Source organism: Cyanobium sp. Morenito 9A2, assembly GCF_024345575.1.
In the GTDB taxonomy this organism is placed as follows: domain Bacteria; phylum Cyanobacteriota; class Cyanobacteriia; order PCC-6307; family Cyanobiaceae; genus ATX-6F1.
Window position 1 is genome coordinate 54533 of sequence record NZ_JAGQBJ010000009.1, and the last position, 55092, is coordinate 109624.

The window sequence follows — 55092 nt, forward strand, 5'->3', positions numbered from 1 at the left end:
AGAACACCCTGCGGGTGATCGGGGTGCCGGAGGTGTTCGACGCCGGCGATGTGGCCCGCGCTCCGATCGATCCGGGGCACGACTCGGTGATGTCCTGCCAGCACGGGCGGCCCATGGGCCGCTTCGCCGGCCACAACGTCGTCGCAGACCTGCTCGGCCAGCCCCTCTTGCCCCTCCACATCCCCACCTACGTCACCGTGGTCGACCTGGGCCCCTGCGGCACCCTCTACACCGAAGGCTGGGACCGCCAGGTGGTGGCCACCGGCGCCACCGCCAAGGCCACGAAACGTCTGATCAATGGGGTGCGCATCTATCCACCCGCCGGCGGCGATCGGTCCGCCCTGCTGGCCGCCGCCGCCCCCGAGCGGCAGACGGCACAGGCCGTGGCACCCACTCCGACGGCCATGACCGAGCCGGGCTAGCCGTTGTTCTGTGGAACGGCACCCGGCAGCGGCAGACCCAGCACAGGGGCTCCCTCCTCAGGGGCTGGATTGGGTGGGGTTTCCGGTCCAATCAGATCCACCGCGGTGCGCTGCACCAGCAGCCGGAAGCGCATCGGGGCCTGTTGCTGATTGATGAACTCCTGCACCGCCGCCACCTGCTTGGGGGTGGGCAGGTCGGGGTCGGTGACGCGGACCCTGGCGTCGATCTGGGGTGGATTCTTCTGCCAGTCGATGCTGATCCCCACCAGATCGATGGCCGGGTCACTACCGAGGGTGATCGTGCTGCTCCGCAGCCGCTGCTCGATCAGGGCCTCCACCCGCTGCACCGCCGCCTGCTGGCGGTAACTGCTCACCAGACGGAAAAAGCTGCTGCCCAGGGGAATCACGAGCAGGGCGGTGAGTCCCACGCTGATCAGGCCGAGCTTGCTGTGGAACAGTCTGGAGCGGTACACCCGCTCGAGGGTGGCGAGGGCCGCCATCGCGCCCACCATGATCCCGAGCAGGTTGGTGGCGAACAGCAACAGCGCTCCGTAGGCCTCGGTCGTCAGGCCGGCCGACAGCAGCAGCCCCACCACGCACATCGGTGGCACCAGCGCCACGGCAATCGCCAGGCCGGCCAGAGCGGAGATCGCCTCCTTGCGCAACTTGGCGTACATCGCCACCGCTCCGGCCGCCAGGGCCACCCCCAGATCCAGCAGGTTCGGGCTCGTCCGGTTCATCACCTCCGTTCCGAAGCTGGGGAACGCCACCAGGGCACCCAACCCCATGGAGAGCACCACACAGATCAACACCCCGAGCATCAGGGTGCGGAACGCCCGCAGCAGCATCCCCACCCGTCCGCGCAGGATCTCGAAGGCCATCGCCTGCAGGGGCATGATCCAGGGGGCCACCACCATCGCGCCGATCACCACGCCCGGGCTGTTGGCCAGCAAGCCGAGGGTGGCGATCAAGCTGGCGCCCACCGTTAGCACGACGAACACCTGGCTGAAACTGGCCTCCCGCTCGAACTCCTCCTTCAGGGCAACGAGTCGGCCGTCCTCTGCGGCGGTCCCAATCCCAGCCATGGCAAGCACGGGCAAAGGAGCAAGTATCGGCTGGGGCCGCCTACGCCGCCCCCAGCTTGAAGCGGCCCTCCAGTCGCCAGGGCCAGCCGTGGCGCCAACCGCCGGGCCCCGGCCGCACCAGGGCCAGGGCCTCGAAGCGGATCAACCGGGGCAGCTCCGGCACCAGTTCCCCGGCCATAGCCTCCCGATCGATCGCACCGCCGGGTTGCCCTTGCTCCGGCTCGGCGTAGAGCAGGCTCAGGTGGGGCCCCACCGGCGGCCCGTCGCTGCCCGGGAAAGCCGCCTCGGCCTGCTCCAGCAGCTCGGCGGTACAAAGATTCGGCAGCGGCAGATAGAAAAACGTGAAAAAGTCGTCGCGCCAGGCGGGGGCTGCCAGCTCCAACTCCAGGGGCGCCAGGCGTTGGGCGAGCACGGCGGTGGCCTCCAGCAGAGACTTCAAAGCCCCCGACCGATCGCCAGCGCAAAGGGTCACGTGGGGAGCGAAGGTGGGAGCTGCGTAACGCTCGGCCAGGCGCTCGATCAACGCCTGCAGAACTTGGGCCTGCTCTGGCGCCGCCAACAGCCAGAGGGCATAGGGGCCGGCCGCTTCAGCCACAACAGGCTGGCGCGGGAGCAGGATCCGCTTCAGCCGCCGCCGCCACGAACGGGCCCCGGTGGCGGGAGCGATCGCCCCGCAGCTCAAAATGGGGGGCCAGTCGGCTCTCGCTGAGCATCCGCGCCGTGTTGCCATCCACCCGTCGGCTCTCCCCGCGCCTGAACTGGACGTCCCGATCGAACGCCAACGTCTCCGGCTGCTCGACGATGGTGCCCAGGTACATCGCCGTCTGGCCGTAATCCTCTCGGGTTTCCTCCAGGTCGTCGAAGGCGAACAGCCGATAGGTGGCCGAGCGGAAGTGCAGCGCCCCCAGCTTCGCCGTCAGTTCCGGATCGCTGACGGCCAGGGGCCGCTCCTCCACCATCCGCGGATCGGCGAAGCCCGCCTGCCGCGCCAGCCGCAGGAAATCGGGGCCATAGAGCGCCCCGCCCAGGCATTCGCCGTAGAGCACCGGATCGCCCTGCAGCTCGATCGGCACCCGCCGGTCGGCGTAGACATCGGCGAAGTACAGCTCACCCCCGGGTTTCAGCAACCGCCGCACCCCCCGCAGCACGGCCAGCTTGTCGGTGCTGAGGTTGACCACGCAGTTGGAGACCACCACATCGAAGCTGGCGGGCTCCAGGGGCAAGGCCCCCAGCTGCTCGATCAGACCCGAAAGGAAGCGCACGTTGGCGTAGCCGAAGGCCTCGGCCTGGAAGGCGCGGTGGGCTTCGGCCACCGCCAGTTGCTCGGGGGTCATGTCGACGCCGATCACTTCGCCGCTGGCCCCCACCAGCTGGGCGAGCAGGTACACATCCCGACCGCTGCCGCAGCCCAGATCCAGCAGCCGCATGCCTTCCAGCAAGGGCGGTGCCACCAGGCCACAGCCGTAGTAGCGCTCGATCACCTCGGGGTGGATCCGCGCCAGCAGCGGCTTCAAGTGCTCGGGCAGAGCGCTGGCATCGCAGCAGGCGTCGGTGCGCAGATCATCCGTGCCCGCCAGGGTGCGTCCGTAGTACTCCTGAACGGCGCTGTGCACGGGACGCGGGGCAAAGGGAACAGCCAGTCTGGCGTCGGGGGCCTAGAACGACGTCCACCTCGGTGCCAGCTGTGGCGAGCTTCAGCGCGCTGATCCCCGGGGCCCTGGCCCTGGATCCGGCCAGCTTCCACGCCCTGCGGGAGCTGCCGGGACTGGGGCTGCCGCTGGTGCTGGCGGCGGGACTGAGCCGGGAGATCGCCCAGGGATTCATCCTGTTCATCAACCGGGTCACGCCCCTGCGTTTCCTGCTCACGCTGCTGGTGCAGACGCTGCTGTTCGCCTTCGGGTTCCTGGTCTGGGCCTTGAGCACGGCGTTGGTGGCGCAGCTGGTGTTCCGCAACCCCGTGCCCTTGGCCCTGGTGGTGCGCGCCCTCGCCCTGGCCTACGCCCCCCAGCTGCTCAGTTTCCTGGGGGTGCTCCCCTACCTGGGGGTGCCGCTGCTGTCACTGCTCTCGCTCTGGACCGCGATCGCCTTCGTGGTCGGTCTGCACACGGTCACCGGTCTGGGGTCCTGGAGCGCCTTCGCCTGTCTGATCGGCGGCTGGCTGCTGAGCCAGCTGCTGGAGCGCACCGCCGGCCAGCCCGTGATCGCCCTGGGCCAGCAACTGCTGGATCGGGCCGCCGGTGTGGCGGTGGTCAGCGACCAGCCGCAATTGCAGGCCCTGCTGCGCTCGGGGCGGCGATGAAGCTGCCCCCCTTCTCCCGCCGCTGGTGGCTGCTGGTCGCCCTGGCCCTGGTGCTGCTGCCGGGCGCCGGCCTGGCCCTGGCACCGCTCTATGCGCTGCTGCATCGCACGTTCGGCGTCGCGATCGAGCTGGTCACGATCGGGGCGCTGCTGTTCCTGATCGCCGCCTTGCTCGCTCCGCTCGAAGCCCTGGGCTGGTGGGCGGGCTGGTATGGCGGCGGTGTCGAGGGCCACCCGGCGACGGGGGTGCTGGCCACACCGCGGCGCGGCGAGCAACCCCTGGCGCGCATGGTCGTCTACCTCGATGGCATCGGCCAGGCCTCCGCCGAGGCCCTGCCCGAAGGCGAAGACTTCCTGCGCCGCCTCGCCCAGCGGTTGCCGGATGACACGCCGATCGTGCGCGGAATCATGCCCTACTCGGTGGTCAACGTGCCGCTGACCGAAATGGGCTGGCTGGCGGTGTTCTGGCGCTGGGTGGATCGCCTGCGCCTCAAGAACCCCCGCAGCCTGCTGGGGCTGATCATCAACCTGCGCAACGTCACCGTGGTGGCGGTCTCCGCCGACGAGCGCTACGGGCCGATCTACAACCAGGGCATCGCCCAGGTGATCGTCGACAGCCTGGTGGCCAACGGCTACCCGCTCGGCACGGGCCTGCCGATCACCCTGCTGGGCTTCAGCGGTGGCGGCCAGATTTCCCTGGGGGCCCTGCCCTACCTGCGCCGCGCCCTGGAGGCCCCGATCGAGGTGATCTCCCTGGGGGGGGTGTTCGCCGGCGGCAACCCCTTTCTCCAGGTCCAGCACCTCTACCACCTGGTAGGGGATCGCGATCGCGTCGAGCGCTTCGGGCGGATCATCTTCCCCCGGCGCTGGCCCCTGGTGGCGCTCTCCTACTGGAACCGGGCCCGGCGGCGGGGCAAGGTGAGCCTGATCCCCCTGGGTCCCGTGGGCCATGAGCTCCCCGGCGGCCTCCTCGATGGGGAGGCGCGGCTCCCCGATGGCCGCAGCCCTCTTCAGCAGACCTTGGATCTGGTGGCCGCGATCCTCAGCGAGAGGCAGGTGGTGCCGCCCCTGGCGCTCCCGGAGGGCAGCAGCTACGGCCTGGCCCGGGCCAACCGCTGGCACCAACTTGATCGGGCCCGCGACACTGGGCAGCTGGAGCCCACCCCCGGCCCCTTCCGGCCCCTGGAGCCCTGGCTCGGCCGCCTGATCCTGCCGGCCCCTGGACAGCGTGACGGTGGCGTGGATTTCGAGGTGTTCCAGGCGCCCGCCGAGGCGGCCGAGCTGGTGGGCCGCACCCTGCGCCTGCACTGGGACGACCCCCGCCTGGCCGCCATCGTGTTCGATGTGCACTTCAGCGAGGAGGCGCGCCACAGCCTCCGCCAGGGTGGGGTGCACCCGGTGCGCCTGGAGGGCTGGCGCCAGGTGACGCCGCTGGAATCCCTCGCCGGGGCCCGTCCCTATGACGACCAGTTCGTGGCCCTGCCGGAGCCGGTGCGGATCGAGACGACCAGCGGGGCATCAGAGCTGCACATCGTCGCCGAGCCGCGCCAGACCAGCGGGATGGCCCTGGCCCTGGTGCAGTTCCAGAAACCCCAGGGCGACGACCTCTGGCAAGCCGTGGCCTTCGACCCCCTGCGGCGCAGCTTCAGTGGCGCCGCCCTGCAGCTACGTTTGCCGGAGCCCATCGCCAACAGCGAAGGCCTGCCGCCCTCCACCAGCACCGACCTGAACCAACTGCCGCCGAATCGCGAGGGCTGGTACGTCGCCGGGGTGAGCGATGGCGGGGGCCGGCTGGTGGTGCAGTCGATGGCGCCGCGGGCGCTGATGCGCCTGGCGCCGGAGCGGGTGATCAGCGGCCGGCGCGCCGCCTGGCGCTACCTCAAGCGTGAGGCCTGGGCCGACACCACGGCCGGCAGCCTCAGCTCGGTGCTGGTCAGCGGCCGCCCGGCGAATCCCCAGGCCCCGCTCGCCGATTGGCGGATCGGCGATCGCCTGCTGGTGCTGCACGTCTACGGCGGCATCGGCGGCCAGCGGCGGGAGGCGGCCGCGGCCTCGGGCCTGATCTTCGGCCACTTCGCCTACGGCACCGCCGAGGTGGTGCTCGAACCGCTCGCCGCAGAGCCGTCCCTGGCGATCGACTACCACCAGGTGTATGCCCACAACGGCGATGGCGTGATCGCCGGCGCCCACAGCTGGTGGCGCTACATGGGCGATCGACAGGCGGGCTGGCTCGGCACCCGCCCCGTGGCCGACATCCTGATCCGCTTCCCGCCTTTCACCGCCCCCTACCAGGTGGGGGACGAGCTGCGCTCCCCCCTGGCCCTGTTCGAGTGCCAGTTGGCGGCGATGACCGCCCGCTACCGGGTGGGGGATGGCACCGGCGCCACCTTCGTCGGTCCCGCCAACAACTGCGCCCAGGACTCCAACCAGGCCCTGTTCGGCGCCATCCGGCTGCTGCTGGAGCAGATCCAGGCCGTGGATCCCTCCCTGCGCCGGGAGTGGGAGCGCGAGAACCCCGAGCCGGCCCAGCGGCTGGCGCAGTTGCTGCGGCTGGAGCGCGCCCTGAGGCGGGAGCTGCATCCCCTGGGGCGCACCCGCGCCGACTGGCGCCAGAACGCCTACCTGCTGGGGAGCAGCCTGGAGGATCGGCCCCTGGCCAACCTGGCCCGGGGATTGAGCAGCTGGCGGACGATGCTGCCGCGGCTCGCCTCCGACACCGTGATCAAGGTGTTCCTCGAGCATGGGGCCTCGGCCCTGGTGCTGCGCACCAACCAGGTGGGGGGCCGGCGGCCGGAGATCGAGCCCCTGGCACCCCTGACCCTATGAAAACCGTGGCACCTTGGCCGAGCGGTAGAGCTCCAGCCGCTCGGTCCAAGAGCCTTTCATGTACTCGTCGAGGAAGGTGCCGGGGGCCAGCAGACCCTCGCTGAACACCATCCCCAGCAAGGTGGTGAGGGGCGAGGGTGTCGACGACCAGCAGACCTGCACCGGCAGGGAGAGCTCCTGGAGGTTGTCCGCCAGCCTCACCGAGAGCACCCCAAGGGTGTCCTCCGCCACCACCGCCGTCTTGGAGAGGTAAAGGCAGGCGCCTGCGGCGCTGATATCCCAGAGGCGCCCGGTGAGCACCTCTCCAGCGGGGCCGCGGAACTCCGCCACCACCGGCGCCAGGGTGGTGGGCAAGGGGTAGCGGGTGTGCCTGCGCTCCGGAAACCCATTCGCCCCTGAAACGCCCATCCCGTCCGCCCCCTGCAGGGGAGTTGAAGTTCAGAGCAGGAGGTTAGGGCGTTCAGCACAAGCGATCGGCATCATCAACAACGGCCAGCTCCCAGCGCGGCAAAAGCTCGGATCCCAAAGCCTCTCGTTGAATGAAAAAGTGCCCGGTGGATGAGCGTCCGATGACTGAAACCACTCCACGCCCAGGGGGTTTGCCATTCAAGGCCACGCGGCGAGTGCCTTGGCCCTGGCGGCGTTGCTGACCGGCTGTGGCGGCCCAGCGCCCATCACCTTTCTCTGCCAGGACACCCAGAACCCCGTGGGCACCCCAGGCCCCCCAGCTCCATGGTGATGTCACCCTGCAGGTCCGCGATGAAGCCCGACTGATCCAACCCGACCAATCGGTGCTGAGCGCCAAGGCCAAGGACGGCCGCTACGTGTTCATGGGAGAGAGTGCACCGCCGGCAACCCCCAGGACCATGACGGCGATGACGCCCCCGGCGCCAGGCAGGCGGAGCCCCGCTTTATGGGTTTCAAGGTCCACTTCGACGGCAGTTTTGACCACAGCCACCGCATGACGATCGACCAGAAGAGCTTGAGCTTCAGGTAGAAGGCCCAGGCGGCCCTGGACTGCGAAGGCGCCCTGCATGGCGAAGGCCAGTGTCAACCCATACATTGAAAGCATGAGATCCGAGCTGGCCCCCACCGAAAGCTTCGAGCTGATCGTTATTGGTGGCGGCCATGCGGGTTGCGAGGCGGCGCTCACCGCCTCGCGCCTGGGGATCAGCACGGCCCTGTTCACCCTCAACCTCGACCGCATCGCCTGGCAGCCCTGCAACCCGGCCGTGGGCGGTCCGGCCAAGAGCCAGCTGGTGCATGAGGTGGATGCCCTCGGTGGGGTGATCGGGCGACTGGCCGATGCCACCGCCCTGCAGAAGCGCGTGCTGAATGCCAGCCGCGGCCCGGCGGTGTGGGCCCTGCGCGCCCAGACCGACAAGCGCCAGTACGCCCGCCAGATGCTGCAACTGTTGCAGCACACCCCGAACCTGGCCCTGCGGGAGGCGATGGTCACCGACCTGGTGGTGGAGGGCGACCCGGAAGCGGGGGACGCCCGGATCACGGGGGTGCGCACCTATTTCGGCAGTGTCTACGGGGCCGGGACCGTGGTGCTCACCACCGGCACCTTCCTGGGGGGCCGCATCTGGGTGGGGGACCGCTCGATGGCGGCCGGCCGGGCCGGGGAGCAGGCGGCCGAGGGGCTCACCGAAGCCCTGGCTTCCCTGGGCTTTCGCACCGATCGCCTCAAGACCGGCACCCCGGCGCGGGTGGACCGCCGCAGCGTTGCCCTCGATCAGTTGGAGGAGCAACCCAGCGAAGCCGCCGATCGCTTCTTCTCCTTCGATCCGGCCGCTTGGGTGAGCGGGGAGCCGATGAGCTGCCACATCACCCGCACCACCGCCGCCACCCATCAACTCATTCGCGACAACCTGCACCTCACCCCGATCTACGGCGGCTTTATCGACAGCAAAGGGCCGCGTTACTGCCCCTCGATCGAAGACAAGATCGTGCGCTTCGCTGATAAAGAGAGCCACCAGATCTTCCTGGAGCCCGAGGGTCGCGACACCCCCGAGCTCTACATCCAGGGCTTCTCCACCGGCCTGCCCGAGAGCCTGCAGCTGGAGCTGCTGCGCACCCTGCCGGGCCTGGAGCGTTGCGTGATGCTGCGGCCCGCCTACAGCGTCGATTACGACTATCTACCGGCCACCCAGCTCAAGCCGTCCCTGGAAACCAAGCGCGTGGCCGGGCTGTTCAGCGCCGGCCAGCTCAACGGCACCACCGGCTATGAGGAGGCCGCCGCCCAGGGGCTGGTGGCCGGCCTCAACGCCGCCCGGCGCCTGCGGGGCCAGGAGCCCGTGCATTTCCCCCGCGAGGGCAGCTACATCGGCACCTTGATCGACGATCTGGTCACCAAGGACCTCAAGGAGCCCTACCGGGTGCTCACCAGCCGCAGCGAGTACCGGCTGGTGCTCCGCGGCGACAACGCCGACCGGCGCCTCACCCCCCTGGGGCGGGAGCTAGGGCTGATCGATGGCCGTCGCTGGGAGATTTTCGAGGCCAAACAGGCGGCGATCGAGGCCGAGGCCCGGCGGCTGGACACCGTGCGCCTCAAGGAGTCCGATCCGGCGGCGGCGGCGATCGCCGCCGAAACCGACGCCCCGATCAAGGGCTCGATCCTGCTATCGGAGCTGCTGCGGCGCTCCGGCTTCCACAGTGCTGATCTGGTGCGCCACGGCCTGATGGAGGTGGCGCTGCCGGTGGCGGTGCGCGAGGCGGTGGAGATCGACATCAAATACAGCGGCTACCTGGCCCGCCAGCTGCAGCAGATTGAACGGGTGAAACAGCAGGAGCACCGGCCGATCCCCACCGGCACCGCCTATGGCGCCATCGCCACCCTCTCCAAGGAGGCCCGTGAGCGCTTGGCGGCGGTGACCCCGCTGACCCTGGGCCAGGCCGCCCGCATCCCCGGAGTCAGCCCAGCCGACGTCACCGCCTTGATGCTCTTTCTGGAGTTGCAGAAACGGCAGCGGACCCCAGCACCCTCGTCACGCCCGCTCAACCCAGGTACCGTGCTCCCACCGATGCGCTGAGGGCACGTCCATGGCTCCGCGAAGCAGCACCTCAAGAACCGTTTGGGAGCTGCGGGCCGAGCAGGTCATGGATCGGGTGTTCCAGGGGGCCTTCGCGGCCCCAGCCCCGGCGAGCACGGCACACCCTCCGGCGGCGGCCCAAAGCACCGCTGAGGCGGCGAGAGCGGCGGCCAGGGAGTCAGTACGAACGGCAGCAGCCGTCGCTGCAGGGGTGGGTGCTGTTGCCAGCCCAGCGGAGCCGGCGATTGAAGTGGAGGTGCGAGAAGAGCGCCCCTTTGGCTCCCGGTTCTTCGGCGGTGCCCGCCTCTTCCCGATCGATTGGCCCGCGCCCGAGTGGACCCGGGAAATGCGGCACTGGAAGCCCCAGCTCCCCAGCCTCAGCCTCGATGCCCAGCTCCTGGCGGCCGTGCTCGGCCTGTTGGCCCTGTTCACGGCCGGTTCCTCGGTGCTGCTCTGGCGCGGCTGGAACCAGGCCCGCCTGGACCTGCGCCAGGAGCGCAACCTGCAGCTGCTGGAACGCCTGCGCACGATTGGCTTCGGCGCCACGGTTGCCTCGGCGCCCGCGGCGCCCCTGCTGGACCCTGCCAGCAAGGACAAGACCCTGACCCTGGGTGCCACCGGCGTCTCCACCCTGCCGCCACCGCCACCGGAGGAGGCCTGGATGCAGCAGCTGGAACCCCTCCAAGGTGGTGGGGGAGGCGGTGGTGGCGGCTCGGCCGCGGCCCCGCGCTCCTCCAACGTGCTGCGGGTGCCCGTCAGCCGCTCCCTCACCCATCCCGGCCCGCCACCGCCTGTCGGTGCCTCCTCGGCCGGAAGCTCCGTCTCCCGGAGCGATGGGGATGGGGGCAGTGCTGGAGGCGGGCCTGAGCTGGTGGGCGTGGTGCAAGTGCCAGGGCGCTCCGGCTCAGCGATCTTCCAGGTGGGCAGCAGCTCCTCCAGTGTTGGGGTGGGCGAGATGATCGGCTCCAGCGGCTGGCGGCTGCGCTCCGCCTCGGGCGACTCCGCCGTGATCGAGAAGGGCTCCACCCAACGGATGGTCAGCATCAGCGGCGGTTTTTGACCAGCTCCGGTCTGACCAGCTCCGTTATGACCAACTCCGTCATGACCCGATCGCAGCGATGGTCCGTGCTGGCGCCGCAGCCATGAGCGAACCGAACCGGCTGCTGCCCTCCCCTCAAGCGCTCTGGCAGGCCCCCTCAGCCGCTGTCACCGCGGGCGAAGCTGGCGAGACCCTGAGCGGCCCCTGGAAACTGCTGCTGCTCGGGGACGGCAGCCCCACCCGCCACCTGCAGTTGCTCACCGGGGAGCCGGTGACGGTCGAGCTGATCGCCATGGCCCCCGATCGGGACCCTGATCCAGCCAGCCCCCCTGAGCGACCGGCGGAGGTGGCGGAACTGAGGCCGCCTCTGATCCGACGTCAGGTGTGGCTGACCTGCGGCAGCGCCACCCTGGCCTGGGCTGAGAGCTGGTGGAACCTGGAGGCGGCCGAGCGCCACCTCCAGGACCGTCAACAACCAATCTGGCGCAGCCTCACCGCCGATCGAGCCGAGCTGTTTCGAGAGGTGGATGGCCTGGCCCAGGTGAACGCCCCCTGGCTCCAGGGGCGCTTCGCCCAGCCGGGGCCGTTCTGGAGCCGCCACTACCGCTTCTTTCGCGGCGGCATGGAACTGACCGTGATCCGGGAGGTGTTCAGCCCCGCCCTGGAACGCTGGCTGGGGCCGAGCGGCGCTCCCTCCACCGGTCGCACTTCATAACAGTTCGCAGAGTCTGTAACGGCAGGCTGCGGAATTGACTTGACAGCTTGCACCTTGATGTGCATCTACCAGATTGTTGGCACCGACGCTTCCAACCCCATGGCCGCCACCCGCTCAGCCCCCACCGCCAGCCCCCTCGGCCCCTGGCGATCCCTCACCGAACTCGGGCGTCTCCAAGGGCTCTCCGCCGTCCAGTTCGGGCGACTGCTGATTCAGGCGGGCCTTCGGGAGGCCAACGGCCAGCCCAGCGCCCGGGCGATCGCCCAGCGCGTGGCCCATGGGCTCCACGCGGATCAGCCGAACCGTCAGACCTTCTGGCACCAGGAGCGCTGCCTGCGCCTGCTCAAGGAACAAGGGCTGCTGCACCAGCGCACCTCCCCGTTGGTGGAGCAATGGAGCGAGCTCCTGGCTGCTCTTTTCATCGGCTCACCCTCGATCAGCACCTCGGCCGAGCAGATGGCCGAAGAGTTGCCCCTGGAACTGGTCGGGGACGTGAACCATCAACTCAAAGCCAAGGGCTGCCCCTTCCAGGTGAAGCCCCAGGCCAGCCAGCTCAGGTCAGGCGGAGGGCCTCGGCTTGCTTGCTCGCCGTCTCCAGCAGGCCCCGCAAACGGTCTTCGTCGGTATGGCTGAGGCTGGTGCGCAGCAACCTGGCGTGGGGAGCGTGGCGGCGTAGGCGCTCCACCACCCGATCGGGAGTGGACTCGCGCACCAGCAGGCAGAGGGCGGCGCTGCCCCGGGGCAGGCTCTCGCCCACCTCCTTGAGGAAGTTGTCGTTGATGCCCAGATCGGTGAGCGCCCCCGAGGCCGCGCCCACCCCAGCGCCGACGGCCGCGCCCACCAGCGGGTTGAGGAACAGCAGCCCCACCAGCGAACCCCAGAAGCCACCGCTCACGGCGCCGGCCGTCGTGAGGTTGATCGCCTGACGGAGGTGCACGCCACCCTCGGCGTCGTGCTCCACCACCACCGCGTCCTCCAGGGAAATCAGGTGTTCCTGCTGGATGCTCACCAGCTCGCGCCGCACCTCTTCCGCTTCCTCCACCTTGGGGAAGCCGACCACCACCAGATTGCTCATCGCCAGGGCACAAGGATGGCTCCAACCTAGGCAGCGCGCTGCACCGCCACCAGCGGCGGCGGTGATCTGGAGCACCTCAGCCGCAGCGCCTTGGCGCAGGCCGAGGCTCAGCCCCGGCGGCGGGTCGAGCGGGGGAGCGGGCGACCACCCTGACCAGCTGCTGGCGCCGCGGCGCTGGGCCCCTGCACAGGACCGGGTTCAGGCGCCGCCGAGCGGGCCGGTCGCTGCCAACGGGGGACGCTGAACTCATCGGCATCGGGCCAATCCTCTGCCTCGGCTGGGTTGGGGCCGGGCTGATCGACGCGGGTTCCATCGACGCCCGCTGTGCGGCCCTGGGGGGATGCGGACGGGCCCGCAGCGGAGCGCGACGGCTGCCAGCGGGCGGAATCGGAACGCGGCTCCCCTGCCGGCTGGGCGGCGCGGGCTTGCACGGGTGGAAGCAGCGGGGTGGCGCGGCGGGAGATCGCCTCCAGGGGCTGACGGCGCGACTGGGCCGGCGAGAACGGGGCGGCGCGGCGGGTCGGGGTGATCGGGCTGGGCGGCTCAGCGCGGTAGGCCGAACCCCTCGAGGCCGTACCCCCGTTGGGTTCAGCTCCGTAGGCACTCGGGCGGATGGGTGCCTGGCGAGCGCCGGCCGGCGGGCGGGACGGCTCCTGCCAGGGTTCGCGCCAGTCGTCTTCGTCTTCCAGGAGCCAATCGAGCCGGCCCTCCATCCAGCGGCCCAGGCCGCCCAGGCCCGCGCCCCCACCGGCGCGGCCTACGGCGGAGCGCCCGGACGGACGCGAGCCCGGGCGAGCCCCGGCCACCCCATCCACCAGTTGCCGTCCCACATCCAACAAACGATCGAAGCCCTGCTCTCGGCGGGCCTCGGAAGGCTCAGTGCCCCGACGGCGCGGGCGGTTGCTGGATCCGGCCATGGTTCGAGATTACTGACGCTGGCCCCGGAGCCAGCGGCCCCGCAGCCAGCGCTCGCGCCCCAGGCCCACCAGGGCGATGCCCACACCGGAGCACTGAAGCACCAACAAGAAGGTGTCCATGGCGGCGGCGGCGGCAGATTGGAGATTAATGCGGTGGCCCCACGGGGCGGCCTCAGGCGCTAGAGCGCTCAGGCGGCGGTGGGCTCAAAGATCAACAGGCAGCTCTCATGCCAGCGGCCCCCGTGCAACCGGTCGCAGCAGAAGCGGCAGGCCAGCCCCTCGCGCCGGCGCCGGTACGGGGCGCTGACTCCGCAGCTCGGGCAGCGGGCCCGCCAGCGGGCGGCGCTGATCGGCAGCGGGTAGCGGTGGCGCAGGCTCACCTGGAACGTCCCCTGGGCGCCGTTGATCGCCGCCATCCGCGCCCGGAAGCAGGGGCCATGCACCTCCGGCACCTGCAACACCCGGTCCACCCAGGCATGGATCATCTCGTGGCAAAGGGTGCTGAGCGTGGCCTGCCGCGGCAGGGGCTCCAGCAGGGGCCGCGAGAGCACGATCTCGCAGAGGTCACGGCCGCGCTTGTAGAGGCCCGCGGTGCGGCTCATGCGCCCATCGCTCCAGCGCAGCTCCAGCCGGGGCCGATCGAGCGGGGCCAGGCTTCCGCCGAAGTGCTCCCGGTCGAGCCGGTGGAACAGGGGCAACAGGGGCTCGATGGGCATGCCGCGACGGCCGCAGGTCACTGGGCCCAGTCTGAAGTGCCCCGCCTGCGCCGGTCGTCCGTCAGACTCATGGGCTCTTAAACGCCCGTTCGAGCCCCCATGGATCTGGTCCTGGCCCGTGAGATCGGCACCAAAGCGCTGCTGGCCGGTGCCGGAGCCCTGCTCCTTTACTGGACCTACACAGCGGTGAAGCTGGTGATCAGCGCCCGGGGCATCAACCCGCTGATCAAGCAGTTCTTCACCCAGGTGGCCTCCGGACGCATCGACGCCGCCTACCTGCTCACCACCAAGAACTACCGCTCCCACGTCAACCGTCAGCAGTTCATCCGCTTTTTGGCGGGGCTGCAGCTGAACAAGTACAGCAACCTCAAATCCGGGCGCCCGCGGCTGCAGGAGGGCCAGATGATCCTCACCGTCAAGCTCAAGTCCGACGCCAAGGAGGAGCTGCCCCTGGATTTCACCTTTGTGAAGGTGGAGGACGACTGGCGCGTCGATCGCATCGCCAAGCTGTCGGCCAGCTGAGGGGGGCCGCGCATCAACCAGCCGTGAGCGCCACCAGCCCGAGCCCGCAGACCCGCGCCAAGCACCTGCGGGCGCTGCTGAACCGGGCCGCCCACGCCTACTACGTGCTCGACGCCCCGCTGATGGAGGATCCGGTCTACGACCGGCTCTACCGGGAGCTGCTGGAACTGGAGAGCGCTCACCCGGAGCTGCTGGCCGCCGACAGCCCCACCCAGCGCGTCGGCGGTGCCCCCGCAGGCGGGTTTCAAAGCGTGGAGCACCGCATCGGCCTGCTCAGCCTCGACAACGGCTTCAGCCGCCAAGAGCTCGAGGCCTGGTACAACCGCCTGCTCAAGGTGCTCGATCGCCTGCCGGAACCCGGCCAACCCCTGCCGGCCCTCGCGATGGTCAGCGAGCTCAAGATCGACGGCAACGCCCTCGCCCTCAGCTATGAGCGCGGCCTGCTGGTGCGGGCCGCCACCCGGGGCGATGGGGAGCGCGGCGAGGAGATCACCGCCAATGTGCGCACGATCCAGGCGGTGCCCCTGCGGCTGCAACTGGAGGATCCGCCGCCCTGGGTGGAGGTGCGCGGGGAGGCCCTGATCCGCGATGACACCTTCGCGGTGATCAACGCCGAGCGCAATGAGCGGGGAGAGGCCCCCTTCGCCAACCCCCGCAATGCCTGCGCCGGCACCCTGCGTCAGCTCGATCCCCGGGTGGTGGCCTCCCGGCGGCTGGATTTCTTCGCCTACACCCTGCACCTGCCCGACGACTGGCGGCCGGTCTCGGCTGGGCGGCCCAGCAGCCAATGGGACTCGCTTCAGTGGCTGGCGGCCGCCGGTTTCCGGGTGAATCCCAACGCCGAGCGCTGCGTCGATCTGGCGGCCGTGGAATCGTTCTTTTCGGCCTGGGAGAGGCGGCGGGCGCAGCTCCCCTACGCCACCGACGGGGTGGTGGTGAAGCTCGACGACCTCAGGCTCCAGGACGCCGCCGGCTTCACCCAGAAGGCGCCCCGCTGGGCGATCGCGCTCAAGTACGCCGCCGAGGAGGCCCCCAGCCGGCTGCTGCGCCTCAGCGCCCAGGTCGGCCGCACGGGGGTGGTGACACCGGTGGCCGAGTTCGAACCCGTGCCCCTGGCGGGCACGACGGTGAGCCGCGCCACCCTGCACAACGCCGACCGCCTGGCGGAGCTGGATCTCCGCATCGGCGACACGGTGGTGGTGCGCAAGGCCGGCGAGATCATCCCCGAGGTGGTGCGCGTGCTGAGCGAGCTACGACCCGCGGGGGCGGTGCGGCTGGAGCTGCCCCACGCCTGCCCGGAGTGCGGCTCCGAGCTGGTGCGCGAAGAGGGGGAGGCGGCCACCCGTTGCGTCAACTCCAGCTGCCCGGCGATCCTGCGCGGCTCCCTGCGCCACTGGGTGGCCCGCGACGCCCTCGATGTGGACGGCGCCGGCGGCAAGCTGATCGAGCAGCTGGTGGACCGGGGCCTGGTGGGCTCAATCGCCGACCTCTACCGGCTCGATGAAGCCCTGCTCGCCAGCCTGGAGCGCCTGGGCGAGAGGTCAGCCGCCAACCTGGTGGAGGCCCTGGCGGCCTCGAAGCGCCGTCCCTGGCACCGGCTGCTCTACGGCCTCGGCATCCACCATGTGGGCAGCGTGAACGCCAAGGCCCTGGCCAAAGCCTTCCCCAGCGCCAGCGCACTGGGCGCCGCCGCCCTGGAGCGACCCGAGGCGGTCACGGCCGTGTTCGGCGTCGGCGCGGAGATCGCCCAGAGCCTGCAGCAGTGGTTCGCCACCCCTGCCAACCAGGCGCTGCTGGAGCAACTGGGGGCCTTGGGGCTGCCCCTGGCGGCGTCTGAGGCCGAGCGGGCGGGAGCGGGGGGCAGCGGCGCCGATGGCCCCCTGACAGGCCAGACCCTGGTGCTCACCGGCACCCTGCCGACCTTGAGCCGCAGCGCCGCCCAGGCCCTGATCGAGGCGGCCGGCGGCAAGGTGAGCGGCTCGGTGAGCAAGAAAACCAGCTACGTGGTGGCGGGCGAGGAGGCGGGCAGCAAGCTCAGCAAAGCCGAAGCGCTGGGGGTGGCGGTGCTCGATGAGGCGGGGCTGAAGGAGTTGCTGGGGGAGGGCGCATAGCATCCGGCCACCCTGGGCCGCTGGCCGCCGATGAGCACCACCCATCTGGTCCGCTACCTGCTGATCGTGGCCAGCGCTGCGGTCACCGTGGTGCTGTTCAACTACTTCGCGGGCACGATCGGCCTGTTCACCGCCGCCGGCATCGTGGCAGCGCTGCTGAACATCCCCCTGGCCTGGCTGGAGCGGCGGATCCCCCGGCCCCTGGCGATCACGGTGGTGGCCCTTGGTGCCCTGGTGCTGGCGACCGCCTTCATCGCCCTGGTGGGCCTGCAGGTGCTTAACCAGGGCCAGAGCCTGGTATTCGACCTGCGTAACACCCTCAAAACCCAGGACCTCAGCCCCCTGCACCGTTACCTGGAGGGCTACGGCCTCGACAAGATCACCCAATTGCTGCAGGCGGGGCTGGTGACGGGGCTGGGGGTGCTGCAGACCCTCTTCACCAGCGCCTTCACGGGCATCTTCGGAGCGGTGATCAGCCTCTACCTGCTGATCGACGGCGAACAACTCTGGCGGGGCTTCCTGGGCTGGTTGCCGGATGCCCACCGGGACCGCTTCGAGCGCACCTTCAAGCAAAGCTTTCTGGGCTTCATCAACGGCCAGCTGCTGCTGATGCTGTTCCTCACCCTGAGCACGGCGGTGGTGTTCCCGCTGGTGGGGGTGAAGTACGCCCTGCTGCTGGCGGTGATCGTGGGCGTGCTCGATGCGATCCCGGGTATCGGTGCCACCCTCGGGATCGTGCTGGTCACGGCGCTGGTGTTCGCCTCCCAGGGGGGCGACATCGCCATGCGGGCCCTGATCGCCTCGCTCGTGCTGGGCCAGATCCAGGACAACGTCGTGCACCCGCGGGTGATGGGCAAGGCGATGGAGCTCAACCCGGTGGTGCTGTTTCTGGCCCTCTTCATCGGCCAGCGGACCGCGGGCCTGCTGGGGGTGTTCCTCTCGATTCCGATCGCCGGCATGGTGGCGATCTGGCTGCAGTCACTGCGGCTGGAGGCGGCCGGAGCCCTGTCGCAACCGGCACCGATACCACCAGCCGCAGCGCCCCCAGCGCAGCCCTGAGCACACCCGGTGCGAAGCACCAGGAGGTGCCCCGAACCGGGTCGTTGGTCAGAACAGGTCCGGCCGCTGCTCGATCAGCACCAGCTGACCGCCCTCCACCAGGTAGCCGCTGCCGCCACCGAGGTTGCCGCCCGTGAGGCTGTGGGCCTGCACATCCGCCAGGAAGAAGCTGCCCGGTGCCGCGCCATAAATCGAGGAGACATCGATGATCCCTGAGGATTCCCAGTTGCCCGCATCCAGCGGTGCACCATCGCTCTGGCCGTAGGCGCCGGGCACCGCGCTGCGGTCGATCTGGGCCCAGCGGCTGGTGAGCGCCTGGCCGGTGAGCGGATCGAGACTGGTGGGGTTCAGCTTCCAGATCGAGGCTTCCTGGGTGGCGAAGCTGGAGGGAGCCACGGAGCGGTCTTCCTGGATGTAGATGGAGCCGTCGGCGCTCCAGGCGAGGTTGTCCGGGCTGCGAATGCCCTCGGCGGGGTTGACGAGGCGATCGGCGTCGTAGATCACCCGCAGGGTGCTGGAGCCCGTGGGGGCCAGGGTGCCGTTGGCGGCGAAGGCGCCCATGAAATCGATGGTCTGCACATTGCCGTACAGATCAGCGCCACTGCCCCCGGTGGTGTTGAACACCACCTGCTGGCCGTTGCTGGGATTCACATCGCCGTCTTCAATCCGCTGGAACTGCTGGGCACCCTTGCCCAGGGCCAGAGTGCGCAGCTCGACTGCCGAGAGCGCCGACACGTCGGTGCCTGTGCCGAGCTTCACCCAGCGGCCCGCCACCGGGGTGGAGAGGGCCACTGCATTGAGGTCAGCCGTGTCTGCCCCGGCGCTGCCATTGGCATCGGGGAGACTGGTGGGCTTCCAGGCGTAGAGGGAGCCATTGGCGGCCGCGAGGCCGTTGCGCTCGAGGAATCCACCCGCTGTCTTGTTGCCCACCCAGAGGTACAGGGGGGCGGCTGAGTCATCAAACAGCAGCACCGCCACGGTGTTGGCACTGCCCGTGTTGATCAAGGTGGCGTTCTCGAAGCCGGCGCGGCCGAAGCCGGGAACCTCGTAGAGATCATCGTTGGCCACATCGAGGGCATAGAAGGCTCCGCCGGCGGGAGCACCGGGGTAGGAGGCCGCAGAGGATTCCTCCCCGGCCAGATAAAGGCGGTCGGCGAAGCCGAGGCCGGAGCCAAAGCTGTTGGCCTGCACCAGGGCCCCCGAGCAGAAGCGATCGAAACCGTTGGTGTCGGCGCCGATCACCTTGTCGTAGGCGAGGCCACCCCGCAGGATCTTCGACTGGAAGCCGTTGGCGGCCCTATCGTCGGTGTCGATGTCGACAATGAACTTGCTGATGCGGGCTCCGGTCACAGGGCCCGTGAGCCCTTCAGCTGTGTACTGATAGCCGACAGCGGCGCCCAGCTCGCTGTTCACGAGCAGGGTGTAGGTGCCGTCGCCGTTGGCGTAGGCGCCCAGGCCGTCGAAGAGTCCCGTGGGGGTGTACGGAGTGCTGAAGGGGGTGAGTCCGGCCGTGACTTCACCATTGGTGATCAGGCTGTTGATCCTGAGCTCCGCGCCACCGGCCACATCCTTGAGCATGGTGCCCTTGAAGGCTCCGGCTCCGGCCACGGGCGGAGCCGCGATCAACGCCTGCAGGTCGAGGACATTGAGCGTGTTGGAGACTTCGTTGGAAACCACCAGCAGGTCGCGGCCGGTGGTGCTTTCGTCGGCCTTGATCACCTTGAGGCCCTCGGGGGAGAGGCTGCCGGGGATCACGGTGCTGGTCACGAAGCGGCTGGCGGCCGGATCGGTCACGTCGAACACCGCCAACAGGCTGCTGGTGGTGCGCTCGGTGCTGACAATCGCGTAAGTGCGACCCCTCAATTTGGCCACCACCACACCTTCGGGCTCGACGCCCTTGTCGTCGCTACGGCCGTCGTCGTAGACACCGGCGGCCACGGCGATCGTCTGGAGGATGTTGCCGCTGTCCCAGAGCAGGGCGCCCGTGTCGGCATCGAAGAGACTGATGCTGCGGCCGCCGAAGGTGGTGATGCGATCGGGGGCACCCACCGTGGCGTCATCCTTGAGGCGCTTGACCCGATCGGCGCCGCTGCCACGCGCCTCATCGAGATAGCCGGGGTAGTCGCGGGCGTCGCCCTCGTTGGCGGTGATGAAGTAATCCCTGCCGCCCACCCGGTAGGCGGCAATGCCATCGGGTTGGCGCAGGCCCTCGTAGGGCTGGCCGATCATGGGCTTGAAACCAGCCCCGCTGGCATCACGGTCGGTGAGATCCACCAGTTGCTTGCTGAAATCAACGGCGCCGAGGGCAAAGATCTTCTCAATCGTCCTGCCCTCGAGGTTCACCTTTGCGACCCCATTGTTCTCCTGCAGGGTGACGTAGGCGTACTTGCCCAGAATCGAGACATACTCGGGCTCGATGTCGGTGAGCTGGCTGGTGCCCGGCGGACCGGAGATCCGGATCCCGCTGGGGAGGGTGAGGCCCGCAAAGGTCAGATCGGTGTAGGTGAAGGCCCTGCGGCCTGGCATGCCCTTGATATCGATGATGCCGATGCTGCCGATCGGATCACCCTTGGAAGGGTTGAGCGGATCGGTGCCATAGCCGGCGATCGGCTCGCCTTCATTCGCGATCACGAGCTTGGTGCCATCGCCGTTGAAGGCGATGCTGTCGGGGAGGTACCCCACCTCCACATCCCTCAGCACGGTGACGCTGCCATCGCCGGCGAGGCGGTAGAAGCGCACCAGTCCCTTACCGCCATTGGTGGCGTAGTCGATCGGGGAGAGGGCCACCGCCACCAGGTTGCCCTTGGTGGCCACCGACTGGCTGTTGTAGCCAGCGAAGGAGATCCGCTGGGGGGCAACGGCCGGGGCACCGGGCAGGGCCGGGTTGGTGGCGTCGGTCACCTGCAGGGTGCTGCCACCGCCGGAGGAAAGGATGAAAAGCTTGCCACCGATTCTCACCGAGGCCGAGATCTCGGTCTGAAAGTTCTCGACCGGATTGGGGGTCTGGGGGCCGGTGGAGAGGTTGAGGCTTCCCAGCAGGGGGTTGGCCGGGGCCGGGGGGCGGCGGTCGCGGTCGTCGTCGCGGCCGCCCCTGGGCCCGTCATCCCGGCGGGAGCGGGCCGACTGCAGGAGATCGTCGAAGATCGAGCGCGCAAGGAAGCCAACCTTTTGCTGGGGTGCCATGGATCAGGGGCTGGGGGAGATCGACACCTTCTTCTGGGCCGATTCCTGGCGTCGTTATCGGCAGATGAGGGTCTGGTTAACGCCACAGCCCGGCGTTGCCCCTGGCACATGCCTAGGTTGGATCGGCTGCGCTTCGTCACGCCATGGCCCCTGCCCAAGCAGTCACGCCACCGGCCGTTTTCCGCTGGATCAAGACCGATTGCGGCCGCGCCCAGTACAGCGAGCTGGCCACCCGGCCCGGCCCCCTGGCCCGTCTGCGGCTGGTCTGGTTCGTGGTGGTCGCGGCGCTGCGGGACTGGCCCCTGGCTGAACCAGCCGACCCCTTGAATCCCGCCAACGAGGATCAGGGCAACTCCTGAGTGTTGGCTTCCAGGGCCTGCCGCGCCGCCCGGCCCGCCACCCAGATCGAGGCGATCGTGGCCGCCAGCCCCACCAGACGCAAAGCCCAGGTGCCCGCATCCGCCCGGCCGGAGAGCACCTCGCCGAAACGCGCCACATCCCCTGCCAGGGCACCCAGGGCACAGAAGAGAACTGTGCCGGGCAGGATCGCGATCAGGCCGATCGTGTAGTCCCGGAAGCTCACCTCACTGAGGCCATAGGCCAGGTTCAGCAGGCTGAAGGGGAAGGCCGGCGAGAGGCGCGTGAGCACCACCAGCTTGAGGCCCTCACGGCTCACCGCCTGCTCGATCGCCAGCAGCCTGGGGCTGCTGGCCAGTCGCCGCCGCGCCCACTCCCGCAACCGGCTGCGCCCCAGCAGAAACACCGCCATCGCCCCCAGCGACGCCCCGACAAACACCAGCGCGCTGCCCAGCACCGTGCCGTAGAGGGCGCCGGCCAGCATCGAGGCCCAGACCCCAGGCAGCAGCAACGTCACCCAGAGGGCATAGAGGGGGATGAAGGCGACGGCCCCCAGGGGCGAACGCAGGGCGGAAAGCAGTTGATCAAGCAGCGAATCCATGGCCCAGGTCACCTGAGCAGCAGGCTAGGAGCCGTCCCAGGAGCGGCCCCCTCCCTGCCCCAGGCCATGGACCAGCCCCCGAGTCGACCGCGTCGCGCTTCCGTCATCCCGTCCCCAGCGAACCAGCTCCAGGGATTGGCTGGGGGAGCTGCGGGCCTGAATCGAGCGCTGCCACCTTGGCGGCGATGCCCACCAGGCCTGGACAGACCTGCGGGCTCCTCGCACCACACTGAGCACCTGAGCCCGGTCTCGTTCAGTCTGCTCTGGCGCTCAGGATGCCCCAGTCAGCTCCCAGAAGCCGTACTTGCGGCCGTGGTCGCGCCGCAGGCGAGCCAAGTAGGCGTCATGGGGGTCAATGGCTCCCCAGATCTCGATCCTCGAGGCCAGCGTCGCGCAGGTGTCCAGATGGCGGGCGGCGTGGCGGTAGCGGGTGGATCGGCCTTGCCCGAGGCTGAAATCGATCAGCGCCCGCAGGCAGAGCGTCGCGGCCAGGGGCTGCTCCAACTCAAGACGCTCGGCCACCGGGCCCAACAGCGCGTAGGCGTCACCATCGAGCTCGCCCTGGCGCGCCAGGATCAACCGGGCGGCCCGGCGCCGATCGGGCCATTGGTGCAGGAACTGCAGGGCGAGGGGGAAGCTGGGGTGATCCAAGCCCAGATCGAGGGCCCGCTCCTCTTCCTCCACCTCCTCGAAATCGGGGAGTCGCCTGAGGTAGTCGCGCAGGTGGCGAATCGAGAGACTGCGCTCCACCTCCACCCAGCGCAGGCCCTGGGCTTCGGGGCCACGATCAAGGGCCTCCAGGGCCGCCAAGCGGGCGTCCAACCATGCGCCCCGGCCGGCGGTGCGGCGTTCATCCAGAACGGCGCCCTCCAACAGCTCCAGGGCCTCATCGGCCCGACCTGCCGGCGTGAGCCGCTCGGCCACCTCAGCAGCGATCGCCGGCAGCGACAGCAGCTTCGGATCATGGTCGCGGTACTCGGCCAGGTAGGCCTGGGCATCGCCGAGGGCATCGGCGATGTCGAGCATCGCCAGCCGCACGATCGACACCCGCGATGTGTGGGCCGCTCCAGAGGCTCGGCGGTCACGCAGCGTCTCCAGGCGCTGACGCAGATGGGCCAGGCCCGCCTCCCCTAGCGCGCCCGCAAGCTGCTCGATCAGGTGGTCGAACTGTCCATAGCCGTTGTCCATCAACGCCGCGTAGATCTGATCCGCCAGCGCTTCGGGGTTCACAGCGCAGCGGGCCGCCACCACCCCCAGATCCGCCGTGGCCTGATGAAACAGCGGCATCACAGAGCCGTCGCTGTCATCGCAGCGCTCGATCACCGGCTCCACCAGTTCCAGGAAGGTCCAGAGCAGCTCCACCGCCAGGGCCGGATCCTGTTCGGCAATCGGCCCGCTGATCGCCTGGCGTTGCTGCTCCAGGTCCTTCAGCAGCGTCTTGCGCTGGCGGCTGTCGAGGAAGCTGCCGGCGCGAGCCACGGTGGCCAGGCGTTTGCGCACCTCCCGGGCGATCTCCGCGGGCCCACTCTGCTGGGCCAGGGCGAGCCGCAGCAGCCGTTTGGCGGAGGCGTTGCCCTGCACCACCTCGATCAGCAAGTCCGCCAGCCGCGGAGCCCCGAGGGCCTCCAGGTTCTTCGCATTGAGGGTGGTGCCTGCTGCCACGGGCTCAGCCCAGCCCCTCCAGCCGCCCCCGGGCCAGGGCCGCCTGGGCTTCGGCGTCAGCCAGGTTGGCCTGGCATTCGGCCACCACCTCGGGCGGCGCCTTGCCAGCGAAGTTGGGGTTGGCCAGGCGGCCGGCCAGACCCTTGATCTCCTTCTCGGCCTTGGCGATGTCTTTCTCCAGTCGGCCGCGCAGGGCGTCGAGATCCACCAGGCCCTCGATCGGCAGCAGCACCTGCAGCTCGCCGCTCACCGCCGCCAGGGTGCGGGCGCTGGCGCGTTGGGCTGCGGCCGCCGGATCCAGCACCTGCACCGAGGCGGCGCGGGTGAGGGCGGTGATGTCGCCGCTGCCGGCGCGCAGCACGGTGGCCAGCTCCGGCCGTCCGGTGAGGAACACCACCGGCGCGGCCTGTGCGGGCTTCAGCCCCGCCACGGCGCGCAGGTTGCGCACCACCCGGATCGCCTCGATCAGTTCGGCGAACTGGGCTTCCAGGGCGGCGTCGAGGGCGGCCTTGTTGAGCGCCGGCCAGGCCTGCAGCGCCAGGAAGGTGCCTTCCGGCGCGCCGGTGAGCCCGTGCCAGAGCTCCTCGCTCAGATGCGGCATGAGCGGATGCAGCAACACCAGCAGCTCGTTGAGCACCTTGGCCAGCACCTGACGGGCCACGCGCTGGTCGGCGAGGGCTTCGGCGCTGAACGGCACGCCCTCGACGGCGGGGCGGGGATTGAGCCGCCGCTTGAGCAGCTCGATCGTCCAGTCGCACACCTCGTTCCAGGCGAACTCGTAGAGCCCCTTGGCGGCTTCGCCCAGGGCATAGCTGCCGTAGCGCTCCGCCGTTTCGCCGTTCACCCGGGCCAGGCGCGAGAGGATCCAGCGGTCGGCCAGGGTGAGGTCGGCCGGATCGGGGTCCCCCAAGGTGGCGGGCGTTTCACCGCCCAGGTTCATCAGGGCGAAACGGGTGGCGTTCCAGAGCTTGTTGGCGAAGTTGCGCGCCCCCTCCACCGTGGCCGAGTCACCGCTGGCGCGGTCGTAGTCGAGGCGGATGTCCTGGCCGGCGCCGGCCACCTCGCGCACCAGGGCGAAGCGCAGGGCATCGGCGCCGTAGCGCTCGATCAACGGCAGCGGATCGATGCCGTTGCCGGCGCTCTTGCTCATCTTGCGGTTGTTCTCATCCCGCACCAGGCCGTGGATCATCACGTCGCGGAAGGGGATCCAGCTGGTGCGGCCGCCCACCGGCACGCCGTCGTCCTGCAGGAAGGCGCCGGCCAGCATCGTCATGCGCGCCACCCAGAAAAAGATGATGTCGAAGCCGGTCACCAGCACGCTGGTGGGATACCAGGTGGCCAGATCGGCGGCGTTCGGATCGGGCCAGCCGAGGGTGGAGAAGGGCCAGAGGCCACTGGAGAACCAGGTGTCGAGCACGTCGGGGTCCTGCTCCAGCTGCAGCGCACGGCCCGCCGCCCGGCTGGCGGCGCCGAACTGGGCCTCCGCCTTGGCCTGGGCTTCCTCAGCATCGCGGACCACCACGTAGGGGGTGGCGTCCGTGATCACGCCGCCCGTTTCACTCACCACGAACCAGGCGGGGATGCGGTGGCCCCACCAGAGCTGGCGGCTGATGCACCAGTCGCGGATGTCGGTGAGCCAGTCGCGGTAGACCTTCTCCCAGCGCTGCGGCACGAAACGGGGTTCGCCCTGATCGAGCGCCGCGCGGCAGCGGGCGGCCAGCGGCTCAGCCCGCGCGAACCACTGGGTGGAGAGCAGCGGCTCCACCGGCACCTTGCCCCGGTCGGAGAAGGGCACGCTGTGGCGGTGCGGCTCCACCTTCACCAGGAACCCTTCTGCCTCCATCGCCGCCACCACCGCCGCGCGCGCCTCGAAGCGATCGAGCCCGGCGAAGCGTCCGGCGGCGGCGTTCATCGAGCCGTCCTTGGCCATCACCGTGATCAACGGCAGGCCGTGGCGGGCGCCGATGGCGAAGTCGTTGGGGTCGTGGGCGGGGGTGACTTTCACGCAGCCGGTGCCGAAGGCCGGATCGACGTGCTCATCGGCCACGATTGGGATCTGGCGGCCCACCAGGGGCAGGGTGATCGTGCGGCCCACCAGCGCGGCATAGCGGGGGTCGCCTGGGTGCACGGCCACGCCGGTGTCGCCCAGCAGGGTTTCCGGGCGGGTGGTGGCCACCACCAGATGATCGGTGCCATCGGCGGCGGTGCCATCGCTGAGCGGGTAGCGGAAGTGCCAGAGGTGGCCGTCCGTCTCCTTCATCTCCACCTCCAGATCGCTCACCGCCGATCCCGAGGCCGGGCACCAGTTCACCAGGTATTCGCCGCGGAAGATCAGCCCCTGCTCATGCAGCCGCACGAAGGCTTCCACCACGGCTTTGTTGAGGCCGGGATCGAGCGTGAAGCGCTCGCGCCGCCAATCCACCGAGTAGCCGAGGCGCCGCAGCTGGCCCACGATGGTGCCACCGCTTTCGGCCTTCCAGGCCCAGGCGCGCTCAAGGAAGGCGTCGCGGCCGAGGTCGTCTTTGCTGCCGCCTTCCGCCTTGATCTGCTTCTCCAGAATCGACTGCACGGCGATCGAGGCGTGGTCAGTGCCGGGCAGGCAGAGCACATTTTTGCCCTGGAGGCGCTGGAAGCGCACGACCGTGTCGATCAGGGCCGTCTCGAAGCCGTGGCCCATGTGCAGGCTGCCGGTCACGTTCGGCGGCGGGATCACCACCGAGAACGGCTCGCCGGGGGCGCTGGGGTCGGGGTGGAAAGCGCCAGCGGCCTCCCAGGCGGCCTGCCAGCGGGCTTCGGTGCCGGCCGGGTCGTAGGTCTTGGGCAGGGAGGCCTCGCTCACGGCGGGGATCGGGGCGGCAGCGGCCTCGGCCATGGGGCGGGATCGGTCAGTGGGCCCATGGTCGCAAAAGGAACGGGCGCCCCTGGCCCCGACTCAGCTCAGCAGGGCCAGCTCCTCCTGGAACGGACTCCGGCGCAGCAGATCGCCGAGCCCCAGCCGCTCCCGCCAGATGGCGATCGGCTCCTGCCAGCCCTCCTCCCAGCGCATCGCCAGCAGCCGGTGGTCCAGACGCTCCGCTACGGCCAGGCCGAAGCGGATCCCGTCCCAGATCGCTTTGTGCTCGGTCGGCTCCACCAGGCCGTGGAGGATCCAGGCGCTGAGGATCGCCACCGATCCCGGCTGGTAGAGGGCCGCCGCGTAATAGGTGGAGCCCGCCGCCTCCCCCGCCACGGTCACGGGCAGACCCAGCAGGGTGTGGTGCACGTCATGGGTGGAGCGCAGCCGCAGCTGCAGATAGGCCCCATCGCCCTCGATCGCCCGGATGTCCGGTGCCGGCGTGGGCGCCAGGCCGAGCCGGTCGAAGCGCGACTGATGGACCCGCCCCAGGCTCCCGGGGGGCAGGGCGCGGAACTGCTCCGGCTCGGGCCAGGGGCCCCGGTAGCGCTCCCGGGCCAGCTCCAACAGCGCCGGGTCCTGCAGCAGGAGGCGGCGGCCGCTGTCGCCCAGCGGGGAATGGCTGACCACATCGAGCATGGGAACGGCGTGGACCAGCGCGTGATCGGGATCGCGGGCGGTTTCCAGCACGCCCACCGCAGCCCGCAGGGCCCGGTGGCGCAGGTCGGAATCGATCGGCATGGCGGTGACGTTGGAGGAAGCGAGGGGTGACCGTGACGGTTCCCAGGGACGGCCGCGGCCCGGCCACCAAGGTCGCGTCTCACCAAGCCTGACCCCATGGCCGAGAGCGGGGTGACACGGCTGAAAATCGGCGCCGGGCCGGCCTGATCGAGTCTGCCGCCGTTGGGGCGATCCAGGCGTGGGAGCAGGCCAAGCCGAAGCCCCCAGCGGCTGCGGGTGCCGGTGCCGGTGCTGGGGGGATCCTCCTGACGGACCAGCGTTACACCAGACAGAAGGCCCACTGGCCCATGGGGCTGCTGCTATGGGTCCTGGGCGCCGGCCTGGCTCAGGGTCGGAGAGGACCCCAAGGCCGTGGTGGTGCCAGAGGCAGGTGCTGCTCTGGCTCGGCGGGGGTGGGCGAGACGCGATCGGACCCATGGGCGATGGGGGAACGGCCTTCTGTCCGGGCAGATCATGGACGTTGGCACCCCGTCGCTGAGGCTCTCGCCGGGGAGCAACCGGGAGTTCAGGGCCGACTCATGGCGGGGCCGTCAGGCGCTTGAGGTAGTCCGCCTGGGTGCCGGCGTTGATCCAGCCGGTGGCGATCGTCTTCGTGTGGTTGTGGCTGATCCGACCCCGGTGGAGGTGGGACAACCCGGCCGGAAAGATCAGGAGCTTGCCGCGCACGGCCTCCTCGTGGTGCCCCTGCCAGTGGAACTCGGTTCCCCCCTCGCTCACATCATTGCAATACAGGATCCAGGCCAGAACGCGCCGGATCGGCTCGGTGCCCTCCTCGCTCGTGGTCCAGTCGCAGTGCCAGCGATAAAAACCCTCGCCGGGGGCGTAGCGCTGCAGGTTGAAAATCGGGTTGACAAACATCGCCTGCTCCGGGCAACACTGCCGCAACAGCGGGCGCTCCTCCAGGTAGCGCCCCAGGCCGGCATGGACCCCGCGGAGGATCACAGCGGCGAGGGCGAAGGCCTCTGGATCGGAGCGGTCGATCGCCACCAGGGAGATGTCGGTGGAGACCTTGGCGGGGCCTGACTCACCGGCCTGGCCAGCCGATTCGCCCCCGAAGGCCACACCCCGGCGCTGCAGATCGCTGCGGCGCTCGAAGAAGGCCATCGCCCCATCGGCGAGGGCCTCGAAGCCGGCGTTGCGGTAGGAGGCGATCAGGCGCATCGCTCCCCCCAGGGCACAGCCACCAGCCCCTCCAACACCTGCCACTGCTCGCGCCCAGCCACACGCTCGCCCAGACCCACCCGTTCCAGGGCCACCGCCACGCGCGGGAGCTCCGGGGCGGCAGCGCCCACCAGGGGCAGTGCCAACACCTGGGCCTCGGCCGGATCGGCCAGGAGTTTGAGCTCCAGATCCCCCAGCTCCCGCTCGAAGAACACCCGCCGCAGACGGCCCGTGAGCCTGGGCCCCAGGGCGGCCGCGAACTGCTCCAGGGCCTCCCGCTCGCCGGAGCAGCCGCAGTTGAGCGCCAGCCAGATCATCAACTTGGCCCAGCTCTCCAGTGTCCAGAGGGGCTCAAAGCTCTCGCGGTGCTGACGCACCAGTTCGCCAATGGCGAAATCGAACAAGGTGGCCTGCAGGGCGGTCGGATTCACGGGGGTGGGCGTCACAGAGCGGCGGTCAGGGAAGGGGCGAGCAGGGCAGGGGCCTCGGAGGGCAAGGCGGCCACCGGCAGGAACACCTGCTGTCCGAACACGTTCTGCACCACGAACAACAGCACGAAACCCATCACCGCCGCGATCAGGGGCGTGGTGACCCAGCCCGAAGCGATCCCCCCCAGCACGCCCCACCTGATCTGGCGCACACCCTTGAGCCCCTGCAGCAGACCGATGCCGAGCACCGAGCCGATCACGGCCTGGGATCCGGACACCGGCAGCAGCGGAATCGTGGGCAGTCCCCAGCCCGCCAGCAGGCTTTCCAGCGCCGTGGAGGAAAAGATGAACAGCACCAGCGAATGGGACACCACCACCACGAAGGCAGCGAGGGGCGAGAGGGTCAACAGCCCATCACCCACGGTCATCATCACCTTGCGGGAATAGGTGTACACACCGACGGCCACGGCGATGGCGCCAATCAGGAAGAGTTGCTCCACCGACGAGACCGAGAGCGACCCCAGAGTGAGGTCGCGGAAGGGCGAGGCCGCCACGAAGAAGCCCATCACATTGCCGATGCCATTGGCGCCGATCGCATAGGAGCCGAAGATGCCGGCCAGAATCAGGCCGCTGCGGGTGTTGCGGTCAAGCGAGAGCAGGTGGGGACGGGTGAGCCGGATCCACTCCACCAGGAACTTGTAGAGCAGCATCGCGAAGATCGCCCCAAGGATCGGCGAGATGATCCAGGTGGAGAGGATGCGGCGCAGGGTGCCCAGGTCGGTGGGCGAGCCGCTGAACAGGTTCCAGCCGATGATCGAGCCCACCACCGCCTGGCTGGTGGAGGCCGGCAGGCCCAGCTTGCTCATCCAGGCCACCGTGAGCGCGGCGGCCAGGGCGGCGGTGAATGCTCCGGGCAGGGTGTTGATCGCCCCCAGCTGGCCCAGGCCCTCGGCGGCGCCGGCGCCGCTGGTGACCGCCCCGATGATCACGAACACGCTGCACAGAAAGGCGGCGGTGGAGAAGCGGATCATGCGCGTCGCCACGGCGGTGCCGAAGGCATTGGAGGCGTCGTTCGCTCCCATCGACCAGCCCAGGAACAGGCCGCTGGAGAGAAAGATCAAGGTGACGATCAGATCCATGGCTCAGGCGGCCCTCCCCCCACGACGCGGCGCTCAGAGGGCACGTTTGATCGCGAAGATGGCGAGCTCATCCCCCAGGCGTTCGGCCTTGTCCGCCAGGCCATCGAGCATGTCGGCGGCATTGCGGAGGCGGCACTTGGACTCGTAATCGTGGTCGGTGGCGAAGGCACGGGTCTTGATGCGCAGGGCGATGCGGTCCGACTCCGCTTCGTAAAGGCGCACTTCATTGATGTGATCGCGCACGGCGGCCGGGTCGCGAAAGAAGGTGCGTGAGGCGTTCAGCACCGCCCGCACGGACCCGAGGGCCGCAGCGTTGAGCTCCTCGAAATCAGCCCGGTAGCCCGTGGGAGCGCCCGTGGGCTGCTCGATCATCAGGTTCTGGAAGTCATTGCCCATGTCATCGAGCAACTCGAAGAGATCACCGAGCAGGCGGAACACATCTCCGCGGGCATCGGGTATCAGCATCTCCGAATAAAGCAAGGTGGCGATGCGACGCCTCAGCTCCGCGCATTGCTCCTTGACCTGGAGGATCTGATCGAGCTTCTCCTGGCACACCGGGGACCGACCCTCGCTGGCGAGGTAGGCCTTGACCCCCAGTTCCAGGTACAGGCTCCCCTCAACGATCTTGTCCAGCAACTCCTCGATCAGTCCCTCAAGGAAGCGGGTCTTGCCGAACACCGGAGTTCCGCCCTCAGCCATCGGCAGCAGCCTTCCGGCGCCCAATCCGGCAACTTTAGGGGCGCTGGCGGGTCCCTACCGCTGGCCGGAAGCGACGGCCAGGGTCCAAACTGCACAGGCGTGAACGTGACAGAACGATGGCCCTGGACCTGAACGACCCGGATCTGGAGTTCGCCGATCTGGTCGAGGCCTACCAGAGCTGGGTGATCGCGGTGATCAACGATGAGAAGCTCGGCGGCGACGAAAAGCTCCTGAACGACGACATCGCCGAAGACGCCCTCAATGCCATGCGCTTCCTGCCTGGGGAGGTGACCGCCGCGATCGAGACCACCCTGGCCCGCGTCTACGACGTGGATGCCGACGAGCTCGCGGCCCTGCTCTTCCCGGAAGACTGAGCGGCGGCCCATGGCGGCGGGAGGCACGCCGGCTGATCGGCCGAGCGACACCTACGTGCTGGGCACCGACCCGGCGGAACGGGAGCGCCTGCGGCTCCAGCACGAGCTCTGGCGGCCCGCCGCCCGGGAGGCCTGGGGCCGCGCTGGCCTCGCTCCCGGCCAGCGGGTACTGGATCTCGGCGCTGGACCGGGCTTCTGTGCCCTCGAACTGGCCCGGGCCGTGGGGCCGACGGGACAGGTGCTGGCCCTGGAGCTCAGCTCCGCTTACCTGCTGGACGGCCAGCGGGCGGCGGCGGCAGCGGGCCTCAATCAACTGGAGCTGCGCCGCCACGACCTGAGCAGCGAGATCCTCGCCGAGTCAGGCTTCGATCTGGCCTGGTGCCGCTGGGTGGCGATGTTCCTGCCAGCCGTTAAGCCCCTCGTCGAGACCCTGGCGGCGGCGCTGCGGCCCGGCGGCCAGGTGGTGCTGCACGAGTACATCCACTGGGACAGCTTTGGGCTCCATCCCCACGGGCCAGCCCTTGGCCGTTTCGGGGCCGCCTGCCAGGCCAGCTTCCGCGCCAGCGGCGCTGACCCGGACGTGAACCGGCGCCTGCCGGCGCTGCTGGCGGCGCGGGGCTTTCGGATCGATGAGCTGCGCCCCCTGCTGCTGCTGGGACAACCGGGAGATCCGGTGGCGGCCTGGATCGAGCGCTTCGTGGCCACCTACGGACCCGAACTGGTGCGCCAGGGCCACTGGAGCGCGGCCGAGGCCGAGGCCGGCGCCGCCGAAATCACCGCGGCCCACCAGACCCCCGGCGCCTTCTGGGTGGCGCCCACGGTGATGGAGCTGCGGGCGACAAGATTGCAGCCATGAACTGGACCACCGACGACCTCGGCGACCTCAGTGGCCGCCTGGCCCTGATCACGGGCGCGAACAGCGGCCTGGGGCTGGAGTCAGCCCGGGCCCTCTCGGAACACGGTGCCACGGTGGTGCTGGCCTGCCGCTCCCGCCGCCGCGCCGAGGAGAGCCGTGACGCCCTGCTGCCCAAGGCCAAGGGCGGCCTTGAGGTACTGGAACTGGATCTGGCCGATCTGACCAGCGTGGCGGCGGCGGCCCAGCGGTTGGCGGACACCTGGGGCCGCCTCGACCTGCTGCTCAACAATGCCGGCGTGATGGCCCTGCCCCGCAGCCTCACCCGTGACGGCCTCGAGCGCCAGTTCGGCATCAACCACCTGGGCCACTTCGCCCTCACTCTGCAGCTGCTGCCCCTGATGGAGGGGCGGCCCGGGGCCCGGGTGGTGACCGTCACCTCCGGCGCCCACCTGTTCGGCCGCATCGCCTTCGACGACCTGCAGGGGGAGCGCCGCTACAACCGCTGGAGCGCCTACGCCCAGAGCAAACTGGCCAATGTGATGTTCGCCCTTGAGCTGCAACAGCGCCTGGAGGCTGCCGGCAGCGGCGTGTCCTCCCTGGCGGCCCACCCGGGGATGGCGCGCACCAACCTGCAGCCCAGTTCGATCAGCGCCAACGGCTCCTGGATCGAGCCGATCGCCTACCGGCTGATGGCTCCGCTGTTCCAAAGCGCCTCTATGGGGGCCCTCCCCCAGCTCCATGCCGCCGTCGCCGCCAGCGCCAGGGGCGGAGAGCTCTACGGCCCGGATCAATGGGGTGGGGCGCGCGGTTATCCCGCCAGGGGCCGCTTCGCACCGGCCGCCCACGATGACGGCGCCCGACGCCGGCTCTGGGCGGTGAGCGAGGAGCTCACCGGCGTGGGCGCCTGAGCACGAGCCGGGGCCTTCCGTCTGTGTTCTCGATCAAGGCGACGCTCGGAGAACATTTAATCTATGTTCAAGTTTCTACTGAACAGACGCGGGCTCAACACGTTCCGTGGTCGTTAAGCGATTCCTTTTCTGAAGCTTACAAGGCAAGGCAACTCTTGCCACAGAACGTTCACGAGGAAAGGATCGCCCCCATGGCCAAGGATGGAAGGAGTCAAGGGATGAGCCAACGAGGGATACCCCTTGGTCGATGACTCTCCTGGCAACGAAGTCGCTGCAAACAACGTTGTTGTTGAACTCACAGCGTCAGGCACTCCTGCAATCGCTGGAGAAAGCACACGCGCCCTCTTCAAGCGATGGAGCTGCCATGTTCGATGCGGCAATGAGCCGACTCGGCAAAGCGGGGCTTTTGGGGAACAATGCCGAGGCCAACGTTGATACGCCAATCCAGTTCAAAGCGGAAGAGGATTTCGATCGGATTCCTTAAATCAATGTTAAAGGTGTTTGCCTAGACTGAAAGAAGGGACAACGCGGCTTCAAAGGAATGGGCGGATCATCAATTTCTCTTCTTCAATGAATCGTCTGACATTTTCAGCCCATGGAGCATCCTCAGCGACCAAAGCTGTCGTGGAGCAATGAACTCGTGGCTTCGCCAAAGAAGTCGGAGCGCGGGCCATCACCATGAACTCCATTCACCGGAGTCCATCCATGCCGATCCGTTTTTAAGGGTGAAACCAAGAACACAATCCAGCGTCTGACCTCCATGGCTGTATTGGAAACGGTTTGGTTAACCGGAGAACATCTTTTGGGCTGTTCTTTTTCTGGGTGGTGCGTCTGCGGGATAGGCAATGAAACACACTCAAGCTGTGAATGGAGGTTGTGCCAGGTTGACGCCGTAGGGCAACCCGGTTGAAGCGGACAGGCCAAGCGGATCGCTCCTGAAGCCGCGGCTGTCGACATCCGGCCCGGCGGAACGCCCTATCGCTCCAACTTGCTGGGGATGGCTTTGACGCTGCCTGCCAGGCTCTGGCGCGAGCGGCTGCCGCCCCAGGAAGCCAGATAGAGACGCGTCTCGCTCTCCAGTTGCCGCAGGTCGGAGAGGTTGGCGTTCTCCACCACCGCGCCGGTACCGACTCCTGACTCGAAATCCTGCGGGCTGCGGGGATCCACCGGCGTGGCCGCCTCAGCTGTGCCATAGAAGAAACGGGTGCGCTCCAGTCGGACCCCATCAAGATCGGCGCCGCTGAGGTTGGCCCCCGCCAGGTTGGCATCCGACAGATCGGCGCCCCGCAGGTTGGCCCCCCCCAGGTCGGCGCCGTTGAAATCCACCCCGCGCAGGTCCACGCCCGAAAGATCCACCCCCCGCAGCATCTGGTGCAGGCAGATCACGGGCACCCCATCGAGTCGGTCCACCTCGTAGTTGCCCTCGCCATCGAGAATCGCCCGGCCCAGGCGCTGGTCCCGGCGCAGGGGCGTGAGCAGGCGGGCGTGGGCGAGGAAGCGCAGGATCTTGGCCTTGCCCTCGCCGTCGATGCTGCCGAACACCGCCGCCATGCGTCCCTCGGCGAGCATGCGTTCCAGCGGCCAGTCCTCCAGCAGCCCGTCCTCGTCACTGATCAGCTCAGAGATGCCCTGCATGAAGCTGTCGATGGTCTGGGCCTGGGTGATGCGGTTCTGCTGGGTGGTGAGCCGCTGGTCGACCACGAACTGACGCCAGGCGATCGTCAGGGCCACGAAGGCCACCAGGATCTGGCCGAAGGCTCCGATCACCCCCTCCCCCACCGCCCCGATCGCGTTCCAATCGCCGCTGCGGTAGATGGCCGCCAGCGGTTCCCACCAGCCCAGGGCCACGCTGATCGCCACGGCCCCCAGCACCAGACCCAGCAGCGCCAGGGTCTGAACCGTGGCGGGCTCCTCAAGCCGCGAGCGCAGCACCACCCACAGGGGCGGCAGCAGTTGCAGCAGCGAGAGCACCAGGGTCACCAGACCCACCAGCAGCGCCAGCCAGCTCCAGCCCAGGGCCAGGGCCGCCAGGGTGGCGGTGGCCGCCAGCAGCAGCTGCAGGGCCGGCAACTCCTGGAGCCGGGCCAGAGCCGCCCGGCTGCGGAACGGCAGCACCGGTCGATCGTCGGGGGTGGCGGCCATGGCGCTCAGGCCGCCTGGAAGTAGAAGCCGGCCGCCAGGATCAGGTAGGCCGCCAGCAGCAGCGCCCCCTCCAGCCAGTCGGAGCGGCCATCCACGCTCACCAGGTTGCTGACCAGCACCGCTGTGATCACCGTCACGAGTTCGAAGACATCAAAGCTCAGATCGAGGGGATGGCCCAGCAACGGCCCGACGAGCACCAGCACCGGCACCACCAGCAGGGCCACGAGCAGGGTGGAGCCCAGGGACACCGACACCGAGAGATCCATCTTGTTCTTGCGCGCCATGGTCACGGCGGTGAGATATTCCGCCGTGCCCCCGAGCAGCGGCAGCAGCACCACGCCGGTGAACAGAGCGGTGAGCCCCAGGCCCTCGGTCACGGACTCGACCACACCAACGAAAAGTTCCGATTCGTAGGCCAGCACCGCGGTGGCCGCCAGCAGCACCCCCAGCCAGGGCAGCAGCGGCGGCTTGTGGGCGCTGGAGCCCTCCTCCTGGGCCTCCAGATCGGCGGCGGCCACCTCGTAGAGGCTGCGGTGGGTGCCCAGGGAGAACAGCAGGGTGAGGCCGTAGACCGCCAGCAGCACCCAGGCCACGAAGGTGGAAAAGCCCTGGGTGCTCTCCGCCGTATGGCCGCCCGAGAGCACCGAGAGGCTGGGGATCAGGATCGCCAGCACCGCCAGGGTCATGGCCGAGCCGTTGACCCGTGCCACCACCGGCTGGAACGTCTGTTCCTTGCGGCCGATGCCCCCCACCAGCATCGAGAGCCCCAGGGCGAGCAACAGGTTGGCCATCACCGTGCCGGTGATGCTCGCCTTGACGATCTCCACCAGGCCGGCCTTGAGCGCCACCAGGGCGATGATCAGCTCTGTGGCGTTGCCGAACACCGCGTTGAGCAGGGCGCCGATCGAGGGCCCCAGGGTGATCGAAAGCTCCTCGGTGGCGGTGCTCAACCAGATCGCCAGCGGAATGATCGCGATCGCCGAGGTCACGAACACGGCGCCGTCGCCCCAGTGCAGGGCCTCGGCGGCGATGGACACCGGCACCATCGCCAACAGACCGATGGAGGCCGTACGGCGCAAGGACATGACCCGGCAGCGAATGGCCCGCATTCTGCTGGCCCCGGGGCCCGTGCTCCAGGCGACGGCACGGGGGCCAAGGTCGGCACATCGCCCCCCGCTGAACCCGGCAGCCTTTGGGCATGGCCTGGAGCCCGCTCCAATCGATGCACCCAGAAACGCTGGCGGCGCTGAAGCAACTGGCGGGGGCCCTGCAGCGGCATCCCGAAGATGTGGCCGAACTGGCCATGGCCAGCGACCTGCCGGATCAACTGGGCCGGCTGATCGAGGATTACTTCGACCCCGACGCCCACGACTACGAGGAGTGAGGAGCACGGGCCTGCCTACGTTGACGGCAGCGCTTCCGCCCCCTGGGCACCCCTTCCATGACCCCAGAGCCCAGCGATTCCAGCGGCCCCTGCCCGGATACCACGGTGGTGTTCTTCGGGCTCGGGGCCGTGGGTTCGGCGATGCTGATCTGCCTGGCGGAGCTGGCCGAGCGCGACGGGGTGCCCCTGCACTTCGTGGTGGTGGTGCTCAATCCCGATCTCGCCAGGGATGCCCTGTTCCATGCCGAACGGCTGTTCGATCGCATCGACTTCGTCGGCGTCGATGATTTCGCACCCCTCTGGAGTGGCGCGGGGGAGCGGGCCGAGTCACTGGCGGGGGCCACGCTGCTGGTGAACGCGGCCCTGCCGGAGTTCAACCAGCCCTTGATCGCGCTGGGCCTGCGTCTCGGCGCCCACACGGTGGATCTGGCCTCGGACATGTACGACGCCGAGACCGAGCGGACGCTCACCTTTGCCCAGTACGGCTTCGATGGGGCCCTGCGCCAACGGGGCACGGCGGCGCTGATCAACCTGGGGATTTCACCGGGGGTGACCAACTTCCTGATCGGCCAGCGGCTGCACGAGCTGCGCTCGGCCCGGCGGCGGGAGCTGGAGATCGAAAGCGTCGATCTGTTCCTGCTCGAAGACATCGACTCCGACGAGGTGGTGTTCTCCTGGTCGCCGGTGGTGGCCCTCGAGGAGCTGGCCCAGCAACCACGGCTGCTGCGCAAGGGCCGGCTGCAGGTGCTCGAACCCTTCAGCGCCGCCCGCGATTACACCTTCGCCTACGAGGCCAGGCCGACCCGCCAGTACCCCCTCTACCAGGAGGAACTGCTGTCGCTGCACCGCTCCTTCCCGGAGATCGAATCGATCGGGGTCTATACGGGCGGCTCGGAGGTGGAGCTGGTGAAGGCCCTGTTCCAGCTCAACCTGCTCTCCAAGCGCACCCTGCCCCAGCAGGGGGAGCTGACGATCGAGACGATGGTGCGGGCGATCCTGCCGGGGATGAACAAGCCCCGGCGCATCGAGGAGTACCTGCGCAACGGCGTGATCCGTCGCACCCACTTCGCCGCCGCCGCCGAGATCCGCGTCACTGAGAACGTACGCAACGACCGCCAGACGGCGATCGAAACCGTGGGGCTCAGCTACCGCCGCTACCGCGAACTGCTGGGCACCCCCTATGCCGGCGCCACCTACATCTCCTACCCCACCGCCGTGGGGGCGGCGATCCTCACCTGGCATGCCCTGGCCCTGATCCGCAGCGACCCCGGCGTGCTGGTGGGGGTGATCACCGGCGAAGACCTGGCCCGGCTGCTGCCCCGCCCCCTGGCCGATGCGGTCCGCCGCGATCTGGTCGCCTGGGACATCGACCTGTTCGAAAGCGTGCGCGACGCCACGGCGCCGGATCACTGAGCGCCTGCGGCGCCGGATCATGGAGCGCCTGCGGCGCCGGGCCCCCACGGCCATTTGCGGTTCCACGAACTCAGGGGACAGAACACTCTCCGTTTCCTCAGGGATCGGAATGCCGATGCAGAAGAAGACCACACGCGTGCCGCTCAGATCGATGGGCCGGATGGACCAGCCCGGATCGTCCCCATCTCAGCCCAACACCCTCCAGCCGGGCCGACCGTCCTGGGCACGGGCAGCGGTCGCCGATGACCGCCGCGCCCCAGGGGAACCGGCCCCCACCCTCCAGCGCCCAGCCACTCGAGGCCTTGGGTCATGAAGCAGTCGCCCCGTCGCATCAGCCCGCCCCATCGCAGCGATCGACACCCAGACCCCCTCGATCCACCGTTGCGTCCGCTCGGCCCACCCCGCAACCGTGGATGACACTGCCGAAGGACTCCTCGATCCGCGGGCCCTGGACAACCGCCTGCCAATCTGCTAGTACAGATGTACACCCTGCCGTGCCGACCGATGGTGACCCTTCCCCTCGCTGGCCTTGAGCTCTCCCGCCTTGAGCCCTCCCGCTGGGAAGCGATCGAAGACTGGCCCTGGCTTGGGCACCCCCTGCTCAACGCCACCCGCAGCCGCAAGGTCTGCATGACCTGCCACTGGTTCCGCCACCACGCGGCCCCCGGCGGAATTCCCGTGCTCACCTGCCAGCTGCACCAGGGCCTGCTAGCCCACGGCGACCACCTCACCCACCGCTGCTCGGGCTGGACGGACGACCTGCACCGCCAGCGCGGCTGGGCACCGGAAGTGGCCTGAGGGGGGCTGCCCGCATCCACGGCCAAGGTTGCGCCATGCCACGATTGAGTCACCCCATGGTTGTTCCATGGCCACCAGTCATCGCTACAGCGACGCTCTTCAATGGGCCTCAGAGCTGCATCGCGAGCAGACGCGTAAAGGCAAGCCGGTTCCTTACATTTCCCACCTGATCGCCGTCAGTGGCCTGATCTGGGAAGACGGTGGTGACGAAGACCAGGCGATCGCCGGCTTGCTCCATGACGCGATCGAAGACGCCGGCCAAAGCGAGGCCTCGATCGCGGCGCGGTTCGGGGGTCGGGTGGCGGCCATCGTTGCCGACTGCACGGACACGGTCGTGGGGCGCACGGGCGAGCACAAGGAGCCCTGGCTGACGCGAAAAACCCGCTATGTGGCCTCCCTCGAGCACAAGCCCCTGGATTCCCTGCGCGTCACCGCCGCCGACAAGGCCCACAATGCCCGCGACCTTGTGCTGGATGCCCGGCGGGAGACCAGCAGCTGGGAACGCTTCAACGCCGGTCTCGAGGGCACCGCCTGGTACCTGCTTCGCATCCACCAACTGCTGAGCCATCGGCTGCCCGGCAGTCGCTCCAACGAGCTGCTGGGGGAAGCGGTGCTCGAGATTCTGCACAACCCCGCCTTCATCCGCCGGGTACCGCGGGGGATGGCGCCATCAGTCTGGGCGGCCGGCTACGCCGAACGCCAACTGGCGGGGGCCGGCGAGCTCGGCCGTTAGGACGCAGCGGCGGCGGCCCCAGGGACAGAGGGCTTGCGCCATAACCCCAGCCATTCGCCGTCACGGAGGTTGACTGAACGACCTTCCTGGGCCTCGGCCGACGTTTCTTCAGCGACGGCGCCAGGCACCGGCTCCCAGAGCTCGGCCACCAGGCCGGCGCCGCTGAGCTGCGCCTGCACAACCTCGGGCTGGGCGCCATAGGGCGGGCCACCGGGGCGGCCATGGCACCAGAACAACCCCAGCAGCCAGCCCCCCGGCTCCAGCAACGCCGCCACGGTGCGGGCATAGGCGGTCCGCAGGCTCGGATCAATGGCGCAGAAACAGGTGTGCTCCAGCACGCCCCCCAGACTCCCAGCCCCCAGGCCAGCGGCGACCAGAGCCGGGCCATCAAACAGATCCGCCTGCAACCAGCGCAGCGCCACCGCCGTCGTGCCGTACAGCCGCCGCGCTTCGCCCAGAGCTTCGCTGCTGAAATCCAGCCCCACCACCTCAAACCCCCGATCGGCCAGCAGCCGGGCCTCATGGCCGCGGCCGCACCCAGGCACGAGCACCTGCGCCGGAGGCTGCGGCGCCCGGGGATCGGTGGCGATGAACCGCGCCAGCACGGGCACCGGTTGGCCCAGCTCCCAGCCGTCGCGGCCCTCGCGGTAGCGCTGGTCCCAGGAGGAAGCCGTCATCACCGGTGGGAGCTAGGGAGATCCGCTTCGATCCAACCATGGCCTGCCGATTGGGCGCGCCACCGCATCCCTCCAACCCAGAGGAGAAGCCTTCAGCGGCCCCAGCCACGACGCACGCCGCATCGGAGTCAAGCCTCTGGGTCTCCCACCAAAGGGCGAAACGGCCGGCTGGCCATGCTGGGTTTTCTTCCAGACCGGCGTGGCGACGGAGGCCCTCAGCGACCGACCTCCTGTGGCCTGAGAGTCATGGGGCGGTAGCGGCGCGCTGGTCACCGGCGAGCCCCCGTAAAGCGGCCCCTGCAGACCGGTGCAGCGCCCCAGCGCCAACGGCTTTCAACCGACGCAGGCGGATCCGGTACGTGGCATGGACGGCCCCCAAGTGCTGAATCAGCGCTTCCCTGGCCTCGTGGTGCAAGCCCTCGATCGAACCAGACTCCACGGTCAAGCCCGCCTGGGGCGCCGTGGCCTGTACGAAGCCAGGCCGCTCCTGGGACAGCTCGAAAACGATCTCCCGCATCGATGGGATGGACACCTCCTCAATCCTGAACAAGAAGCGAGCCAAGATGGGGGCGCCGAGGGTACGGAGGACCGATCCTTGCCCCCCTGCTGCGACCCCGGGCGGATGCAGCCCATGGGCGCACCGGAGTGGGAGCAGGACTGAGCGATCTGATGGCCAGCGACGAAGGCCTGGGGGAGCTCCCAACCCCTCCAGCCCCCCCCCCTCTTCCAGCCCAATGAGGCCGGCCAACCGTGCAGCACCTCAAGCCAAGCGCGCTGGCCCTTGCGCTCCTAACGGGACTGGCCTTGGCAGGAGCCTTCATGGCTGGGGCTGTCTTGAGCGGCGGCCTCCAGCGCGCAAACGACCGTGGTGGCGCCCAGGCGCCCGGGGCCAGGAGCGCTGAAGCTGGTCTGCGGTACACGGTGGAGGAGCGTGTCGGTGAACGCCTTCACCTCCTGACGATCCCGAACACACCGGCGCTGGCGATCGTTCCGGTTGTCAGCAACCCGCTGCGTCCCCTGGAGGCCGTGGCCCGCGCCCGGCGGGCCCTCGCCGGAATCAATGGCGGCTACTTCGATCCCGCCAACCAAAAGACGAACGCCTGGGTGCTCGCGGGTGGCCAGGTGCTCGCCAACCCCAGAGACAATCGGCGCTTGATGCGGAACCCGGCCCTGGGGCCCTACCTGGAGGCGATCTTGAACCGCAGCGAATTCAGGCTCTACCAGTGCCAGGGCCACCGTCGCAACGCTATTGTGCCTCATCGATCAGCGGTGCCTCCGGGCTGCCGGTTGGAGCTCGCCCTCGGCGGCGGCCCCCAGCTGCTGCCAGTCATGACGACCGAACGGGAGGCCTTCACGGCTCATGAGCGCGGGGTCTTGGTCCGTGATGCCATTGATGCCTTCGGTCCCAACGCCCGCACGGCCCTGGGGATCAAGGCCGATGGCCAGCTCCTCTGGGTGATGGTGGAGCAACGCCCGGGACGGGCCCGTTCAGGGCTGACCCTGGGCGAGCTGGCACAGTTTCTGCACCAACACGGCGTCCGATCGGCGTTGAACCTCGACGGCGGTTCGTCCTCGTCGCTGTACTTCAAGGGGGAGAGTCATCTGGGCAAGCATGAGGCCGACGGCGCGCCGGTGTCCAGGTCGGTTCACTCTGTTCTGCTCGTTGTTCCCACCCCCCACGACCAGCGCCCGCCCCGCTGAGCGTTGGGTCGGTGGCAGCCATCGGGACCACCTCGAAGGGCACCGCCACTGGGCCGTGGCCTGCGTGGGCGACGGTTTGCGCTGGTCATCCTCATCGCTGGGGAGGGTGGTCCTGCACCCCAGCACCACGTGAAGCCACGGCTGGCTCCCAGCCCAGCCGGTGACGGGGCCATGGACCCCTGGCAGGAGGGCCGTCCGTCCTTGGGTGCCTGCACCAACTCGATCCTGCGCTGGCCTCGGCGCCTCGGATCGCCAGGATCCCTGCGGCTGGCCATAGACACGCGGTCACCGAACAGAACGAGGAGCAGCGCTCCCGTTCGTGAACTGATCGCAACCCAGGCCCGCCGCCGGGGTCAAGTTGGGGCCGTGGCTGTACCAGGACAACCAACCAAGGGCGCCGAGATGGGTACCTTGTCATTCGCCTCCAGATCATCCCCATGGCGCTGACGGGAGCAGACCTGCTGGCGAAGGTGAACGAACTGGGTGATGCCGGCAAGTCCGAGCTGGCGCGGGCAGCTGGTTAGGTTTCCACCATGAAGGAAGGGACGGAACGGCTGAGTTTCACGGCGTTCTCCCTCGGCAAAGCCTTGCCAAAGAAGGCCTCCCCTGGAGGCCAAAGATGTCAGCCTGGGCGACATTGGCGGTAAGCCAGGTGGCAAAGACAACCGCAAACTCAGCGACATGGCCGCGGAGCAGGCCAACGGCACTGTGTTGGTGGGCAAGGCCTACAAAGGCCTGCTCGATCTGGCCCCGGGGGCTGAAGTCCAAATCAAGATCTCTCGCAAGCAAATACGCCTGGTGCCCGCCGGCTCCGCCGACGATGGGGATTGATCCTGTGCACGCAGTGGGCAGGGTTGTGCTCGGCCTCAGGTCCACGGCCGAAGCCCCCGGGCTGACCCGGCCCCGGGGGCCTCTTGGGACCGACGGGTTGGGCTGGTTGAACAACGGCCTGGTGGATGATGCGGCGGTGCAGGGCGACCGCCGGGAACAAAGCCACCTCCGTCGCCCCATGGCCCTGGCTCCCTGGATCGGCATGGGGATCGCCCTGGTTCGTCAGGTCGGGGAGCGGCTGTGCCCAGGCCTGAGCCGGCAGGCGGTGGTCGCCAACGCCGCTGACAACACCTACACCCCCTTGGACCTCCAGGCGTTGATCGACGGCCGCCATCGGGCCGAAGCGGAACTGCAACACAGCCAGCCGGTGCTCTACCGCGATCGGTTTGCGCTGGAGTTCTTCACCCCCCGGGGAGAGGCGCTGGCGGCCCAGGCGGACGCTATCTCCCTCACGCTACGCCACCAGGGATGCCCCTACGGCAACCGCTGACGCACGGCCGGGGACCGCAAGCCCAGCGCGATCAGGCGACATCCTGCTGCTTCCAGAGCGGGTTCCAAAGGGGCGCGCCGTCGGATGGGCTGCGGACGTGCGCTGGTGCATCTGCTGAGACCACACACCTGGGGCCCGGGGTTCAACGGTCATGGACGTTCAGGGCTCACCCCACTCCATCAGTCCCCGTCGGCGCCTTCAGCCAGACCGAGCTGGGGGCACCAAGGGCTTCCCTCGGGGCTCTCAGCGCGGCCTCGGGGCTCGCCACCATGGCGTGGTGGTGATGGCAAGCGCTGATGGTGGTCCTGGTGCTGAACGAGAGAGAGCGACGCAAGCGTGACCCGTCCGACGACGCCCTCTTCTACGCCGAGCCCCGTTTCGTGCATCACCTCGACGTTGCCTTCCGCCAACGGCTCACGGCCCTCTATCGGGAGCGGCTTCCGCCCGGAGCCGTGGTGCTCGACCTGATGAGCAGCTGGGTGAGCCACCTGCCGGAGGAAGCCAGCTACCAAGAAGTGATTGGCCATGGGCTCAATCCAGACGAACTGGCGGCCAACCGACGCCTTGATCGCCATTGGGTTCAGAACCTCAACCTCAACCAGCGGCTGCCCCTGGCCGATGTCAGCGTGGACGCTGTGCTGATCGTGGCCGGTTGGCAATATCTGCAGCAGCCCGAACAGCTGGCCGTCGAACTGCTGCGGATCGTGCGCCCCGGCGGTCAAACGATCGTGGCCTTCTCCAACCGGATGTTCGCCCAGAAGGCTCCGCACATCTGGACGGAAGGCAGTGATCAGGAGCACCTGGCCTATGTGAGCCGGGGGCTCCAAGCGCAGGGTTGGCCCTCACCACTGCTGATCGCCGAGACCACCCGGGCCGAGGGTCCGCTGGGCTGGCTCGGGGGACAAGGGGATCCGTTCTTCGCGGTGGTAGCCAAGAAGGCTCAGCCCTGAAGCAGCTGAAGCAGACCCCCTGGCTCGCGCTTAACACTCCTTTACATTAGCTTTAAAGAAAGGTGTAGGTCCATGCTCGAAGCCCTCTTCCCCATCGTCTATTTCGTGAGTTTCGCTGTGATCGCTGGTGGAGCCTTTGCGCTGATGACCCAGAACCTCCGCCGTTCCACAGCCGTTTCCAGCCCCCGTCAGCGCCACCCGGAAGCGCCCACCCCGGGAGAAGCGCTGCTCTATGTGGACCTGGGTCGCGAACGCCTTGAGAAGCTCTACGAGCTGCCGTCTTGAATCAAGGCTTGCCCTGGGAGAACACAGTGATGTTCGCCTGCTCCCGATAGATCTCATCAGCCATGTCGTCCACCGTGAAGGCGGTCCAGGTAGCGGAAAGGGCCGCATCAGAGAAGGCAATGGGCCATTCGATCCTGTGCCGCTGGTAGGTGAGACCCACACAGGTGAGGTTTTGGTCATCCGCCATGAGCGACCAGAGCAGCCGCAGGTCGCCACGGTCGTAGACGATTGGATTAATACCACGGCTGGCCTCGACCGGATAGCCCGGCAACAGCTCAAGGCTGCGACTGTTCTCCCAGCAGAGATAGTCACCGTTATCAGTGGGATAGAACCAACAGGTTTCGTGATCGATTTCCGCCATGGCCACGTGATCCAGGCAGGAGATCCGATCGATGGCCATCGGGGGGCCCTGTTGAGGGATCGGCTCCGCCCAAGGGGTCCCATGAAGTTCGTAGGCACCGAGCCAAAGGGACTTGGTTTCAAAGCCAGGGATCAGCGCATCGCAGATCAAACGACGGGGCGTAAAGATCCCAGACGCTGGGGCCGTGAGGGCCGGAAGGAAAGGATCGGTGCCGCTGGCGTTGGCCTCGCCCGAACCCACCAGGTCATCAAGGCTTTGCTCGACATCGGCGGGGACCCGATACATCCGCAGGGCCGTACCCTTAGCGACACCCTGGCGCTGGGCGGCCAAAAGCCCCTCCCAGTCGACAGAGTCGCCGGGAAGGGCCTCCTGGGGAGCCAGAACGAAGACGAGGGCGTGCTCCATGGTTCTGGGGGTTGGGACGGCAGCATCGGCCCGGCTGGACGGTCTCATCCTGGCCGATGCTGCAGAGAAGGGGCTGGATCAGCCGAGGCCGATCTGGCTGAGAATGCCCTGGCCGGTGAGGAGCTCGGTGCCCAGGCCGATCACGAAACCGAGCATGGCCAGGCGGCCATTCCAGGTTTCAGCGAAAGCCACGAAGCCGAAGCGGGAGTCTGAGGAAGAGGTGGTCATGGAGGGGAGGGTGTCGATGAACTCATCAAATTGTAAAGCCTCTTGAAGCCATGTGAAGTTTTTCTTGGCTGGGTGCCTGCTCGCCGACGCTGGGGCATGGGCCACCTGTTCGCCGGCGCCCAGTGCAGGCCTGAGCCCGACGCGCCCTGTCCTGAGCGTTCCCTGGCCCCTTCGTCAACCTCCAGCAACCCTTCCGCAGCGCCGGCCAGGCCATGCCAGCGGGCTCGCACCCTGGGCACGGCTTGGATCTGCATGCGCAGCACCGTGGGGCTGGAGCCGCCTGTAGCAAGCTTGAAGCCACAGCTTTGCTGCGTCCACCGTCAAGCTCGAGGGGGCGACATGCCGTCACCACGTGGCTGACGAGCTCTAAACGTCGGCCAGGAGGAGCAAAAGAGTCAGAGGTGAAAGCCCTGGCAAAGCCTATCGGCGGGTGAGGCAAGGGTTTAAAAAGGTTGCCAAAACCACTGTGCTGAAGGCGTTTTTGCGTATGCCCGATGCCGGTTTCGAACCAGCGACATCCTGCTTGTAAGGCAGGCGCTCTACCGCTGAGCTAATCGGGCGAGGTGGCCATTGTGAACGATCACGCTCCAGCCAGCGCCAGGGGCCGCTCAGGCCGGTGTCGGCAGAAGGGGCTCAAAGCAGGTAGATGATCCCGAACAGCACCACCCAGATGCCATCAACAAAGTGCCAATAGAGCTCGGCGGCCTCCAGGCCGAAGTGCTGATGGCTGGTGATCGAGCCACCCTGACGCGCCTGCCACCAGACGATCAGCATCAACATCACCCCAAGGCTGACGTGCAGGCCGTGGAAGCCGGTCAGCACGTAAAAGGTGCTGGCATAGAGGTTGCTGGTGAGACCGAAGGGGAGGGTGAAGTACTCGCGCATCTGGCTCACCAGGAAGGCCACCCCGAGGGCCACGGTGATCATGAGCCAGAGGCGGCAACCGGATGAATTCTCGGCGCGCAACAGCTTGGCGGATCGATGGAAGGTGAAACTGCTGAGCACCAGCAGCACGGTGTTGATCGTGGGAAGCAGCAGTTCGAGCTCGTAGATCCCACCGGTGGGCAGGGGGTTGACGGCCCGGAAGGTGAGGTAAGCCGCGAACAGACCGGCGAAGGTCATGCCGTCGGCCACCAGGAACAACACCAGGCCGAACAGCCGGAAATCTCCGTGCTCCTCGTGTTCGACCGCAGCAGAAGGTTCCTGCAGCTCGGTGCTGATGGAGGGCAGGGTGGTCATGGTTGGGGCTCCGCTCCGTAGCCGTAGGGGTGACGCACATGGGGAGCTGGTCCGTGCCAGTTTTCCACCGGGGGCGGAGAACTGGTGAGCCATTCGCTGGTGAGCGCTCGCCAGGGATTATCACCGGCCACCTTCCCCTTGAAGTAGCTGGCGATGACGTTGTAGAGGAACGGCAGGGTGCTCAGGGCCATCAGCAGGGCGCCGACACTGCTGATCTGGTTCAGCAAAGTGAACTGCGGGTCGTATTCCGCCACCCGTCTGGGCATGCCGTTGATCCCGAGCCAGTGCTGGGGACCGAAGCAGAGATTGAACCCGATGAAGGTGAGGGCGAAATGCAGAAGGCCAAGCCGCTCATCGAGCATCTTTCCGGTGAACTTCGGATACCAGTGGTAGATGGAGCTGAAAATCACGAACACCGTTCCGCCATAAACGATGTAATGGAAATGGGCGACCACGAAGTAGGTGTCATGCACGTGGATGTCGAACGGCACCTGGGCCAGGGCCACGCCCGTGATGCCCCCGAGCACAAAATTGACGATGAAGGCACAGGCGAAGAGCATGGCGGAATTCAGGGCGATTCTTCCGCCCCAGAGCGTTGCCAGCCAGTTGAAGAACTTGATGCCAGTGGGCACGGCAATGAACGAGGTGGCGATCGTGAAGAACAGCCGCATCCAGGGGGGTGTGCCGCTGGTGAACATGTGATGCGCCCAGACGATCAGGCCCAGGAACACGATCGCCAGAATCGAATACACCATGGTGGTGTAGCCAAATAACGGTTTGCGGGAATGCACCGGAAGGATCTCACTGACGAGCCCAAAGGCCGGCAGCACCATGATGTAGACCGCCGGATGGGAATAGAACCAGAACAAATGCTGGTAAACCACCACATTGCCGCCCTGGCCTGGGTTGAAGAAGCCCGTGTGGGCCACGATGTCGAAGGCCAGAAGGATCAAGGTGCCCGCCAGCACCGGCGTTGACAGCACCACCAGGATGCTAGTGCCCAGCATGGCCCAGCAGTACATCGGCAACTCCATGAGCTTGAGGCCGGGGCGGCGCAGCTTCAGGATCGTGGCGATGAAGTTGATGCCCCCGAGGATGGAGCTGCCCCCCAGCAGAATCACGCTGAAGATCCAGACCAGCTGCCCCGCCGCTGGAGTGGTGAGACTCAAGGGGGGATAGGCCGTCCAGCCTGATTGAGAAGCCCCACCGATGAAGTAGCTGGTGATCAGCATCACCCCGGCGGGGGGAATCAACCAGAAGGCAATGGCATTGAGGCGGGGGAAGGCCATGTCACGGGCGCCCACATAAAAGGGGACCAGATAGTTGCCGAAGGCCCCGTTCACCACCGGCACAATCCACAGGAAGATCATGATCGTGCCGTGGAGTGTCAGCACCTCGTTGTAGGCCTCACGGCTGAGGAAGTCGGAGATCGGAGTGGTCAGCTCGGTGCGGATCATCCCGGCCAAAACACCGCCCACGAGGTAGAAGAAGAAGCTCGTGACCAGATACTGAATGCCGATTACCTTGTGATCGAGGCTGAAACCGAAGTAACGCCGCCAGTCCTCAGGCTCCGGCCCGTCGAAGAGCCCAGGGGATGGGGAGGAGGTGGTGGTGGTCATGGTTGGAGGCTTCCTCAGGCGGCAACGGGGTCGGGGCTGTTCTGCTTCAGCCATTGCTCATAGGCATCCTGCCCATGCACCACAACGGAGGTGCGCATGCCGCCGTGGTAAGGCCCGCACAGCTCGGCGCAGATGATCGGGTAGGTGCCTTCCCGGGTGGGGGTGAAGGCGAGAACGGTCGGCTGGCCGGGGATGATGTCCTGCTTGAGGCGGAACTGGGGCACCCAAAAGGCGTGGATCACATCATTGGCCTTCATGTGCAGTTCCACCGGCTGACCCACAGGCACATGCAGTTCGCCGCTGATGATGTTGCTTGAGGGGTAGCTGAAGATGAAGGCGAACTGCATCGCCGTGACATCGACCGTTGTGGCAGGAGTCAAGCCGGTGGCGGTTCCGATGCCCCCCCAGACCTCGCCGGCGGGGCGCTGATCCATGGCGGTCATGGCCTCCATGGAATGCATGCCGCCGTGATCCCCGAGGGAGGTCATGCCACCCATGCGGTCATAGATGTTGTAGCTGTAGAGGCCGACGAACAGCACCACCACAGCCGGAATGGCCGTCCAGACGATCTCCAGGGGCAGATTGCCCTCGGTCGCCGCCCCATCACTGACATCACCTGCGCGGCGCCGAAAGCGGATCAGGCTGTAGATCAGTACCCCGAAGACCCCCAGGAACAGGATCGTTCCAATGCTGTACAGCACCCGAAACAGCTGGTCGTAGAGGGGAGCGTTGAGGCTCGCCTGCACAGGCAACAGCGAACTGTCGCTGCCCACCCAGAGGCCGATGAGGATGATCGCCACGACCAGGGAGACGACGACCACCCTCGAACGAACGGAAACCAAGCTCAGGCGGGCAAATCGGCTTTCACATTATGGAAAGCGGATCGGTTGGTGCGATCGCCGGGGGGATTGTGTTGAAGGACGGATCGAAACCGGGCTGAGGGCCGGGGGTGACCACGCTCAACCGCCGGCGGCGAACGCGGAGAGCACCAGCACGGACAGCAGCATGCCGGGCAGGAGCAGCATCACCAGCTGGCCCAGATCGTGGATGGTCATGGCCGAAGCAGGAGCACGGCAATGAGGTTAAGCAGGCAGGCCACTGAAAACAGATGTTGACAGATTGATTCAAACCGGCTCGGCCTGCCTTAGCTGAGGAAGTGCCCCATCAGATCCCCCATGGACCGCCACCAGGCCTATCAGCTCCGCTGCACCCTGACCTTTGGGGACATTTACGGACAGATTCTGATCTGGTTGTTGATCATCTTCGTCAGCCTGGCGGCCGGCATGGCATTGATGGGGGCGAGCAGCCCGATCTACGCCCTGGTGGTGGTGGGGGTGATCCTTGTGCTCTCGCTGCCTTTCCTGCTGTTCGCCTTCACCACGACCCTGCTCAACCACATCGCCCTCGATCCGTCGGCCGAGCCGGCCCAAGCGCCCTGAACCATGGCCAGCGGCCGCGAGCACGATCGCCTGACCCTGCGGCTCAGCCTGCCCTTCGCCCTGCTCTGGTGGCCGGCCTTGGGCCCATCGGGTGTCGCCACGGCCCTGGTCAGTTTTCTGGTGGGGGGGCTCTGGCTCTCCCCTGACCTGGACACCCCCTCCAACCCCACCCGCCGCTGGGGCCCCCTGGCGCTGCTCTGGCTCCCCTACCGCAAGCTGCTGCGCCACCGCTCCTCCCTCTCCCACACGCCGTTGGTGGGCACCGCCGGGCGTCTCTTGTACCTGACGGCGCTGCTGCTGGCCCTGGGCCTGCTGCTGAAGCCTCTGGGGTTGGCCCACCTGGGACTGGGGGGGGGCGCCGGACTGCTGGCGGCGGCCGAACAGCTCTGGCGGCAGCAGCGGCCCCTGGTGCTGCTCGCCCTGGGGGGGCTGGAGGCCAGTGCCTGGCTGCACCTGCTCCAGGACGGCGATCCCATGCCCAAGCGGCCAAGGCTGTTGCGGCGCAGCTCGCTGTTGAGACGCAGCTCGCTGTTGCGGCACCGGCGTTCGATGCGAAGGTGAGCGCCCTACGGCCCCCGCAGCCCAGCGCCCGTCCATGTGCACCCCTCCCCCCCCTGAGCATTCCTCCACCGACGCCCTCGCCGAGCTGGTGGCCGTGGTGGACCGGCTGCGGGACCGGGAGGCCGGCTGCCCCTGGGACCTGAAACAGACCCACGCCTCACTGATCCCCTACGTGCTCGAGGAGGCCCATGAGGTGGCCGATGCCATCCGCCACGGGGACGATGGGCACCTGTGCGAGGAGCTGGGGGACCTGCTGCTGCAGGTGCTGCTGCACGCCCGCATCGCCGCCGAGGCGGGGAGCTTCGACCTGGCGCAGGTGGCCCGGGGGATCAGCGCCAAGCTGATCCGGCGTCATCCCCACATGTTTGAGCCGGAGAACGGCACCCCCGCCAGCTGGGAGGCGATCAAGGCGGCCGAGCGGGCCGCCCGCGGCGAAAGGGAGGCCAGCCTCAGCGATCGGCTGGGCGCGAAGGTCCGCGGCCAGTCGGCCCTAAGCGGGGCGATGACCATCTCGAGAAAGGCCGCCGCGGCCGGCTTCGAGTGGGAATCGATCGCAGGGGTGTGGGGGAAGGTGGAGGAGGAGCTGGGGGAGCTGCGGGAGGCGGTGGCCAGCGGTGATCGGGCCCACGCCCAGAGCGAGCTGGGGGATCTGTTGTTCACCCTGGTGAACGTGGCCCGCTGGTGCGATCTGGATCCCGACGAGGGCCTCGCCGGCACCAACCGTCGCTTCCTGGCGCGCTTCGCCCGGGTGGAGGAGGCCCTCGGGGGGGAGCTGGAGGGCCAGAGCATCGAGCGGCTTGAGGGCCTGTGGCAGCAGGCCAAGGCCGCGATCCGCGCCGAGACCACTGGCGCGGAGGTGGGCCGCTCCGGGGAGGCCCTCCCCTGAGGTGTGCGGGACGACAACGGCGAACCGCTTAGCTGGGAGGACCCGATCGAGCCCCCATGGACTCCAACGACGGCTGGGTGGATGAGATCCACGCCGGCTGCCGCTACGGCCTGAAGGCCAAAGTGCTGGTGGACACCCACAGCCCCTTCCAGCGGGTGACCGTGATCGACAGCGAGCCCTACGGCAAGGCGCTGTTGCTTGATGGCTGCTGGATGACCGCCGAGCGCCAGGAGCGCCAGTACCACGAATCCCTGGTGCACCCGGCCCTCACCTCGGCCGCCTCGATCGAGCGCGTGCTGGTCATCGGTGGCGGCGATGGCGGCACCGCCCGCGAGGTGCTGCGCCACCCCGGCGTGGCCCACCTCGACATGGTGGAGATCGATGGGCTGGTGGTGGAGCTCTGCCGGGAGCACCTGCCCGGCCTGGGAGCCACAGCCTGGAGCGACCCCCGCTTCAACCTCACGATCGGCGATGGCCTCGCCTGGGTGGCCGCGGCCGCGGACGCCAGCTACGACGTGGTGATCGTCGATGGCTCCGACCCCGCCGGCCCCGCCGAGGGCCTGTTCAACGAGGCCTTTTTCCAGAACTGCCGCCGCCTGCTCAGGCCCGGGGGCGTGTTCGCCACCCAGAGCGAATCCCCCGAGGCCTTCCGCCAGGTACACATCGACACCGTGCGCCTGCTGCAGCGGGTGTTCGGCCACGCCGATCCGCTCTATGGATGGGTGCCCATGTACCCCAGTGGCTGGTGGAGCTGGATCTTCGCCGCCGTCGATGGCCCCCGCTACCTCACGCCCCAGCTGGAGCGGGCCGAAGCGGTGGCGGCGGGCTGCGAAATCTGGAGCCCCCGCTGGCAAGGGGGTGCCTTCGAGGCGGTGCCGGCGGCAATCGAGCGGGAGCTCAACCGATGAGTGAGCTGTTCGATCAAGGGTTGTTTGACACAGATGGCGCCATCTACATGGGCAGCCGCCGGAACCCCGCTGGCTGCCGCGTCGGCCTGTTCGGAGTGCCCTACGACGGCACCACCTCCTTTCGCCCCGGCACGCGCTTCGGACCAGCGGCGATCCGGGAGGTGAGCAGCGGCCTGGAGACCTACGACCCCCAGCTCGACCTCGACCTGGAGGAGGCCGCCATCGCCGATCTGGGCGCCCTCGAGATCCCCTTCGGTGCCCCCGAACCCGTGGTTGAGGCCGTGGGCCGCGCCACCCGGGCGGTGCTGGGCCTTGGCCTCAAGCCCCTGATGCTGGGCGGAGAGCATTCGATCAGCAGTGGTGCCGTGGCGGCGGTGGCCGAACGGCACCCGGCTCTGGTGCTGGTGCAGCTCGATGCCCATGCCGACCTGCGCGAGCAGTGGCTGGGGGCCCGCCACAGCCACGCCTGCGCCATGCGCCGCTGCCTGGAGGTGCTGCCCAGCGGCGACCTGCTGCAGATCGCGATCCGCAGCGGCACCCGCGAGGAGTTCGGCGAACTGCGCCGCAGCGGCCGCCTGATCGGCCTTGATGGCCTGGTGGCGGCCCTCACCCCCCTGCGGGGGCGGCCCGTGTACCTGACGGTGGATCTGGACTGGTTCGATCCGGCGGTGCTGCCGGGCACGGGCACCCCCGAGCCCGGAGGGTTCCACTGGCACCACTTCGCTGCCCTGGTGGACGAACTCCGCCAGCACCGGCTGGTGGCCGCCGATGTGGTGGAACTGGCGCCCCAACTGGACCCCACCGGGGTCAGCGCTGTGCTGGCGGCCAAGGTGGTGCGCAGCCTGTTGCTTCTCCTGGATCAATAGCAGCAGGTGCCGCTGGTGCGCTGCTCCCGCAAACGGTCGTGCTGCTGGGCGATCAGGTGAATCGCCAGGGTGGGGTGGTTGTGGAGGAGGTTCAAGAAGCGCAGCCGATCGAGGCGCAGCACCTCCACGGGCGTTCGCGCCACCGCCTGATTGCGGTAGTGGCCATCGCTCCAGACGATGTCCTGATAACTGAAGAGCTCCCCCGGGCGGTGACAGACCTTGTCCCCGTCGGGACTGAGCACCTCGACGATGCCACGGCGCACGGCGTAGATGGCGTTGGCCGCCTCCCCCGCCGAAAACACAGGGGCACCGGTGGGAAACGTGAGCATCTCACTGTCGATCTGAGCCCCGAGCAGCTCAGCAGGAGTCGAACTTGCCAGCAACGTGACCAATAACCCACCTCCACGGTGAATTGGGTGACTCATCAGGATGGCACCCCTCACTCCCGGGGCAAGTGCTGGCAGGCACGTTTGCAGGGATTGCTTGGTGGCGACGCCCCCAGGCCCCTCAGCTTTCCACCAGCAGGGGCGTGAGGGCCAACTGACCATTCGCCTCGGTGAGGGGCCATGGTTCAGGTGCCTTGCCCGCTGCGTCCGGACCTGTGGCTGGCAGGCGTGGTGGCAGGGCCGTCCAGTGGTGGCACCAGACCTCGCCACTGAGCTCGGGGTGGATCGCCAGGTGCCGCAGCTTGCACCAGCCCAACACCGCCGCCGTCTGGGGCGTGCAATGGAAGCAACTGCGGCAGCTGGGGCGCTTGCCCATCAAGGGATCCTTGGGCCCCTCAACGTAATGAGAGCGCCCTGGCCTGGCCAGGGTGCAAGCCGAACCTGCTGGATCTTTTCGGATTCGGGCCCGGCCCGGCCGCAGCCAGCAAGGGCCTCCATAGGATCCGCCCCATCCCCGCGCCCCTCCCCGCCATGGCCAACGCCCTGAAGCGCACCCCCCTGTTCGAGGCCGCCCGCAGCGCCGGGGGCCGCCTGGTGCCCTTCGCCGGCTGGGAGATGGCCGTGCAGTTCGGCGGGCTGGTGGTGGAGCACACGGCCGTGCGCGAGCGCTGCGGTGTGTTCGACATCTCCCACATGGGCGTGCTCACCCTCAACGGCGATGGTCTCAAGGACGCCCTCCAGGCCCTGGTGCCGAGTGACCTGCACCGCATCGGCCCCGGTGAAGCCTGCTACACGGTCTTGCTCAACGAGGCGGGCGGCATCCGTGACGATCTGATCGTCTACGACCGCGGCCGGGTGGTGGGCCCCGAAGGCGAAACCGATGAGCTGGTGCTGGTGATCAATGCCGCCTGCGCCGAGTCCGACACCGCCTGGATTCGCAGCCAGCTGGAACCCCAGGGGTTCACGATCGTCGACCGCAAGGGCGACGGGGTGCTGCTGGCCCTGCAGGGGCCCGAGGCTGCTGCTCGCCTGGAGACCCTTAGCGGGGCCGATCTCTCCGGCCTGCCGCGCTTCGGCCATCGGGAGCTGACCCTGGCGGGCACGGCCACCGGCGCCGCCCAGGGGGCGCCGGTGTTCGTGGGGCGCACGGGCTACACCGGCGAAGACGGCTTCGAGCTGCTGCTGGGGCGTGAGGCGGGCCTGGCCCTGTGGCAGCAGCTGCTGGCAGGCGGTGTGAGCCCCTGCGGCCTGGGCGCCCGCGACACCCTGCGGCTGGAGGCGGCCATGCACCTCTACGGCAATGACATGGATGCCTCCACGACGCCGTTGGAGGCCTCCCTGGGCTGGCTTGTGCATCTGGAGATGCCGGCCAGCTTCATCGGCCGCGGAGCCCTGGAACGCCAGACGGCCGAAGGCGTGCCGCGCCGGCTGGTGGGCCTCAAGCTCTCTGGCCGCGCCATCGCCCGCCACGGCTACCCGGTGCGGCAAGGGAGCCAGGTGGTGGGGGAGGTCACCAGCGGCACCTGGTCACCGACGTTGGGCGAAGCGATCGCCCTGGCCTACGTGCCTGCCGCGGCCGCCAAGCTCGGCACGGAGCTGGCGGTGGAGATCCGCGGCAAGGCCGAACCCGCTGTGGTGGTGAAGCGACCCTTTTATCGGCGCTGACGCCCAACAGCCCGGCGCTGACCCATCAACGAACGACCAAGCCACAATGGTCCTTCTCCAGAAGAAACAAACGCAAGGATTCGCTGGGGGGTGCTGAATCCGCAAGGCTCCTAGGAACGGCGGGCCGCCTCGTCCTTCGCATGGGAGGCCAGGGCAGGCAGACCGGAGAGGCCCCTGTCTGACGGGTGCGCCGCAAGGCGTCCTAAGGCAGACCCGCCCCCACCCCCTTGCCCTGCCAGGGGCGGCTGACCGCCGGGCAAGGCCGCTGCGCAGCCCCTCGGGCGCGGCCTCCAACGCCACCCC

Annotated in this window: 57 protein-coding genes, 1 tRNA gene and 1 pseudogene (1 of these 59 running past the window's edge); 30 read left to right on the forward strand and 29 right to left on the reverse strand. The window is 68.5% G+C overall.

The genetic code is table 11. The features are described 5' to 3' along the window. Positions 1–422, forward strand: partial view of an FAD-dependent oxidoreductase gene (locus KBY88_RS11440; protein WP_254940144.1) — the 3' portion only. It extends 295 nt beyond the left edge of the window; the window shows 422 of its 717 coding nt (coding positions 296–717); its start codon lies beyond the left edge, outside the window; it ends in the stop codon at positions 420–422. On the opposite strand, the gene KBY88_RS11445 is transcribed toward KBY88_RS11440, so the two are convergent. From KBY88_RS11445 to KBY88_RS11455, 3 genes are read right to left on the reverse strand one after another with little or no spacing between them, the layout of a single operon-like run. Next, positions 419–1507 carry a DUF389 domain-containing protein gene (locus KBY88_RS11445; RefSeq protein ID WP_254940066.1) on the reverse strand — a complete coding sequence of 363 codons (1089 nt, stop codon included), beginning with the start codon at positions 1505–1507 and terminating at the stop codon, positions 419–421. The genes KBY88_RS11440 and KBY88_RS11445 overlap by 4 nt on opposite strands. A gap of 40 nt (positions 1508–1547) precedes the next feature. Beyond that, the gene (locus KBY88_RS11450; RefSeq protein WP_254940067.1) at positions 1548–2102 is read right to left on the reverse strand and encodes a hypothetical protein; all 555 of its coding nucleotides are present in this window, start codon (positions 2100–2102) and stop codon (positions 1548–1550) included. Next, positions 2095–3120, reverse strand: a complete 1026-nt coding sequence (locus KBY88_RS11455) for a methyltransferase domain-containing protein (RefSeq protein ID WP_254940068.1) — start codon at positions 3118–3120, stop codon at positions 2095–2097. The genes KBY88_RS11450 and KBY88_RS11455 overlap by 8 nt, the downstream gene beginning before the upstream one ends. Before the next feature lie 71 nt (positions 3121–3191). On the opposite strand from KBY88_RS11455, the gene KBY88_RS11460 reads away from it, so the two are divergent. After that, positions 3192–3806 (forward strand): hypothetical protein, encoded by a 615-nt coding sequence (locus tag KBY88_RS11460; protein WP_254940069.1) that lies wholly within the window; start codon positions 3192–3194, stop codon positions 3804–3806. Continuing rightward, entirely contained in the window at positions 3803–6631 is a 2829-nt protein-coding gene (locus KBY88_RS11465; protein ID WP_254940070.1) for a hypothetical protein, read from the forward strand. Before KBY88_RS11460 ends, KBY88_RS11465 begins: the two co-directional genes overlap by 4 nt. Here the strand turns inward: KBY88_RS11465 and KBY88_RS11470 are convergent. Further along, entirely contained in the window at positions 6626–7039 is a 414-nt protein-coding gene (locus KBY88_RS11470) for a PilZ domain-containing protein (protein WP_254940071.1), read from the reverse strand. The two genes, KBY88_RS11465 and KBY88_RS11470, sit on opposite strands and share 6 nt — an antisense overlap. A 412-nt stretch (positions 7040–7451) precedes the next feature. After that, on the reverse strand, positions 7452–7685 hold the full coding sequence (locus KBY88_RS11475; protein WP_254940072.1) for a hypothetical protein: 234 nt from the start codon (positions 7683–7685) through the stop codon (positions 7452–7454). A gap of 16 nt (positions 7686–7701) precedes the next feature. Here KBY88_RS11475 and mnmG point away from each other — a divergent pair, with 16 nt between their 5' ends. The 4 genes from mnmG to KBY88_RS11495 all read left to right on the forward strand — a co-directional run bounded on the left by mnmG (position 7702) and on the right by KBY88_RS11495 (position 12053). After that, the gene (gene mnmG, locus KBY88_RS11480; RefSeq protein ID WP_254940073.1) at positions 7702–9666 is read left to right on the forward strand and encodes a tRNA uridine-5-carboxymethylaminomethyl(34) synthesis enzyme MnmG; all 1965 of its coding nucleotides are present in this window, start codon (positions 7702–7704) and stop codon (positions 9664–9666) included. A gap of 10 nt (positions 9667–9676) precedes the next feature. Continuing rightward, positions 9677–10726: a hypothetical protein gene (locus KBY88_RS11485; protein WP_254940074.1), complete on the forward strand. Its 1050-nt coding sequence runs from the start codon at positions 9677–9679 to the stop codon at positions 10724–10726. 82 nt (positions 10727–10808) lie between these two features. Continuing rightward, entirely contained in the window at positions 10809–11420 is a 612-nt protein-coding gene (locus KBY88_RS11490; protein WP_254940075.1) for a chorismate lyase, read from the forward strand. A 99-nt stretch (positions 11421–11519) separates the two neighbouring features. Beyond that, positions 11520–12053, forward strand: a complete 534-nt coding sequence (locus KBY88_RS11495) for a hypothetical protein (RefSeq protein WP_254940076.1) — start codon at positions 11520–11522, stop codon at positions 12051–12053. On the opposite strand, the gene KBY88_RS11500 is transcribed toward KBY88_RS11495, so the two are convergent. From KBY88_RS11500 to KBY88_RS11510, 3 genes are all read right to left on the reverse strand, one after another. Continuing rightward, positions 11974–12495: a DUF1269 domain-containing protein gene (locus KBY88_RS11500; protein WP_254940077.1), complete on the reverse strand. Its 522-nt coding sequence runs from the start codon at positions 12493–12495 to the stop codon at positions 11974–11976. The two genes, KBY88_RS11495 and KBY88_RS11500, sit on opposite strands and share 80 nt — an antisense overlap. Before the next feature lie 107 nt (positions 12496–12602). Then, a complete protein-coding gene (locus KBY88_RS11505) occupies positions 12603–13412 on the reverse strand; it encodes a hypothetical protein (protein WP_254940078.1) in 810 nt (269 codons plus the stop codon). 188 nt (positions 13413–13600) lie between these two features. Next, on the reverse strand, positions 13601–14128 hold the full coding sequence (locus KBY88_RS11510) for a SprT family zinc-dependent metalloprotease (protein ID WP_254940079.1): 528 nt from the start codon (positions 14126–14128) through the stop codon (positions 13601–13603). Between the two features lie 99 nt (positions 14129–14227). Here KBY88_RS11510 and KBY88_RS11515 point away from each other — a divergent pair, with 99 nt between their 5' ends. From KBY88_RS11515 to KBY88_RS11525, 3 genes are read left to right on the forward strand one after another with little or no spacing between them, the layout of a single operon-like run. Continuing rightward, entirely contained in the window at positions 14228–14650 is a 423-nt protein-coding gene (locus KBY88_RS11515; protein ID WP_254940080.1) for a hypothetical protein, read from the forward strand. Between the two features lie 23 nt (positions 14651–14673). Continuing rightward, positions 14674–16761, forward strand: coding sequence for an NAD-dependent DNA ligase LigA (gene ligA / locus KBY88_RS11520; protein WP_254940081.1), 2088 nt, complete (start codon positions 14674–14676; stop codon positions 16759–16761). Positions 16762–16791: 30 nt separating this feature from the next. Beyond that, on the forward strand, positions 16792–17820 hold the full coding sequence (locus KBY88_RS11525; protein WP_254940082.1) for an AI-2E family transporter: 1029 nt from the start codon (positions 16792–16794) through the stop codon (positions 17818–17820). Between the two features lie 48 nt (positions 17821–17868). Here KBY88_RS11525 and KBY88_RS11530 read toward each other — a convergent pair whose 3' ends face one another. Continuing rightward, the gene (locus KBY88_RS11530; RefSeq protein ID WP_254940083.1) at positions 17869–21003 is read right to left on the reverse strand and encodes a choice-of-anchor I family protein; all 3135 of its coding nucleotides are present in this window, start codon (positions 21001–21003) and stop codon (positions 17869–17871) included. Between the two features lie 143 nt (positions 21004–21146). Here KBY88_RS11530 and KBY88_RS11535 point away from each other — a divergent pair, with 143 nt between their 5' ends. Beyond that, positions 21147–21362, forward strand: a complete 216-nt coding sequence (locus tag KBY88_RS11535; RefSeq protein ID WP_254940084.1) for a hypothetical protein — start codon at positions 21147–21149, stop codon at positions 21360–21362. On the opposite strand, the gene KBY88_RS11540 is transcribed toward KBY88_RS11535, so the two are convergent. The 8 genes from KBY88_RS11540 to KBY88_RS11575 all read right to left on the reverse strand — a co-directional run bounded on the left by KBY88_RS11540 (position 21347) and on the right by KBY88_RS11575 (position 30684). Next, positions 21347–21961, reverse strand: coding sequence for a TVP38/TMEM64 family protein (locus KBY88_RS11540; RefSeq protein WP_254940085.1), 615 nt, complete (start codon positions 21959–21961; stop codon positions 21347–21349). The genes KBY88_RS11535 and KBY88_RS11540 overlap by 16 nt on opposite strands. Before the next feature lie 270 nt (positions 21962–22231). After that, positions 22232–23623, reverse strand: coding sequence for a DUF6880 family protein (locus tag KBY88_RS11545; RefSeq protein WP_254940086.1), 1392 nt, complete (start codon positions 23621–23623; stop codon positions 22232–22234). A gap of 4 nt (positions 23624–23627) precedes the next feature. Beyond that, positions 23628–26495 carry a valine--tRNA ligase gene (locus KBY88_RS11550; RefSeq protein WP_254940087.1) on the reverse strand — a complete coding sequence of 956 codons (2868 nt, stop codon included), beginning with the start codon at positions 26493–26495 and terminating at the stop codon, positions 23628–23630. A 60-nt stretch (positions 26496–26555) separates the two neighbouring features. Then, on the reverse strand, positions 26556–27257 hold the full coding sequence (locus tag KBY88_RS11555) for a Coq4 family protein (protein WP_254940088.1): 702 nt from the start codon (positions 27255–27257) through the stop codon (positions 26556–26558). 516 nt (positions 27258–27773) lie between these two features. Then, positions 27774–28418, reverse strand: a complete 645-nt coding sequence (locus tag KBY88_RS11560; RefSeq protein WP_254940089.1) for a 2OG-Fe(II) oxygenase — start codon at positions 28416–28418, stop codon at positions 27774–27776. Then, a complete protein-coding gene (locus KBY88_RS11565; RefSeq protein WP_254940090.1) occupies positions 28409–28849 on the reverse strand; it encodes a protein phosphatase in 441 nt (146 codons plus the stop codon). The genes KBY88_RS11560 and KBY88_RS11565 overlap by 10 nt, the downstream gene beginning before the upstream one ends. A gap of 11 nt (positions 28850–28860) precedes the next feature. Continuing rightward, a complete protein-coding gene (locus KBY88_RS11570; protein ID WP_254940091.1) occupies positions 28861–29985 on the reverse strand; it encodes an inorganic phosphate transporter in 1125 nt (374 codons plus the stop codon). Positions 29986–30018: 33 nt separating this feature from the next. Next, positions 30019–30684, reverse strand: a complete 666-nt coding sequence (locus tag KBY88_RS11575) for a DUF47 domain-containing protein (RefSeq protein ID WP_254940092.1) — start codon at positions 30682–30684, stop codon at positions 30019–30021. A gap of 116 nt (positions 30685–30800) precedes the next feature. On the opposite strand from KBY88_RS11575, the gene KBY88_RS11580 reads away from it, so the two are divergent. The 4 genes from KBY88_RS11580 to KBY88_RS11595 all read left to right on the forward strand — a co-directional run bounded on the left by KBY88_RS11580 (position 30801) and on the right by KBY88_RS11595 (position 33306). Then, on the forward strand, positions 30801–31058 hold the full coding sequence (locus KBY88_RS11580; RefSeq protein WP_254940093.1) for a hypothetical protein: 258 nt from the start codon (positions 30801–30803) through the stop codon (positions 31056–31058). A gap of 10 nt (positions 31059–31068) precedes the next feature. Continuing rightward, the gene (locus tag KBY88_RS11585) at positions 31069–31914 is read left to right on the forward strand and encodes a methyltransferase domain-containing protein (protein ID WP_254940094.1); all 846 of its coding nucleotides are present in this window, start codon (positions 31069–31071) and stop codon (positions 31912–31914) included. Beyond that, the gene (locus KBY88_RS11590; protein ID WP_254940095.1) at positions 31911–32822 is read left to right on the forward strand and encodes an oxidoreductase; all 912 of its coding nucleotides are present in this window, start codon (positions 31911–31913) and stop codon (positions 32820–32822) included. Before KBY88_RS11585 ends, KBY88_RS11590 begins: the two co-directional genes overlap by 4 nt. A 247-nt stretch (positions 32823–33069) precedes the next feature. Then, positions 33070–33306, forward strand: coding sequence for a Rossmann-fold NAD(P)-binding domain-containing protein (locus KBY88_RS11595; RefSeq protein WP_254940096.1), 237 nt, complete (start codon positions 33070–33072; stop codon positions 33304–33306). 491 nt (positions 33307–33797) lie between these two features. Here KBY88_RS11595 and KBY88_RS11600 read toward each other — a convergent pair whose 3' ends face one another. Both KBY88_RS11600 and cax read right to left on the reverse strand, forming a co-directional pair. After that, the gene (locus tag KBY88_RS11600; protein WP_254940097.1) at positions 33798–34964 is read right to left on the reverse strand and encodes a pentapeptide repeat-containing protein; all 1167 of its coding nucleotides are present in this window, start codon (positions 34962–34964) and stop codon (positions 33798–33800) included. Positions 34965–34969: 5 nt separating this feature from the next. Further along, on the reverse strand, positions 34970–36049 hold the full coding sequence (gene cax, locus KBY88_RS11605; protein ID WP_254940098.1) for a calcium/proton exchanger: 1080 nt from the start codon (positions 36047–36049) through the stop codon (positions 34970–34972). 137 nt (positions 36050–36186) lie between these two features. Here cax and KBY88_RS11610 point away from each other — a divergent pair, with 137 nt between their 5' ends. From KBY88_RS11610 to KBY88_RS11625, 4 genes are all read left to right on the forward strand, one after another. Then, positions 36187–36348, forward strand: coding sequence for a hypothetical protein (locus tag KBY88_RS11610; protein WP_254940099.1), 162 nt, complete (start codon positions 36187–36189; stop codon positions 36346–36348). 57 nt (positions 36349–36405) lie between these two features. Next, positions 36406–37761: a saccharopine dehydrogenase C-terminal domain-containing protein gene (locus KBY88_RS11615; RefSeq protein WP_254940100.1), complete on the forward strand. Its 1356-nt coding sequence runs from the start codon at positions 36406–36408 to the stop codon at positions 37759–37761. 504 nt (positions 37762–38265) lie between these two features. Next, a complete protein-coding gene (locus tag KBY88_RS11620; protein WP_254940101.1) occupies positions 38266–38559 on the forward strand; it encodes a galactose oxidase in 294 nt (97 codons plus the stop codon). 67 nt (positions 38560–38626) lie between these two features. Next, complete coding sequence (locus tag KBY88_RS11625) at positions 38627–39292, forward strand: HD domain-containing protein (protein ID WP_254940102.1); 666 nt, start codon at positions 38627–38629, stop codon at positions 39290–39292. Here KBY88_RS11625 and KBY88_RS11630 read toward each other — a convergent pair. Further along, positions 39289–39969, reverse strand: coding sequence for a methyltransferase domain-containing protein (locus tag KBY88_RS11630; protein ID WP_254940103.1), 681 nt, complete (start codon positions 39967–39969; stop codon positions 39289–39291). The genes KBY88_RS11625 and KBY88_RS11630 overlap by 4 nt on opposite strands. Before the next feature lie 244 nt (positions 39970–40213). Next, entirely contained in the window at positions 40214–40531 is a 318-nt protein-coding gene (locus tag KBY88_RS11635; RefSeq protein WP_254940104.1) for a hypothetical protein, read from the reverse strand. A gap of 257 nt (positions 40532–40788) precedes the next feature. Between KBY88_RS11635 and KBY88_RS11640 the strand changes: the two genes are divergently transcribed. The 5 genes and pseudogenes from KBY88_RS11640 to KBY88_RS11660 all read left to right on the forward strand — a co-directional run bounded on the left by KBY88_RS11640 (position 40789) and on the right by KBY88_RS11660 (position 44226). After that, complete coding sequence (locus KBY88_RS11640; protein WP_254940105.1) at positions 40789–41670, forward strand: phosphodiester glycosidase family protein; 882 nt, start codon at positions 40789–40791, stop codon at positions 41668–41670. Between the two features lie 437 nt (positions 41671–42107). Then, positions 42108–42501: pseudogene (locus tag KBY88_RS11645) on the forward strand (AbrB-like transcriptional regulator). Between the two features lie 106 nt (positions 42502–42607). After that, the gene (locus KBY88_RS11650) at positions 42608–42991 is read left to right on the forward strand and encodes a hypothetical protein (protein ID WP_254940106.1); all 384 of its coding nucleotides are present in this window, start codon (positions 42608–42610) and stop codon (positions 42989–42991) included. 296 nt (positions 42992–43287) lie between these two features. Next, positions 43288–43941, forward strand: coding sequence for a class I SAM-dependent methyltransferase (locus KBY88_RS11655; RefSeq protein WP_254940107.1), 654 nt, complete (start codon positions 43288–43290; stop codon positions 43939–43941). A 72-nt stretch (positions 43942–44013) separates the two neighbouring features. After that, entirely contained in the window at positions 44014–44226 is a 213-nt protein-coding gene (locus tag KBY88_RS11660) for a hypothetical protein (RefSeq protein ID WP_254940108.1), read from the forward strand. A 1-nt stretch (position 44227) separates the two neighbouring features. Here the strand turns inward: KBY88_RS11660 and KBY88_RS11665 are convergent, their stop codons facing one another. The 6 genes from KBY88_RS11665 to coxB all read right to left on the reverse strand — a co-directional run bounded on the left by KBY88_RS11665 (position 44228) and on the right by coxB (position 48899). Beyond that, a complete protein-coding gene (locus tag KBY88_RS11665) occupies positions 44228–44992 on the reverse strand; it encodes a hypothetical protein (protein ID WP_254940109.1) in 765 nt (254 codons plus the stop codon). Between the two features lie 78 nt (positions 44993–45070). Continuing rightward, on the reverse strand, positions 45071–45220 hold the full coding sequence (locus KBY88_RS11670) for a CAB/ELIP/HLIP family chlorophyll-binding protein (protein ID WP_254940110.1): 150 nt from the start codon (positions 45218–45220) through the stop codon (positions 45071–45073). Positions 45221–45708: 488 nt separating this feature from the next. After that, positions 45709–45780, reverse strand: a tRNA-Val gene (locus KBY88_RS11675). A gap of 73 nt (positions 45781–45853) precedes the next feature. Next, a complete protein-coding gene (locus KBY88_RS11680) occupies positions 45854–46459 on the reverse strand; it encodes a cytochrome c oxidase subunit 3 (RefSeq protein ID WP_254940111.1) in 606 nt (201 codons plus the stop codon). Further along, the gene (gene ctaD / locus KBY88_RS11685; protein WP_254940112.1) at positions 46456–48078 is read right to left on the reverse strand and encodes a cytochrome c oxidase subunit I; all 1623 of its coding nucleotides are present in this window, start codon (positions 48076–48078) and stop codon (positions 46456–46458) included. Before ctaD ends, KBY88_RS11680 begins: the two co-directional genes overlap by 4 nt. Positions 48079–48092: 14 nt before the next feature. Continuing rightward, positions 48093–48899, reverse strand: a complete 807-nt coding sequence (coxB, locus tag KBY88_RS11690) for a cytochrome c oxidase subunit II (protein ID WP_254940113.1) — start codon at positions 48897–48899, stop codon at positions 48093–48095. Between the two features lie 354 nt (positions 48900–49253). On the opposite strand from coxB, the gene KBY88_RS11695 reads away from it, so the two are divergent. From KBY88_RS11695 to speB, 5 genes are read left to right on the forward strand one after another with little or no spacing between them, the layout of a single operon-like run. Next, entirely contained in the window at positions 49254–49517 is a 264-nt protein-coding gene (locus KBY88_RS11695; RefSeq protein WP_254940114.1) for a hypothetical protein, read from the forward strand. 3 nt (positions 49518–49520) lie between these two features. Further along, positions 49521–50078 (forward strand): metal-binding protein, encoded by a 558-nt coding sequence (locus tag KBY88_RS11700; protein WP_254940115.1) that lies wholly within the window; start codon positions 49521–49523, stop codon positions 50076–50078. Positions 50079–50112: 34 nt separating this feature from the next. Continuing rightward, positions 50113–50964, forward strand: coding sequence for a nucleoside triphosphate pyrophosphohydrolase (gene mazG / locus KBY88_RS11705; protein ID WP_254940116.1), 852 nt, complete (start codon positions 50113–50115; stop codon positions 50962–50964). 56 nt (positions 50965–51020) lie between these two features. After that, positions 51021–51872, forward strand: a complete 852-nt coding sequence (gene speE, locus KBY88_RS11710) for a polyamine aminopropyltransferase (protein WP_254940117.1) — start codon at positions 51021–51023, stop codon at positions 51870–51872. Beyond that, entirely contained in the window at positions 51869–52738 is an 870-nt protein-coding gene (gene speB, locus KBY88_RS11715) for an agmatinase (RefSeq protein ID WP_254940118.1), read from the forward strand. The genes speE and speB overlap by 4 nt, the downstream gene beginning before the upstream one ends. Here the strand turns inward: speB and KBY88_RS11720 are convergent. Both KBY88_RS11720 and KBY88_RS11725 read right to left on the reverse strand, forming a co-directional pair. Continuing rightward, the gene (locus KBY88_RS11720) at positions 52732–53163 is read right to left on the reverse strand and encodes a Crp/Fnr family transcriptional regulator (RefSeq protein ID WP_254940119.1); all 432 of its coding nucleotides are present in this window, start codon (positions 53161–53163) and stop codon (positions 52732–52734) included. The two genes, speB and KBY88_RS11720, sit on opposite strands and share 7 nt — an antisense overlap. Positions 53164–53245: 82 nt before the next feature. Continuing rightward, positions 53246–53500, reverse strand: coding sequence for a hypothetical protein (locus KBY88_RS11725; protein WP_254940120.1), 255 nt, complete (start codon positions 53498–53500; stop codon positions 53246–53248). A gap of 155 nt (positions 53501–53655) precedes the next feature. Between KBY88_RS11725 and gcvT the strand changes: the two genes are divergently transcribed. Beyond that, a complete protein-coding gene (gcvT, locus tag KBY88_RS11730; RefSeq protein WP_254940121.1) occupies positions 53656–54789 on the forward strand; it encodes a glycine cleavage system aminomethyltransferase GcvT in 1134 nt (377 codons plus the stop codon). Positions 54790–55092 lie beyond the last annotated feature (303 nt).

Bases quoted from the DNA above. Each gene is read 5' to 3' on its own strand.
- KBY88_RS11570 (WP_254940091.1), bottom strand. From the start codon at position 29,985: ATGGATCTGATCGTCACCTTGATCTTTCTCTCCAGCGGCCTGTTCCTG.
- KBY88_RS11600 (WP_254940097.1), bottom strand. From the start codon at position 34,964: ATGGCCGCCACCCCCGACGATCGACCGGTGCTGCCGTTCCGCAGCCGG.
- KBY88_RS11525 (WP_254940082.1), top strand. From the start codon at position 16,792: ATGAGCACCACCCATCTGGTCCGCTACCTGCTGATCGTGGCCAGCGCT.
- KBY88_RS11555 (WP_254940088.1), bottom strand. From the start codon at position 27,257: ATGCCGATCGATTCCGACCTGCGCCACCGGGCCCTGCGGGCTGCGGTG.
- mazG (WP_254940116.1), top strand. From the start codon at position 50,113: ATGTGCACCCCTCCCCCCCCTGAGCATTCCTCCACCGACGCCCTCGCC.
- KBY88_RS11500 (WP_254940077.1), bottom strand. From the start codon at position 12,495: ATGAGCAATCTGGTGGTGGTCGGCTTCCCCAAGGTGGAGGAAGCGGAA.
- ctaD (WP_254940112.1), bottom strand. From the start codon at position 48,078: ATGACCACCACCACCTCCTCCCCATCCCCTGGGCTCTTCGACGGGCCG.
- KBY88_RS11470 (WP_254940071.1), bottom strand. From the start codon at position 7,039: ATGGGCGTTTCAGGGGCGAATGGGTTTCCGGAGCGCAGGCACACCCGC.
- KBY88_RS11630 (WP_254940103.1), bottom strand. From the start codon at position 39,969: ATGACGGCTTCCTCCTGGGACCAGCGCTACCGCGAGGGCCGCGACGGC.
- KBY88_RS11665 (WP_254940109.1), bottom strand. From the start codon at position 44,992: ATGGAGCACGCCCTCGTCTTCGTTCTGGCTCCCCAGGAGGCCCTTCCC.
- KBY88_RS11620 (WP_254940101.1), top strand. From the start codon at position 38,266: ATGGTGACCCTTCCCCTCGCTGGCCTTGAGCTCTCCCGCCTTGAGCCC.
- KBY88_RS11680 (WP_254940111.1), bottom strand. From the start codon at position 46,459: ATGACCACCCTGCCCTCCATCAGCACCGAGCTGCAGGAACCTTCTGCT.
- KBY88_RS11575 (WP_254940092.1), bottom strand. From the start codon at position 30,684: ATGGCTGAGGGCGGAACTCCGGTGTTCGGCAAGACCCGCTTCCTTGAG.
- KBY88_RS11580 (WP_254940093.1), top strand. From the start codon at position 30,801: ATGGCCCTGGACCTGAACGACCCGGATCTGGAGTTCGCCGATCTGGTC.
- KBY88_RS11515 (WP_254940080.1), top strand. From the start codon at position 14,228: ATGGATCTGGTCCTGGCCCGTGAGATCGGCACCAAAGCGCTGCTGGCC.
- KBY88_RS11720 (WP_254940119.1), bottom strand. From the start codon at position 53,163: ATGAGTCACCCAATTCACCGTGGAGGTGGGTTATTGGTCACGTTGCTG.
- gcvT (WP_254940121.1), top strand. From the start codon at position 53,656: ATGGCCAACGCCCTGAAGCGCACCCCCCTGTTCGAGGCCGCCCGCAGC.
- KBY88_RS11495 (WP_254940076.1), top strand. From the start codon at position 11,520: ATGGCCGCCACCCGCTCAGCCCCCACCGCCAGCCCCCTCGGCCCCTGG.
- KBY88_RS11640 (WP_254940105.1), top strand. From the start codon at position 40,789: ATGGCTGGGGCTGTCTTGAGCGGCGGCCTCCAGCGCGCAAACGACCGT.
- KBY88_RS11540 (WP_254940085.1), bottom strand. From the start codon at position 21,961: ATGGATTCGCTGCTTGATCAACTGCTTTCCGCCCTGCGTTCGCCCCTG.
- KBY88_RS11530 (WP_254940083.1), bottom strand. From the start codon at position 21,003: ATGGCACCCCAGCAAAAGGTTGGCTTCCTTGCGCGCTCGATCTTCGAC.
- KBY88_RS11550 (WP_254940087.1), bottom strand. From the start codon at position 26,495: ATGGCCGAGGCCGCTGCCGCCCCGATCCCCGCCGTGAGCGAGGCCTCC.
- KBY88_RS11610 (WP_254940099.1), top strand. From the start codon at position 36,187: ATGCACCCAGAAACGCTGGCGGCGCTGAAGCAACTGGCGGGGGCCCTG.
- KBY88_RS11615 (WP_254940100.1), top strand. From the start codon at position 36,406: ATGACCCCAGAGCCCAGCGATTCCAGCGGCCCCTGCCCGGATACCACG.
- cax (WP_254940098.1), bottom strand. From the start codon at position 36,049: ATGTCCTTGCGCCGTACGGCCTCCATCGGTCTGTTGGCGATGGTGCCG.
- KBY88_RS11595 (WP_254940096.1), top strand. From the start codon at position 33,070: ATGACTCTCCTGGCAACGAAGTCGCTGCAAACAACGTTGTTGTTGAAC.
- KBY88_RS11490 (WP_254940075.1), top strand. From the start codon at position 10,809: ATGAGCGAACCGAACCGGCTGCTGCCCTCCCCTCAAGCGCTCTGGCAG.
- speB (WP_254940118.1), top strand. From the start codon at position 51,869: ATGAGTGAGCTGTTCGATCAAGGGTTGTTTGACACAGATGGCGCCATC.
- KBY88_RS11485 (WP_254940074.1), top strand. From the start codon at position 9,677: ATGGCTCCGCGAAGCAGCACCTCAAGAACCGTTTGGGAGCTGCGGGCC.
- KBY88_RS11445 (WP_254940066.1), bottom strand. From the start codon at position 1,507: ATGGCTGGGATTGGGACCGCCGCAGAGGACGGCCGACTCGTTGCCCTG.
- KBY88_RS11700 (WP_254940115.1), top strand. From the start codon at position 49,521: ATGGCCAGCGGCCGCGAGCACGATCGCCTGACCCTGCGGCTCAGCCTG.
- KBY88_RS11505 (WP_254940078.1), bottom strand. From the start codon at position 13,412: ATGGCCGGATCCAGCAACCGCCCGCGCCGTCGGGGCACTGAGCCTTCC.
- mnmG (WP_254940073.1), top strand. From the start codon at position 7,702: ATGAGATCCGAGCTGGCCCCCACCGAAAGCTTCGAGCTGATCGTTATT.
- KBY88_RS11655 (WP_254940107.1), top strand. From the start codon at position 43,288: ATGGTGGTCCTGGTGCTGAACGAGAGAGAGCGACGCAAGCGTGACCCG.
- speE (WP_254940117.1), top strand. From the start codon at position 51,021: ATGGACTCCAACGACGGCTGGGTGGATGAGATCCACGCCGGCTGCCGC.
- KBY88_RS11660 (WP_254940108.1), top strand. From the start codon at position 44,014: ATGCTCGAAGCCCTCTTCCCCATCGTCTATTTCGTGAGTTTCGCTGTG.
- KBY88_RS11535 (WP_254940084.1), top strand. From the start codon at position 21,147: ATGGCCCCTGCCCAAGCAGTCACGCCACCGGCCGTTTTCCGCTGGATC.
- KBY88_RS11560 (WP_254940089.1), bottom strand. From the start codon at position 28,418: ATGCGCCTGATCGCCTCCTACCGCAACGCCGGCTTCGAGGCCCTCGCC.
- KBY88_RS11670 (WP_254940110.1), bottom strand. From the start codon at position 45,220: ATGACCACCTCTTCCTCAGACTCCCGCTTCGGCTTCGTGGCTTTCGCT.
- KBY88_RS11625 (WP_254940102.1), top strand. From the start codon at position 38,627: ATGGCCACCAGTCATCGCTACAGCGACGCTCTTCAATGGGCCTCAGAG.
- KBY88_RS11510 (WP_254940079.1), bottom strand. From the start codon at position 14,128: ATGCCCATCGAGCCCCTGTTGCCCCTGTTCCACCGGCTCGACCGGGAG.
- KBY88_RS11725 (WP_254940120.1), bottom strand. From the start codon at position 53,500: ATGGGCAAGCGCCCCAGCTGCCGCAGTTGCTTCCATTGCACGCCCCAG.
- KBY88_RS11585 (WP_254940094.1), top strand. From the start codon at position 31,069: ATGGCGGCGGGAGGCACGCCGGCTGATCGGCCGAGCGACACCTACGTG.
- KBY88_RS11465 (WP_254940070.1), top strand. From the start codon at position 3,803: ATGAAGCTGCCCCCCTTCTCCCGCCGCTGGTGGCTGCTGGTCGCCCTG.
- KBY88_RS11590 (WP_254940095.1), top strand. From the start codon at position 31,911: ATGAACTGGACCACCGACGACCTCGGCGACCTCAGTGGCCGCCTGGCC.
- KBY88_RS11695 (WP_254940114.1), top strand. From the start codon at position 49,254: ATGGACCGCCACCAGGCCTATCAGCTCCGCTGCACCCTGACCTTTGGG.